Origin of the sequence: Citrobacter sp. Res13-Sevr-PEB04-36, from assembly GCF_015672735.1 — a bacterium.
Taxonomy (GTDB): Bacteria; Pseudomonadota; Gammaproteobacteria; order Enterobacterales; family Enterobacteriaceae; genus Citrobacter.
Map to the genome: position 1 here is coordinate 113,976 of NZ_JADABY010000065.1, position 57,000 is coordinate 170,975.

Genomic DNA, 57,000 nt, shown 5'->3' on the forward strand with positions numbered 1-57,000 from the left:
CGGACCCGTGCGCAGGCGTGGCGGATAAAGAACTGCTGGCTTTTGATGCACCAGATTTAGACTTGTTCCACCCGGCGGAAGTCTCGCCTGATGAAGCCATCGAACTGGCGGCACGTGCTGAACAAGCGGCGTTGCAGGCTGATAAGCGCATTACTAACACCGAAGGCGGCAGCTTTAACAGCCACTACGGCATCAAAGTGTTTGGTAACAGCCACGGTATGCTGCAGGGTTACTGCTCCACGCGTCATTCCCTCTCCAGCTGTGTGATCGCCGAAGAGAATGGCGACATGGAACGCGACTACGCCTACACCATTGGCCGTGCAATCGGCGATCTGCAAACGCCGGAATGGGTCGGTGCCGACTGTGCGCGCCGCACTTTATCCCGCCTGTCGCCGCGTAAACTGTCCACTATGAAAGCACCGGTTATTTTCGCCAATGAAGTGGCGACCGGCCTGTTTGGACACCTGGTCGGGGCCATCGCGGGTGGCTCGGTGTATCGTAAATCCACCTTCCTGCTGGACTCGCTGGGCCAACAAATTCTGCCGGAATGGCTGACCATTGAAGAACACCCGCACCTGCTGAAAGGGCTGGCCTCTTCGCCATTCGACAGCGAAGGCGTGCGCACGGAACGTCGCGATATTATCAAGGACGGCGTACTGACCCAGTGGCTGCTGACCAACTACTCTGCTCGTAAACTGGGCCTGAAAAGCACCGGTCATGCCGGTGGCATTCACAACTGGCGTATTCCGGGACAAGGACTAAGCTTCGAGCAGTTGCTTAAAGAGATGGGCACTGGTCTGGTAGTAACCGAGCTGATGGGGCAGGGCGTGAGTGGTATTACCGGCGATTATTCGCGCGGCGCGGCTGGCTTCTGGGTCGAAAACGGTGAAATTCAGTACCCGGTGAGTGAAATCACCATCGCCGGTAACTTGAAAGACATGTGGCGCAATATTGTCACCGTCGGTAACGATATTGAAACGCGCAGTAATATACAGTGTGGTTCTGTGCTGCTGCCGGAGATGAAAATCGCCGGGCAGTGATACTCGTCATACTTCAAGCTGCAGGTGTGTTGGCTTCACGTGTGCACTCCAGTCACTTACTTATGTAAGCTCCTGGGATTCACACGCTTGCCGCCTGCCTGCAACTCGAATTATTTAGAGTATCTGGCGTTTGTTTATTTTTTAATAATAATAAAGGAAGTGAGCAATGCGTAAACACCTGTTAGCGATCGTCGCGGCTTCAACGCTGGTTTTGGGTTCGTCTGCGTTTGCGGCCGATCTCGAAGATGATATGGGGATCCTCAACGACAACCTGAAAATCGTGGAAAAAACGGATAACGCCACTGAACTGAAAGACGCGTTAACCAAAATGCGTGCAGCCGCGCAGGATGCACAAAAAGGAACGCCACCGAAGCTGGAAAATAAATCTCCGGACAGCCCGGAGATGAAAGATTTCCGCCACGGCTTTGACACGCTGATCGGCCAGATCGACGGCGCGTTAAAACTGGCTAACGAAGGTAAAGTCAACGAGGCGAAAGCGGCTGCGGAAGAGCTAAAAACCACCCGTAACGCTTACCATAAGAAGTACCGTTAATTTATGTATCCGGCCTGCGCGACGTCGTAGGCCGGATAAGACACGACAGCGTATCCATCCGGCACCGTCCCCCATAAGTAAACGCTATACCCATCACATTTTTTAACTTTTAACGCCAGCCCGTTTTTCCTGCCGCTTGCGGTTTCCCTGCTATCTCGTGCGATCCCCATCACGTTATCCAGGCGATAAATAACCAATCCCGCCCTTTTTGCGGCACAGATCACTATCGTTGCTCACCTTTCCACTTCGAAGTGGAAAACAACTCGCTACAAACTTTTAACCCCCAGCGCTAATTTACCCTCAGAGCCATTAGTGGGGTAAGACGAGTGAATAACGGAGCTGTAATGAATGACAGGGGGGAACCGGTGACACCGTCTGGTGAACTGGCCGACCGCATGCTGGCAAAGGTGTATGCCCTGTTGCATGCACGCCACATCATTCCCAATGCCGTACAGGAACAAATGCTGACATCGCATGTTCGCGCCATGGCGCACCGCTCGGTGACGGGCGAGCCCTTACCTGAAGTGGATGCCGGTTTATTTGATGAAATTTCAGCCGAATCAATGGCACTTGCCCGCGACATCGTGGCGGAGTTTGGCAACCTTCCTGAAGAAGAGGCCTGGCTGCTGTCGGTACATTTCGAAGTCGCAAAAGAGAACCTTTAAGGAGCAAAAGATGGAACAGATTACCGTGGTGATTGGCGATCGTCTGGGTAAAGGCCAGAAAGTGGCGGCAGGCGTCGAGAAAGCAGGTGGACGTGCGGTCGTGGTACCAGGCGTGGCGGCAGATATGAAGCTGGGCGACATGATGAAAGCGGAAAATGCCACCTTTGGTATTTCGTTTTGCGGCAGCGGCGGCGCGGGAGCTATCACCGCGCAGACCAAATATGGCTACAAAGCCAAATACGGTATGCGCTCAGTTGAAGAGGGCGTCACCGCCATCAACGAAGGTTGCAACGTGCTGGGATTCGGCTTTATGGATAAAGAAGAGCTCGGCGAGCGCCTGGTGCAGGCGTGGCAAAAGAAATACGGCGCTTAAGTATGAAAGAGCAATTCACCACAACGGTGAGAGTCACGGGTAAGGGTGACGCCAAAGCGCGCGCCTTTGCTGATGCCCTGAACCACGTTCAGGCCGCGGTGATGAAAGGGTCGCCGCATATCTTACTGCGTATTGAGCCACAGGATGTGCAGGTTGTTCAAGCGCGTGAAACGGTGCGTAAAGAGGCGTTTTTATTCCTCTTTTTGCGCCGCGAAAGACGCACCTTCAGCGTGGAGCTGGATGTGACCGTCAACGTGACTGCCATCAATCTTGAGAAGGTGGATTTCGTCACGCAACGCTGATTCACTATTAAAAGGCATAATTATGTTCCTGATAATATTAATAAAATCGCTCATCATCGGCGCGCTGGTCGGCGTAGGTGTCGGCGCTGGGGCTGCACGCATGTTTCATGCGCCTACCTCTCAGGGGATGGGCGCGTTTCGTACTCTGGGGGAGCTGAATTCCTGTGAAGGGGATCCTGCTTCTCACTTCTCATTTGGCCTGGGCTTCTTCTTCAACGCCTGGGCTTCATCCGTTGCGGCGGGCGCGTTCACGCAGGACGTTGACCACCGCATCATCCCTAACTGGGGTGCGGCGGCATTGATGCTCAAAAACCGTAATGTCGGTGAAACGCTGCATGACCCCAGACGCATGGCGATTGCCTGTGGCGTGATTGGCATGATTGTTGTGACCTTCCTGAACCTCACTGCGTCATCCGTACCGGCTGCGCTGCAGGTTACCGCCGTGAAGGTGCTGGTACCGGCGGCAAACCTGCTGGTCAACACCGTGATGCCGGTGATCTTCTGGCTGGCGGCGATCGATGCCGGCAAGAAATCGGGCTTCTGGGCGACCGTATTTGGTGGCGCGGCGCAGCTGATTATGGGCAACGCCGTACCGGGTCTGGTACTCGGTATTTTGATTGGTAAAGGCGTCGAAGAGAGCGGCTGGAACCACGTCACTAAAGTGATGATGGTGGCTATCGTCGCACTGTTCGTGCTGAGCGGTTTCTTCCGCGGCTTCGATATGAAGATGATCGAATCCTTCCATCTGACCGTGCCGAACTGGCTGGAACTGATCCACAACTCACTCAGCGGCAAATAACGGAGGCCACAATGGAACAGAATAAAGGTTTTTGGTTCGCCGACTGGTCATTCCCGATCTTCGTGGGCCTGCTCTCCTCCGGCGTCTTTGCCGGGACGCACATGTACTACCTGTATGGCATCGGTGCGTTTAACGAAGTGGCCTTCGTGGCAATGCTGAAAGCGGGAATGGACACCGGTTCTTACGGAGCGGTAGCGGCGTTTGGCGCGAGCTTCCTGTTTGCCCGCATTATTGAAGGTTCGCTGGTGGGGATTTTGGACATCGGCGGGGCCATCCAGACCGGCGTTGGCTTGGGCGTGCCGGCACTGCTGCTGGGTGCTGGCATTATTTTCCCGGTCGCTAACTTTGCTGCCTCGCTGGTCACCGGTCTGGTGATTGGTCTGGCGATTGGCTACATCATCATTCTGGCGCGTAAGTTCACCATCAACCAGAGCGATTCGACCTACGGGGCGGACGTGATGATGGGCGCCGGTAACGCCTCTGGTCGCTTCCTTGGACCGCTGATCATCCTTAGCGCCATGACGGCTTCCATCCCTATCGGCGTCGGTTCTCTGGCCGGGGCGCTGCTGTTTTACCTGTGGCAGAAACCGATCACTGGCGGTGCGATCCTCGGGGCCATGATCCTCGGTTCCATTTTCCCGATTGCGATTAGCTAATTGCCTGATGGCGCTGCGCTTATCAGGCCTACAGCATCGTACTCGTTGTAGGCCGGATAAGACATTTATGTCGCCATCCGGCAACCGATTTCCTCTTTCTACAGGAGAGTGTGATGTTTGATTTACTCCTGCGCCATGCGCGTCTGGTAGACGATACGGTGAGCGATATTGCGGTCAAGGACGGCAAAATTGCGGCGCTGGGCGAGATAACCGATCCGGCGGTGAAAACTGTCGATTTACGCGGTGAGTGCTACGTCAGCGCCGGGTGGATTGATTCTCACGTCCACTGCTACCCGAAATCCCCGATTTATCATGACCAGCCTGACAGCATTGGGATTGCCACCGGCGTGACCACGGTGGTGGATGCCGGCAGCACCGGCGCTGACGATATTGATGATTTCTATACCTTAACTCGCGAAGCGACCACCGACGTTTATGCCTTGCTGAACATTTCCCGTGTGGGGCTGATTGCGCAAAACGAGCTGGCCAATATGGCTAATATCGACGCTGACGCGGTAAAGCAGGCGGTGCAACGTCACCCGGATTTTATTGTCGGCCTGAAGGCGCGGATGAGCAGCAGCGTGGTCGGCGAAAATGGCATTACCCCGCTGGACCACGCCAAAACCATGCAAGCGCAGAATGGTGACCTGCCGCTAATGGTGCACATCGGTAACAACCCGCCGGATCTGGATGAGGTAGCCGAACGCCTGACGGCGGGCGACATTATTACCCACTGCTATAACGGTAAACCGAACCGTATTCTGACGCCAAAAGGCGAACTGCGGGCCTCGGTGACGCGGGCGATTTCGCGCGGCGTACGCCTCGATGTCGGACACGGTACCGCCAGCCTGAGCTTTGCGGTGGCGAAACGCGCTATTAGCTTAGGCATTTTGCCGCACACCATCAGCTCAGACATTTACTGCCGCAACCGTATCAGTGGCCCGGTGCATTCGCTGGCGAATGTAATGTCGAAATTTCTCGCCATCGGTATGTCGCTCCCGCAGGTCATCGAGTGCGTGACCGCCAGTGCCGCCGACGGCCTGCGCCTGAAAAATAAAGGCCGACTTCGGGTTGGTCTGGATGCTGACCTGACCCTCTTTACGCTGAAGCGCCAGCCTACCGTGCTGGTGGATGCAGAAAATATCAGCCTGCAGGCTGAGCAACTGTTGGTGCCGCTTGCTGCAATACGTGCAGGCAAGGGCTATATGACCGAACAAGGGAGCGCGGAACATGCCTTCGATTTTTGAGAAATACCATTTAAAACAGGTGATTAATACCTCTGGCCGTATGACGGCACTCGGCGTCTCCACGCCGCGACCTGAAGTGGTACAGGCCGCGATGGCGGGGATGAATCAGTACTTTGAAATGAAAGATCTGGTCAATAAAACCGGATACTACATCGCGAAGTTGCTCGAGGTTGAGGGCGCCACGGTGGTGTCCTGCGCCTCGGCGGGGATTGCCTTATCGGTGGCGGCGGTGCTGGTGAAAGACAGCGACTGGCTGCTGGAAAACCTGCACGCCACGCCAATCGACAACAACGAAATCGTGCTGCCTCGTGGCCACAACGTTAATTTTGGCGCACCGGTTGGCAGCATGGTGGCGCTTGGCGGCGGCAAGTTAGTCGAGGCTGGTTATGCCAATGAATGCTCGGCGGCGCAGCTGGCAGCCGCTATTTCACCGCGTACGGCGGCCATTCTGTATATCAAATCACATCACTGCGTACAAAAAAGCATGCTCAGCGTAGAGCAGGCCGCCGTGGTCGCACGTACGCATAATTTGCCGCTGATTGTGGATGCGGCGGCGGAAGAGGATTTGCAGTGCTACTACCGTGTCGGCGCGGACCTGGTGATTTACAGCGGCGCCAAGGCGATCGAAGGGCCAACCAGCGGCCTGGTGATTGGTAAAACACAATATGTGGAGTGGGTGAAACGCCAGACTGCGGGCATTGGCCGGGCGATGAAGGTTGGCAAAGAGGGTATTCTCGGGCTGACCTGCGCTATTGAATTGTACCTCAACGCGCAGAAAGAGAGCGGCGCAGAGATGGTCGAAAAAATGACGCCGTTTATTAATACGCTGAATACCTTCAATGGCGTCAGCGCGCGCGTGGTGTGGGACAGCGCAGGGCGCGATATTGCGCGTACCGAAATTAAGTTTGACGAAGCGGTAACCGGGATCGCCACCGGTGAGCTGGTTGAGGCGCTTAAGCAGGGCGAGTATGCGATCTACTTCCGTGGCTACAAGGCCAACGAAGGCATTATTGAAGCGGACGTGCGCAGCGTAGACCGCGCGCAGCTGGAGATTGTGGCTCGTCGTATTGCGGACGTGACCGGGCAGGAGAAAAAAGCATGAAACTGACGCCTAACTTTTATCGCGATCGCGTCTGCCTGAACGTGCTGGCGGGGTCAAAAGAGAACGCCAGCGATATTTACGCGGCGGCCGAAGGTCATGTGCTGGTCGGCGTGCTCTCTAAAAATTACCCGAGCGTTGAAAGCGCGGTGGCGGATATGCGTGAGTACGCGGCGCTTATCGATAATGCACTCTCTGTTGGCCTCGGAGCGGGCGATCCGAATCAGTCGGCGATGGTCAGTGAAATCTCCCGTCATGTGCAGCCGCAGCACGTTAACCAGGTGTTCACCGGCGTGGCGACCAGCCGGGCGCTGCTGGGGCAACGTCAAACGGTGGTCAACGGTCTGGTTTCGCCCACCGGCACGCCGGGCTGGGTGAAGATCTCCACCGGCCCGCTCAGCAGCCAGTCTGCGGATGGCGTGGTACCGGTGGCAACCGCCATTGCACTGCTGAAAGACATGGGCGGCAGCTCGATTAAATACTTTCCGATGGGCGGTCTGCAATGCCGCGACGAGTATAAAGCAGTAGCTGAAGCCTGCGCTCATCATGACTTCTGGCTGGAGCCCACGGGTGGCATCGACCTGGATAACTTCGCTGAGATTTTGCAGATTGCCCTTGATGCCGGTGTGAGCAAAATCATTCCTCACATTTATAGTTCTATTATTGATAAGGTGAGCGGCAACACCCGGCCTGACGATGTGCGCCAGCTGTTGGCAATGACCCGGGCCTGCGTAGGTTAACTGACTAGTGAGGAAACTGATGTGCGATTCCCCAACCAACGTTTAGCGCAGCTGTTTGACATGCTGCAAAGCGAGGCGCTGCCGCAGGATGAGCTGGCGCAGCGGTTGTCGGTTTCCACACGCACGGTCAGGGCTGATATCACCGCATTGAACGCGCTCCTCACCCCGTATGGCGCGCAGTTTGTCCTCAGCAGAGGCAACGGCTACCAGTTGAAAATTGACGATCCAGCAAGCTACCGCGCACTGCAAACGCAGCAGCCCGAGCGGTTGCTGCGCATCCCACGTACCAGCCAGGAGCGGGTACATTGGCTGGTGGTTCGTTTTCTGACATCGGCCTTTTCGCTGAAGCTGGAAGATTTAGCTGATGAATGGTTCATCAGCCGGGCGACGCTGCAAAACGACATGGCGGACGTGCGTGAGCACCTGCAACGGTATCGACTGACGCTGGAAACGCGCCCCCGACATGGGATGAAGCTGTTTGGCAGTGAGATGGCGATCCGCGCCTGTCTGACCGATCTTCTGTGGACGCTGGCGCAGCATGACCCGACCCATCCGCTGGTGATGGAAGAAGCGCTCAATGCAGGTGTCCCACAACAGCTGCAGCCGGTTTTACAGGATATTTTTACCCGCTTTCATATTCGCCTGACCGACGAGGGTGAGCTTTTTCTGCGCTTATATTGTGCAGTGGCGGTACGCCGGATTAGCGAGGGTTATCCGCTGCCGGAATTCGTCGCAGAAGAGGTGGAGAGCGAAGTGTGCCTGGCAACGCGGGAAATTGCATCGGTTCTGCACCAGTTAGCAGACAAACCGCTCTCCGTTTTTGAGGAGAACTGGCTGAAAGTGCATATTGCCGCCCGTCAGGTACAGGAGATCCCTCCCAGCACCATCAATGCCGATGATGACGAAGCGCTGGTCAATTACATCCTGCGTTTTATCAATACCCAGTACAATTACAACCTGATGAACGATCGGCAACTGCATGCCGATCTACTGACCCATATTAAGACCATGATCACCCGGGTACGCTACCAGATCATGATCCCCAATCCGCTGCTGGAAAATATTAAACAGCACTATCCGATGGCATGGGACATGACGCTGGCCGCCGTGTCGGGGTGGGGGAAATACACCCCGTATACCATTAGCGAAAATGAGATTGGCTTCCTCGTGCTGCACATTGGCGTTGGGCTGGAACGTAGTTACAACATCGGTTACCAGCGACAGCCTCGTGTGCTGTTGGTTTGCGACGCGGGAAACGCCATGGTGCGCATGATTGAAGCGGTGCTGGCGCGTAAATATCCGCAGATTGAGGTAGCCGGCACCGTGACGCTGCGCGAATACGAGCAACGGGACGCCATCAGTGAAGACTTCGTGATTTCTACCGCACGGATTAATGAAAAAGATAAGCCCGTGGTGATGATCGCCCCGTTTCCTACTGATTATCAGTTGGAGCAGATAGGTAAGCTGGTGCTGGTGGACCGAACCCGCCCGTGGATGCTGAACAAATTCTTCGATGCTGCCCATTTTCGCATTATTAATGAACAGATGGATCAACAGACGCTGTTCAACACGTTATGTCGCCAACTGCAGGATGAAGGCTTTGTCGATGCGGAATTTCTCGACTCCGTCGTTGAGCGCGAGGCTATCGTCAGCACCCTGCTGGGTGACAGTATTGCCCTGCCTCACTCCCTCGGTTTGCTGGCTAAAAAAACGGTGGTCTATACGGTGCTCGCCCCACAGGGTATCGCCTGGGGAGACGAAACCGCGCACGTGATCTTCTTGCTCGCTATCAGTAAAAGTGAATATGAAGAAGCGATGGCCATCTACGATATTTTTGTCACCTTCCTGCGCGAACGCGCCATGACGCGGCTTTGTGCGTGTCAGAATTTTGCCGAGTTCAAAACGGTCGCCATGGAGTGCGTGAGCCGTTTTTAATAGGCATTTTCCCACCACGGCGATAAAGATGCTGGCAAATTAACGCAAATGATGTACCACCTGGTTGCTGCTGCCGCGCCAGATAAGCGCCGGGTCTTTCAGATCCTGCACAAATTTGCCGTCGACCAGCACGTTGATGAGATCGACTACCTGCATCTGTGCGGCGTTAAGTTCATCAAGCTTGTAGCCGGTCCACACCCAGATGTCTTTCCCAGGACACTCAGCGTGAATGCGCTGTACCAGTTTTAGAATATCCGGCACGTTTTGCGGATGCAGCGGATCGCCGCCGGACAGCGAGATCCCCTGGCGATGAATGCGCGTGTCGTTGAGATCGGCAATGATCTTATCTTCCATCTCTTTGGTAAACGGCTCGCCGGAGTTCAGCCGCCAGGTGCTTTTGTTGTAGCAGCCGGGGCATTCATGCACGCATCCTGATACGAACAGCGTGCAGCGCGTGCCGGGACCGTTGACGATGTCGACGGGGTAATATTGATGGTATTGCATAGAGGATGTCCAGAAAGCATGTAGGCCGGATAAGGTGCTTGCACCGCATCCGGCAACATTGTGATGCCTGATGGCGACGCGATTGCGTCTTATCAGGCCTACGGCCTTTGCAAACGGAAATTAACCGATCTGCCCGTTACCTAAGTGCTTCACGCGGCGCTTCACTTCTTCCTGCTTACCGGCGTTAAACGGACGTGCGTCCGGGCTGCCTAAATAACCGCAGACGCGACGGGTGACCGACACGCGAGCAGCGTCGTGGTTACCGCATTTCGGGCAGGTGAAGCCTTTGCTGGTGCACTCGAACTCACCGGTAAAGCCGCACTCGTAGCATTCATCGATTGGCGTATTGGTCCCGTAATACGGCACATGCTGATAGCTGTAATCCCAGACGTCTTCCAGCGCTTTCAGGTTGTGCTGAATGTTCGGGTATTCGCCGTAGCAAATGAAGCCACCGCTTGCCAGTGGCGGGTACGGCGCTTCGAAATCGATTTTGTCGTACGGGTTAACCTTCTTCTCCACGTCGAGGTGGAAGCTATTGGTGTAGTAACCTTTGTCGGTCACGCCCGGCACCACGCCAAATTCGGCGGTATCCAGACGGCAGAAGCGGTCGCACAGGTTTTCACTTGGCGTGCTGTACAGGCTAAAGCCGTAACCGGTCTCGTCTTTCCACTGATCGACCGCCTGACGCAGGCGTTCAACAATGGCAATGCCTTTGGCGCGAAGCTGCTCGCTATCGTACAGGTGTTCTTCGCCAAACAGCGCGTTGATGGTTTCGTGAATACCGATGTAGCCCAGAGAGATCGACGCGCGGCCGTTTTTAAAGATTTCAGACACATCATCGTCGGCTTTCAGACGCACGCCGCAGGCACCTTCCATATACAGGATTGGCGCCACGCGCGCTTTTACGCCTTCCAGACGCGCGATGCGGGTCATCAGTGCTTTACGCGCCAGTATCAGGCGATCGTCGAGCAGTTTCCAGAAGGTGGCTTCATCACCGTGTGCTTCCAGCGCAATACGCGGCAGGTTGAGGCTGATGACGCCGAGGTTGTTACGCCCGTCGTGAACCTGTTCGCCGTTCTCGTTTTCCCATACGCCGAGGAAGCTGCGACAGCCCATCGGGGTTTTGAACGAACCGGTTACTTTCACTACCTGATCGTAGTTCAGGATGTCCGGATACATACGCTTGCTTGCGCATTCCAGCGCCAGCTGTTTGATGTCGTAGTTCGGATCGCCAAACTTGTGGTTCAGGCCGTCACGAATCGCGAACACCAGTTTCGGGAACACGGCGGTTTTACGATTTTTACCCAGACCGGCAATGCGGTTACGCAGAATGGACTGCTGGATCAAACGTGATTCCCAGCTAGTTCCCAGACCAAAACCAAAGGTTACAAACGGCGTCTGACCGTTGGCGGTATGCAGCGTGTTCACTTCATACTCGAGAGACTGGAATGCGTCGTAGCACTCTTTCTCGGTACGGGAATGCGCATAACCGTCTGCATCCGGGATCTGCCACTCTTCTGCGGTTTTACGGTGCTTGTTAAAGCTCTCGGTCACGAACGGGGCGAGAACTTCGTCGATACGGTTAATGGTGGTGCCGCCGTAAATGTGGCTGGCAACCTGCGCGATAATTTGTGCGGTGACAGCGGTCGCGGTAGAGATAGATTTTGGCGGCTCAATCTCCGCGTTACCCATCTTAAAGCCCTGTGTCAGCATGCCTTTCAGGTCGATCAGCATGCAGTTAAACATTGGGAAGAACGGTGAGTAGTCGAGATCGTGGTAGTGAATATCACCGCGCTCGTGCGCCTGGACCACATCACGTGGCAATAGGTGCTGGCGCGCATAGTGCTTGGCAACAATACCGGCCAGCAGATCGCGCTGGGTCGGGATCACTTTACTGTCTTTGTTGGCGTTTTCGTTCAGCAGCGCGGAGTTGGTTTGCTCAACCAGACCACGAATTTCCTGGTTCAGGCGGCCACGTTTTTCACGTTGGATATCACGGTCGTGGCGATATTCGATGTACGCACGGGCGAGTTGTTTGTACGGGCCAGACATCAGCTGGTTTTCCACCGCTGTCTGGATCTCGTTGATATCGACCTTGCTGCGCTCATTCATCTGGCTGCTAACGACTTCTGCGACGGTGGCACAGTAATCTGCGTCATCGACTCCCGCTGCTTTAGCTGCACGCAGAATGGCTTCTTTGATGCGCTCTGATTTAAACGGCACTTTACAGCCATCTCGTTTCATCACATGCGGTGTCATGATCACTCCATATTTATAAGAACAGGTTATCCACAGAGGTTGGGAAGCGCTCATTGGTTTATTCATCTCTCTATCCAATGACTTCCCGTAATCCAGACCCTATTTATCCACATTTCCACCGTTACCGAGGGAAATGTCGTTGTAGCAATTGTAGCCGATTAATACAACATATTGGGTCGGCGTGCATTTTAAGTTCTATATGTAGTGATTTGCATCAAGGATGTTTACGATTTTATTGATGTAGCGCAAAGTAAAAACTGGAGCGTACAGATGACGGGCAGTACAGCGATTGTAAAGGAGCCTTGGAATATTCTGATTATTTATTCAGCAAAAACAGGAAGGTAAGCTGAGCATATACAGCGAAGCCCGGCAGCGCTATGCGTACCGGGCCAGAAGCTAAAATCAAGCTATTTTTGCAGCCACCAGACGGCTTCAAAAGGGCGCAGCGTCATATCTGCAGGTTGGCTGGCGACCTCATCATAGTTGTGCATCAATACCTGCCAGTTTTCGCGGGAGGAAGTGGGTTGCCAGGGCTGGAAGGTGTTGCTCAGGTTGGCAACGACCAGCAGTCGCTGTCCCTGCCATTCGCGTTGATAGCACCAGATGTGCGGGCTGTCCGGTAACAGATCCTGATAATTGCCCCAGGTGAGAATCGGCTCTGTTTTGCGTAAGGCAATCAGCTTCTGATAGGCGTAAAACACCGAATCGGTTTCCCTTAGCGCTGCAGCAACGTTGATGTCTGCCGCGTTGTCGCATAGGTTGATCCACGGCTCACCCTGGGTAAATCCTGCGTGTTTGCTGGTGTCCCATTGCATTGGCGTGCGACTGTTATCGCGGGATTTACTGGCGAGGATCGCCAACAGTTCTTGCGCATCGCGTCCCTGGCCGTTCAGCTCGGCAAACATGTTATGGCTTTCGACGTCGCGATAATCGGTTATCCGGCGGAAATGTGGGTTGGTCATGCCAATTTCTTCACCCTGGTAGATATAAGGCGTGCCCTGCATCCCGTGTAGCACCATTGCCAGCATTTTGGCGGCTGGAACGCGGTATTGTCCTTCGTCGCCAAAGCGTGAAACGATGCGTGGCTGATCGTGATTACACCAGAACAGCGCGTTCCAGGCCTGATTGTGCATGCCCTGCTGCCAGTGGCGGAACAGGGCTTTCAGCGCCACGTAATCCGGTTTGGCTAACGACCACTTCTCACCATTCGGGTAATCGACTTTCAGGTGGTGGAAGTTAAAGGTCATCGACAATTCGCTGCCGTCCAGTGCGGCGTATTGCTGACAATGTGCCAGCGTGGTGGAGGACATTTCACCCACCGTCATCAGGCTGCGTGGGGTGAAGACATCGCGGTTCATCTCGCGTAAGAATTCATGCACACGCGGGCCGTCGGTATAAAAACGGCGGCCATCGCCGTCAGGATCGCTCGGGAAGTGCTGATCCTTGGAGATCAGATTCACCACGTCGAGGCGCAGTCCGTCTACGCCACGATCGGCCCAGAACTCGCACACTTTTTTTAGCTCGGCGCGTACCGCCGGATTCTCCCAGTTCAGGTCGGCCTGTTCCGGGGCAAAGAGGTGTAGATAATACTGTTCGCTTGCGGCGTGCCAGTCCCAGGCACTGCCGCCAAACTTGGAGCGCCAGTTGTTCGGACAGGCCTCAGGCGTACCATCGCGCCAGATATAGAACTGACGATACGGGCTGTCTTTATCCAGCGCGTCACGAAACCAGGCGTGCTGCGTCGATGTATGGTTAAACACCATATCGAGAATAATGCGTATGCCGCGCGCTTTTGCCTGCGCCACCAGTTCGTCGAAGTCATCCAGCGTGCCGTAGGCCGGGTCGACGGACAGATAGTCAGCTACGTCGTAGCCGTTATCAACTTGTGGCGAAATGTAGAAAGGGGTCAGCCATATCGCATCGACGCCCAGTTTTTGCAGATAGTCGAGGCGCTGCGTGACGCCGCGCAAATCGCCGGTGCCGCTGCCGGTGGTGTCCTGAAAACTCTTGGGGTAAATCTGATAGATAACGCCGTTTTGCCACCAGTGTGGAATAGTCATTGTGGTTTCCTGCAAATGCGAAGGGGTGCAATGGCACCCCAAAAAAGAGTCAGACAATTTGTAATGTGCCCTGACGGTACTTACGTCTGGTAGACGAACGAGGTCAGCACCATCGGGATAACAATCGCGATGACCATCGCCAGGCCAAACACCTGCCAGTAAGTGGGTTGGATGGAGAGGATGCCAGGTATACCACCGACGCCAATTCCGTTCGCCATCACGCCGTTCAGGCCGCACAGCAGACCGGCGAGGCCGGAACCGATCATTGCGCACAGCATCGGGAAGCGGTATTTCAGGTTGATGCCGTACATCGCTGGTTCGGTCACGCCGAGCCAGGCGGAGATAGCGGCAGGTACCGAGATTTCACGTTCGTTTTGCTTGCGGCTGGCGATGATAATCCCTATTACCGCCGAACCCTGGGCGATATTTGACAGTGCGATCAGCGGCCATACCGGCGTACCGCCCATGCTTTGGATCATCTGCATGTCGATGGCGAGCGTGGTTTGGTGTACGCCGGTGATCACCAGCGGGGCGTACAGGAAGCCAAACAGCGCCGCGCCGATCGGGGCAAAACTGCCGGTCATCAGATGACGCACGGCAAAGGCGACGCCATCGCCAATCCAGCGACCAAACGGACCAATAAACGCGTGGGCGAGGAACACCGCGAGGATCAGTGAGCATACCGGAACGATCACCAGATACAGGTAATCCGGGACGAGGCGTTTCAGGCGAGTTTCAATTAATCCAAGTGCCAGACCCGCCAGCAGAGCCGGAATGACCTGCGCCTGATAGCCGACTTTTTCGATAGTAAACAGGCCGAAGTTCCATACTTCCGGCACCTGCTGGCCCAGCAAATATGCGTTCATCAGCTGCGGCGAAACCAGCGTGACGCCGAGCACGATGCCGAGGATCGGCGTGCCGCCCATTTTCTTCACCGCCGACCAGCAGATCCCAACCGGCAGATAGAAGAAGATCGCTTCACCGATTAGCCACAGGAAGTCATAGAGGGTTTTCAGCGACGGGTATATCTGCGCCAATGTCTGACCATTGCTCATTGGCAGATCGCCGATCACATTGCGAAAACCTAAGATCAGGCCGCCGCTGATGAGCGCAGGTAGCAGTGGGAAGAAGATCTCCGCGAAGTGCGAGATCAGTTGCTCGTGCCACTTCATGTTCTGTCGCGCGGCTTTTTTTGCCTGCTCTTTGTCGGCACTGGCCTGTCCGGTGGTGGCCAGCAGCGCTTTGTAGTAATCGCCAACCTCGGTGCCAATCACGACCTGGAACTGCCCGGCGTTGGTGAAGCAACCTTTGACCATCGGCAGCTGTTCGATCTCTTTCGGCCTGGCATTCGCGGGCTGATTCAGCACAAAACGCAGGCGCGTGATGCAATGACTCACCGTGGCTATATTGTCGCGCCCGCCTACCAGCTCAATCAGCCGGTCGATATCCGCTTGTTTTACTTTGCTCATGATTAAGCCCTGTTGTTGACCTGGCGCCAGAGTATATCTTCACTGAATATTTAAAAATGGGAACGTTCCCGAAACGCAGCGAAGATCACAAATTAGCGTTCAGAAAGCGATCAGGAAAGGGTGACGGGAACCACGATTTGTTGGAGTTCGCTGCGGCCGTTGATCTGCTCGATCAGCTGTAAAGCCGCCTGTCGTCCGGCTTCAGCGTAACCAGGATCGACGGTGACGATCTCCGGATGGAGGAATTTCATCAGCGGTGTACTGCCTACGCTCGCCAACTGCAGATGCTCAATGCGCTGTTCCTGCAAATATTTGCTGGCACCAAGAGCCAGGGTATCTGTGGCGCACACTAAAGCGGTGGTCTCCGGAGTAATGACATCGGCGGCGTGTTCATAGCCCTGCTTCATGGCGAGACCCGGCAGGGCGGCAACAGGATGCAGTTTGTGTTTTTTACAAAAGGCCAGGTAGGCTTCATGGCGGCGCTGGCCGGTGGTCACGTCACTGTGCGGAACGCCAAGGAAGCTGATATGGCGGTGTTTGCGATCGTACAAACGCTGCATCAGGGTATGGATTGCGCCTTCATCGTCATAACAGACAGAGGCAAAGCCTTTCGCGTCCCTTGCCAGTAGAACCAGAGAGTCCTGCCAGGAGGCGATCATCGCTTCGGTAATGCCGGTAAAACCGAACAGCACCACGCCGTCAATGTTGCGGCGTTTGAGCATACCCAGATGTTCTTCTACTAACTCGGGCGAGAACTGGCTTTCCATCATGATGGGATCGTAACCCTGCTCGTAAAACACGGGCAGCATGGTCTGTACGGCCAGATTCTCGGAAAGTGAGTCCAGGCGCGTGACGATAATTGCCACCACTTTGTCACTTTGCCCACGCATGGCGCGGGCTGAGCGGGAAGGCGAAAAACCGTGCTGATTCATCACCGCCTCAACGCGTTCGCGGGTGCGCTCGCTGACGCCGCTTTCATTGTTGAGGACGCGGGAAACGGTTGATTTTCCCACACCGCTTAAGCGGGCGATGTCTTTAATGGTCAGCCGATTTTGCATCCTGTTTTCCCGTGTCGCGTGTGAAGTTATGCTAAAAGAGAATAACTTTACTCAAGCACAGTGCAATGGGCAAAGTCTGCTTTATACACTTTATCCTTCAGGCAGTCTCTGCGTTGGCTGCGTTCATTTCCCCTGGTCACGTACTCTCTGTACGCGCCTGGGGATTTATTCACTTGCCGTCTTGATGCAACCTGAATGCTATTGTGTATATGTTTAGTTTTAGTGCTTTATCATACCGCCATAATTGTCACAAACCTTATGGTTTTCTGCGTATAATCCGCAGCGCAAATCATTCACTTACCGGAGGCTATATGGATCCCGATCCCACCCCTCTCCCGAAATGGAGAACCCCCTCTTTCCGGTAAGCCCGTTTTCACTGTCTTACCGGATGCGTAAGACAGTGACGTTCTGACGTCCCTGTTGTGATTTTATGATTGCCATCAGGCAAGGCTTTGCCACGCCTGAAGGATTCACTGCACCTGTTGATACCGGTGCAGAGGGACTGCCTATGTTTAAAAATATCACCCGCCAACTGTTTGCCCGGCTGAACCGTCATTTACCGCATCGTCTGGTGCACCGCGATCCGTTACCGAATGCCCAGACCGTTGCCAGCACGCCGATCCCGCCTTCTCTGAGTGAACATTGCCTGCAGATGGCGCTGATGAACGAAGAGGCGCTGTGGAAAACCTTTAACACACACCCTGAAGGCTTGAATGCCGCAGAAGTGGAAAGCGCCCGTGAGCAGCACGGCGAAAACCAGCTGCCAGCGCAGAAACCGTCGCCGTGGTGGGTGCATCTGTGGGTCTGTTACCGCAACCCGTTTAATATTCTGCTCACTATTCTGGGCGGGATCTCTTATGCCACCGAGGATCTGTTTGCCGCAGGTGTGATCGCCCTGATGGTGTGTATCTCGACGCTGTTGAATTTTGTCCAGGAGGCGCGTTCCACTAAAGCGGCGGATGCGCTAAAAGCGATGGTCAGCAACACCGCCACGGTTCTGCGGGTGGTTAACGAGACAGGAGAAAACGGCTGGGTTGAGCTGCCTATCGATCAGCTCGTGCCCGGCGACATCATCAAACTGGCTGCGGGGGATATGATCCCGGCGGATTTACGTATCGTTCAGGCGCGCGATCTGTTTGTGGCGCAGGCCTCGCTGACCGGTGAATCACTGCCGGTTGAGAAAGTGGCGACCAGCCGTGACCCGCAGCAAAACAACCCGCTGGAGTGCGATACCCTGTGCTTTATGGGCACCAACGTGGTGAGCGGTACGGCGCAGGCGATCGTCATTTCTACCGGGGCTAACACCTGGTTTGGGCAGTTGGCAGGTCGCGTGACCGAGCAGGAAAGCGAGCAAAATGCTTTCCAGAAAGGGATCAGCCGCGTCAGTATGCTGCTGATCCGCTTTATGCTGGTGATGGCGCCGATTGTGCTGATCATCAACGGCTATACCAAAGGCGACTGGTGGGAAGCGGCGTTATTTGCCCTGTCCGTGGCGGTAGGTTTAACGCCAGAAATGCTGCCGATGATCGTCACCTCAACGCTGGCGCGTGGGGCTGTGAAGCTGTCAAAACAAAAAGTTATCGTTAAGCACCTCGACGCCATCCAGAACTTTGGTGCGATGGATATTCTGTGCACCGATAAAACCGGTACGCTGACTCAGGATAAAATTGTGCTGGAGAATCATACCGATATCTCCGGTAAGCCCAGCGAGCATGTTCTGCATTCCGCATGGCTGAACAGTCATTATCAGACCGGACTCAAGAACCTGCTGGATACGGCAGTGCTGGAAGGCGTGGATGAAGAGTCGGCGCGTCAACTCTCGACCCGCTGGCAGAAAATCGATGAGATCCCGTTTGATTTCGAACGCCGCCGCATGTCGGTGGTGGTGGCAGAAGTGGGCGATGTACACCAGCTAGTGTGCAAGGGGGCGCTGCAGGAGATCCTCAACGTCTGTACCCAGGTGCGCCACAATGGCGAAATTGTTCCGTTGGACGACAACATGTTGCGTCGGGTGAAGCGCGTGACCGACACGCTGAACCGTCAGGGGCTACGTGTGGTGGCGGTGGCAACTAAATACCTGCCCGCACGTGAAGGGGACTACCAGCGTATTGATGAGTCTGACCTGATCCTTGAAGGGTACATCGCATTCCTCGATCCACCGAAAGAGACCACCGCCCCGGCGCTGAAGGCGCTGAAGGCCAGCGGCATTACGGTGAAAATCCTCACCGGCGACAGCGAACTGGTGGCGGCGAAGGTGTGTCATGAAGTCGGTCTGGATGCAGGAGAGGTGGTGATTGGTAGTCACATTGAAGGATTGAGTGATGACGAGCTGGCAGCGCTTGCCCAGCGCACCACGCTGTTTGCCCGCCTGACGCCGATGCACAAAGAACGCATTGTGACCCTACTCAAACGTGAAGGCCACGTGGTCGGCTTTATGGGGGATGGTATCAACGATGCTCCGGCATTGCGCGCGGCGGACATTGGTATCTCCGTGGATGGTGCGGTCGATATCGCCCGTGAAGCGGCAGACATCATCCTGCTGGAAAAGAGCCTGATGGTGCTGGAAGAAGGGGTGATCGAGGGACGTCGAACCTTCTCCAACATGCTGAAGTACATCAAAATGACGGCCAGTTCTAACTTTGGTAACGTTTTTAGCGTGCTGGTAGCGAGCGCATTTCTGCCGTTCCTGCCAATGCTGCCGTTACACTTGCTTATCCAGAACCTGCTGTACGATGTATCCCAGGTGGCAATCCCGTTTGATAACGTCGATGAAGAGCAGATCAAAAAACCACAGCGCTGGAATCCCGCCGAACTGGGGCGCTTTATGCTGTTCTTTGGACCGATTAGCTCGATCTTCGACATTCTGACCTTTTGCCTGATGTGGTTCTTCTTCCATGCCAATACGCCAGAGCACCAGACGTTGTTCCAGTCGGGTTGGTTTGTGGTGGGACTGCTGTCGCAAACGCTGATTGTGCATATGATCCGTACCCGCCGCGTGCCGTTTATCCAGAGCCGCGCCGCATGGCCGTTAATGTTGATGACGCTGGTAGTGATGGTGGTGGGGATTGCGCTACCATTCTCCCCGCTGGCGGGCTATCTGCAATTGCAGGCACTGCCACTGAGCTACTTCCCGTGGCTGATTGCGATTCTGGCGGGTTACATGACGTTGACCCAATTAGTGAAAGGTTTTTATAGCCGCCGTTACGGCTGGCAATAACCGTTTCGTTTCTCTGCCGAATGGTGCGGGTTCAGCCATTCGGCATTTTTCTTTTTCATTCGAAGATATTCCCTCGCAATATTTGTGTTTTAATTTTATTGAAATACTAACGGGGTAAAGTATTAACATATCCCGTTCTCGCCTTTTGTTTTTTCTCAATAAAACGATCTCCGTTGCAAAAATGAAACAGCGTGCTAAAAATTATTAGCATTGATGTTTTTTTGTGAAGATAGTCATCGAAATAAATTGTTACACCAGCTAGTCTGCTCAGGTAACGTCGTTAAGAAAGTTTCTCACTGCCCATTTTTAATTCCGGCAGTCATTTGCTCTGCACGCCATTTCTATTAATGGAAATTATGAACTTCTGGAGAAGGACAAATGAAACTGACAAAAAACCTGTTAAGTCTGTGTATTGGCGCGTCAGTCTTGCTGGCCAGTCATACCGCGTTAGCCCAAACCTTCCGCGCAGCCGATGTGCATCCGGCTGATTACCCGAACGTTGTTGCCGTGAAGCACATGGGGGAGAAACTCAGTGCGGCAACCGACGGGCGTCTGGAGATTAAAACCTTCCCCGGCGGTGTATTAGGCGACGAAAAACAGATGATTGAGCAGGCGCAATTAGGCGCCATCGATATTATTCGTGTCTCAATGACCCCGGTCGCCGCCATACTCCCTGAAATTAACGTCTTTACCCTGCCGTATATTTTCCGCGATGAAGACCATATGCATAAGGTGCTGGATGGGATGATTGGCCAGGAGATTGGCGACCGTTTGACGGCAAACGGCAAATCACGACTGGTGTTCCTTGGCTGGATGGATGCCGGTACGCGCAACCTGATCACCAAAAACCCAGTTGTGAAGCCAGAGGATTTACACGGGATGAAAATCCGCGTACAGGCCAGTCCAATCGCACTGGATACCTTAAAAGCGATGGGGGCGAACTCCATTGTCATGGGCGTCAGCGAAGTGTTTAGCGGCATGCAGACCGGCGTTATTGATGGCACGGAAAACAACCCGCCAACGTTTGTGGCGCACAACTATTTACCGGTGGTTAAAAACTACACCTGGAGCAAACATTTTATTATTCCTGAGTTATTCCTGTTCTCGAAAACGAAATGGGATAAATTGAAAAAAGAAGATCAGGATCTCATTATTAAGCTCGCGAAAGAAGCGCAGGTAGAACAGCGTAAATTGTGGGAAGCTTATAATGCGAAATCACTGGAAACCATGAAAGCCAATGGTGTGCAGTTCCACGATATTGATACCGATGCTTTCTATAAAGCCACGCAGTCAGTAAGGGATAATTACGGTAAAGATCACCAAGACTTGATCAAACGTATTCAGGATGTGAAGTAGTTCATCAGGCGGATGGTACACGCCATCTGCCTGAGTCTTTTGATTAATTTGAGGTGATGATTATGGGTGAATGCTATTCATCGGTAATGGATTTTTTTTACCGGGTCTCAATGTGGATTGCCGGTATGGCATTATTAGTGATGGTCGCCATTATTCCTGTTGGGATATTTGCACGTTATGTTCTGAACAATGCCCTGTCATGGCCTGAGCCTGTCGCTATTCTCTGTATGGTGACATTCACCTTTATTGGCGCCGCGGTGAGTTATCGCGCAGGTTCGCATATCGCGGTAAGTATGGTGACCGATCGTTTGGGTGAAACCGCCCGCCGTTACTGCTCTCTTGTCGCCGATATTATGCTGACGGCGATTAGCCTGTTTATTCTCTGGTACGGCACCACGCTGTGTCTTGAACTGTGGGAACAGCCGGTGGCGGAATTCCCACTATTAAGCGCCGGGCAAAACTACCTGCCGTTGCCGATTGGCTCTGCCATCACGCTGCTTTTTATTGTTGAGAAGATCTGCCGTGGTCCGCAGTACCAACGTCCTGTTGTCATGCTGGGTTCGACCAGCTAGTTACCGCCCCCATTTCAGAAAGGAAAGCAGATGGATGCATTTATTCTCGTCTTTACGCTCGGCATTATGCTGGCGATTGGGGTACCGGTAGCGTACGCGGTGGGTATTAGCGCGATTATTGGCGCCTGGTACATTGATATCCCGCTGGAAGCGGTGATGATCCAGCTGACCAGCGGGGTGAATAAATTTTCATTGCTGGCGATCCCATTCTTTATTCTGGCCGGGGCGATTATGGCCGAAGGCGGGATTGCGCGTCGGCTGGTGAATTTTGCCTATATTTTCGTGGGCTTTATTCGCGGTGGGCTGTCGCTGGTGAATATTGTGGCCTCCACCTTTTTTGGCGCGATTTCGGGCTCGTCCGTGGCCGACACCGCCTCTATTGGTTCAGTGATGATCCCGGAGATGGACAAAAAAGGTTACCCGCGCGATTTTGCGGCGGCGGTGACCGCCAGCGGATCGGTTCAGGCGATCCTGACGCCGCCCAGCCATAACTCGGTGATTTATTCACTGGCGACCGGCGGCACGGTATCTATCGCCGCGCTGTTCATTGCTGGGATCTTACCGGGTCTGCTGTTGAGCTTTAGCCTGATGGTGATGTGCGTGGCGTTTGCGCACAAACGCGGTTATCCAAAAGGGGAGCGCGTACCGTTTCGCCAGGCGTTGAAGATTTTTGTCGACACGCTGTGGGGCCTGATGACCGTTGTGATCATCATGGGCGGGATCCTCTCAGGTATCTTTACCGCAACGGAATCCGCGGCCATCGCCTGTCTGTGGGCCTTTTTTGTCACTATGTTTATTTATCGTGACTATAAATGGTCTGAGCTGCCGAAGCTGATGTTCCGTACGGTGAAAACGGTCACTATCGTGATGATCCTGATCGGCTTTGCCGCTGCATTCGGCGCCGTTATGACCTATATGCAGTTGCCGATGCGTATCACCGAAGCCTTCACCAGCATCTCGGACAACAAATACGTCATCCTGATGTGCATTAACATCATGCTGCTGCTGATCGGCACGCTGATGGACATGGCGCCGCTGATCCTGATCCTGACTCCGGTCCTGCTGCCGGTGACTAACGCGCTGGGTATCGATCCGGTGCATTTTGGCATGATCATGCTGGTGAACTTAGGGATTGGCCTGATTACGCCGCCGGTAGGATCGGTGCTGTTTGTCGCCAGTGCGGTGAGTAAGCAGAAGATTGAGCAGGTGGTGAAGGCGATGCTGCCGTTCTATGCGGTGCTGTTCCTGGTGCTGATGTTGGTGACGTATATTCCGGCGATTTCGTTGTTCCTGCCGAAATTGTTTGGCGTACTGTAATAAATGCCCGGTGGCGCTCGCGCTTACCGGGCCTGCAAACTACGCTTCCCCAAGCCGGAAAAGGCGAAGCCGCCATCCGGCACAAGAAGGTTTAGCGACGAACGGCGATCGCTTCAATCTCGATTTTCACGTCTTTTGGCAGACGGGCCACTTCCACGCAAGAGCGTGCCGGGAAGGTGGCGTTGTGCTCGGTGAAGAACGCTTCGTAGGTGGCGTTGACGGTTGCGAAATCGTTCAGGTCTTTAACGAAGACCGTAGTTTTTACGATGTCGCCAACTTTCAGGCCTGCTGCTTCTACGATAGCTTTCACGTTTTCCAGCGACTGACGCGCCTGAGCGGACACGTCTTCCGATACTGCACCGGTTTTTGGATCAACCGGGATCTGACCGGAAGTGATAATCATGCTACCCAGGTCTACGCCCTGAACGTATGGGCCGATTGCTGCTGGTGCATTTTCCGTCGCGATAGTCTTGCTCATGATTTCTCCTGAATTACAGCGGTAATAGAATGTTCCCGGCCATTATACACGTCATCCTTCACACTGCCTCCTCGTTGGCTACGTCCTCTTACCCTGGTCACATAGTTTACTATGCTCCCTGGGATAATCGGACTTGCCGCCTCGATGCATCACGAACGATTATGTGTAACGGGAGCCGGGATCTCATAACCAACCCCAATTAGTTGGCCAGCACCACATAATGCGAAAACTCTTTTTCACAGTATTTGCATTTGAGTGCGATGTCATCGGCGCGTTTTTTCACTGCAAAACTGGATGAAACTGGCTCGGCGTGGCTGATGCAGTTGCTGTTTGGGCAGACCAGCACGTTATCGATACGCTCCGGCAGGTTGGGGCGTGATTTACCCACAACATCATAGTCATCAATGCGATTTACCGTGGCCTGCGGGGCGTACAACGAGAGCTGGTTGACCTGCTCGTCGGTCAGGAAGGTATTTTCAATTTTGATCAGGTCTTTACGGCCCATCTCACCAGACGGCAGGTTCAGACCGATGGTGATACGCTGGTCGGTCTCTGTCAGTTTGAACAGCGTCAGCAGCTTAAAACCAACCTGCGCGGGAATATGGTCAATCACGGTGCCACGTTTGATGGCTTCAACCTGCAGTTTGTTATCGTGTGTCATCGTCATGTCCTCTTACAGTGCCAGTTCGCTATTCAGTACCAGTGCCAGTAACGCCTGGCGGGCGAAGATGCCGTTGCCTGCCTGCTGGAAATACCAGGCGTGCGGTGTCTTATCGACGTCGGGGGTGATCTCATCAATGCGCGGCAGCGGATGCAGCACCTTCATGTTCTCTCTGGCACCAGCCAGATCGCTGGCGCGCAGAACAAACTGTGCTTTCACGTTGGCGTATTCGGACGGATCCAGACGTTCTTTCTGTACGCGAGTCATGTAGAGAATGTCTACTTCCGCCATCACTTCTTCGATCGTACCGTGCAGGCTCCAGGCGATACCTTTTTCATTCAGCATGTCCAGAATGTATTGCGGCATTGCCAGCGCGTCCGGGGCGATAAAGTAGAAGCGGTTGCCTTCGAACTTCGCCAGCGCCTGGGTCAGAGAGTGAACGGTACGGCCATATTTCAGGTCGCCCACCATCGCTATCTGCAGATTGTCCAGACGTCCCTGCGTTTCCTGAATGGTGAACAGGTCCAGCAGCGTTTGGGTTGGATGCTGGTTAGAGCCATCGCCCGCGTTCAGTACCGGCACATTGCCGGAGAACTCGGTGGCCAGACGTGCGGCGCCTTCCTGCGGATGACGCATTACAATGGCGTCGACGTAGGTGCTGATAACGGAAATAGTATCAGCCAGCGTTTCACCTTTTTTGCCCAGTGAGGTGTTGCTGCTGTCAGAGAATCCCACCACGCTGGCGCCCAGACGGTGCATCGAGGTTTCAAAAGATAAACGGGTGCGGGTTGAGGCTTCGAAGAAACAGCTGGCAATCACCTTATGTTTCAACAGTTCCGGCTGCGGGTGGGCTTTTAGTTTCGCCGCCGTCGCGAGTACCAGATTGAGGTCATCGCGGCTGAGGTCGTTTATGGAAATGATGTGTTTGTGATAGAGCGGGTTAGCCATGTTTATCTCCTGACGCCTGGGCAAAAAAAAAGCCCCTCAATTGAGGGGCTTAGAATGGTGAGCAACGGGAAGAAAAACGGCAGGCCAGCGTCTTTTTTCAGACGCGGTAAGACAAAATGTCGTACACACTGAACCATAGATCCTCCCGGCAAATTGTCGGCGATTATACTCAGCTGCGTTATAGGATCAAGCGAATAATGCACAAATTATTCATCGCAAACGGTTCTTATGAATTTTAATTCATCTTAAGTAAATAATTAATCTGCTTGTGAACCAGGCCAGTTCGCTGCACTACCCGTGGTGCGACCCAGACAATACTGCTGCCCGCAATGACACCAAGAATTTCTGGCAAAGCGTGGTAGTCGAGGATTCTGGCAACCGCGCGACCATATCCCGCAGCGGTGTGGATGAGGATAAACTCGCTATTGTGTTCAATGCTAACCACCATTTCAGCAATGGATCGCGCGGCATCAGGCGCCGGCCGAGATTGAGGATTTACAGAATAAATTTTTTGCCCTTTGGTATTTCTTATCTTTATGGCGCCGAGCAATTTTAGCAGGCGAGAAACCGTTGACTGACTAATGCCGGCAAAGCCCTGGTTTTGCAGATCTCGGCGAATAGCCTCCTGAGACAAATAGCTTCTTTCTGTAATCAGACGCTGGCAAATCGCCAGTTGTTGCTGCTCTTTGGCAGAGCAGTCATCGAATTCCTTCATAAAAACACCTTATATTTATTATTCATATCAATGTGATGGAGGAATTCACCACATTTACAGTATCAATAACGGCTTAAACGGGCGGTTGTGTAGAAAAACGAGAGAATGATCTAAAAAGCCGTCGATTTCCGACGGCTAAAAGGGTTACAGCATGGCACCGATACTTAGGACTGCCATGTTAAGTAGCGTCAGAATGAGCACCAGTGGGGCGACCCATTTCAGATACCGCACGTAAGGGACGCGAGCGATGGCCAGCCCTCCCATCACGACGGCTGAAGTGGGGGTAATCAGATTCACAATGCCGGAAGCGGATTGGTACGCGGTGACGACCAGGTCCCTGGGGACATGGGCGAAGTCGGCCAGCGGGGCCATAATCGGCATGGTGAGAACCGCAAGACCTGAAGATGAAGGCACCAGGAAGGACAGTAAAACCTCCAGCCAGTAGGTCACGTTGATGAAAATGGTGGTAGAGAGACCGGAGACTAAATTCTCGGCGCTGTGCAGAATGGTGTGGGTTATCATGCCGTTATCCATCACCACGACGATGCCGCGCGCAATACCAATAATCAGCGCTACCCCGAGCAGATCCCGCGCGCCGTCAATGAACGTGCTGGTGAAGGCCTCTTCACTCATCCGGGCGATAACGCCGACAATAATTGCCGAGGCCAGAAAGACACCGGATATTTCCGCCATCCACCATCCGAGTACGGCAACCCCATATATCATTACCGCAAAGGCCGCTGCGAAAATTAGCAGGATCCATTTACGCGTTGCCGTGAATTCAAGGTTGGTATTGGCGCGATTACCGAGAAAATGGACGCGATTTTCATCCATTTTATCCGCCACGATAGACAACTCTGGATGGCTGCGAACTTTTCGCGCATAGCGCATCACCCAGATGACGCAGATAACATAGCCGATGATCAGCAGCAGAATGCGCATCAGCATTCCTTGGGTGAAGGGGATCCCGGCAGCATTTGCTGCGATAACCGTTGCGAAAGGGTTAATGGTGGAGCCGAGGGTACCAATTCCCGCGCCGAGCAGAACGGTCGCTGCGGCAACCAGCGGATCGAATCGGGCGGCCATCATGACCGGCACTAGCAGTGTGTAGAACGGGAGCGACTCTTCCGCCATCCCGTAAATCGTTCCCCCAGCCGCAAATAATCCCATCAGGATGGGGATCATCCACTCTTCTTTGCCGTTTAGCCTGACCGTCACGCGTTCGATTCCGGCGTCGATGGCTCCGGTTTTATTCACTATGCCCAGAAAGCCACCGATGATCAGGACAAAAAGCGCGACATCGATAGCGCCAGCGGTGTAGGTCTCATGGTTATACAGACCATCGATTGGTGCCAGCAGTACGGCGGTAATACCTTGTGGATGCGCCTCCGTGGGGGCATAAGTGCCCGCAACCGGAACCTCTTTACCCAGTGTGGTATTCATCGCCATCTGGTATTTCCCTGCCGGGACAATCCAGGTCATAACCGCGACGAGTGCAATGAGAATAAACAGAATGGTATACGCGCTGGGAAATTTGAGTTTGCCCATGATGTTCTCCGGATAGCTCGGGCATACGCCGGCAGGCGGCATATGCCCGCAGGGGTTAGTCGCCGAGTGTCGCTACCATGACCGCTTTGATGGTATGCATCCGGTTCTCTGCTTCGTCGAAGACGATTGAGTGAGCTGACTCGAAGACCTCTTCCGTCACTTCAAGTCCTTTCAGGCCGTAAGCCGCTTCGATCTCACGCCCAACTTTGGTGTGCTCGTTATGAAAAGCGGGCAGGCAGTGCATAAATTTCACATCAGGATTGCCGGTCGCGTTGATGACCTGCTGGTTAATCTGATAAGGCGTCATCAGGCTGACGCGTTCCGCCCAGGCTTCTTTTGGTTCGCCCATTGAGACCCAGACATCGGTGTAGAGAAAATCGACGTCGTAAACGCCTTCCTCAACATCGTCCGTGAGCGTGATGTGTGCACCCGTTATGCTGGCGATTTCGCGGCACTCGGCAACCAGCGTTTCATCCGGCCAGAAGGATTTTGGTGCCACCAGGCGAATGTCCATCCCCATTTTTGCGGCGCCGACCATCAGTGAATTGCCCATGTTATTACGGGCATCACCGAGGTAGGCGAAGCTCAATTCAGGCAAGGTTTTACCCGGTGCGTGTTCCAGCATGGTCATCAGATCGGCGAGGATTTGTGTGGGGTGAAATTCGTTCGTCAGCCCATTCCATACCGGGACGCCTGCGAATTCCCCCAACTCTTCAACGATTTCCTGGCCGTACCCACGGTATTCGATGCCGTCGTACATCCGGCCCAATACGCGAGCGGTATCTTTCATCGACTCTTTGTGGCCAATCTGTGAGCCGCTTGGGCCGAGATAGGTCACCTGTGCGCCCTGATCGAAAGCGCCGACCTCAAAGGCGCAGCGGGTTCGGGTTGAGGTTTTTTCAAAGATCAGCGCGATGTTTTTACCGACCAGGCTTTGTCTTTCGCGCCCGGCTTTTTTCGCCGTTTTCAACTCGATAGCCAGATCGATCAAGTACTGGATTTCCGTTGGGGTGTAGTCCAGCAGTTTTAGAAAATTGCGATTTTTCAGGTTAACAGTCATGAAAATGTCCTTATGTAGGCCGGATAAGCGAAGCCGCCATCCGGCAAAAGCTTTAAGCGTTAACGTCTGTGGTTTCGAGGCGAATCAATGTGCCTTTCTCTCCGGCGAGAATGGCCGGGCCGTCAACCAATGAGCCGATGCCGGCAACCCCGTGACAGTGAGAGACAAACTTTGCGCAGGCGGTGACTTTGGGGCCCATTGAACCGGCGTCGAATTGCATTTCGCCGAGCAGCTCCGGCGTGACCTGAGCCAGCGGACGTTGTGTAGGTTTTCCCCAGTCGAGATACACCGCGTCAGCATCGGTCAGAATGAGCAGCGCATCGGCGTGGATCTGGCTGGCGAGTAGGGCTGCGGAGAGATCTTTGTCGATCACCGCTTCAATGCCGTGGTAGCCATCTGCTTTTTCCACCACCGGCACACCGCCGCCGCCGTTGCAGATAACCAGATGATCGCGAGCGATAAGCGCGCAGATTGCATCACTTTCAACGATGCGTTTGGGCTGTGGAGAGGGCACTACACGACGAAATGCATTGCCGTCGGCTTTGAAAATCCAGCCTTTTTCCGTTTGTAATGTTTTGGCCTGAGTCGCGTCATAAATCGGCCCGATGTATTTGGTTGGGTTGCTGAAAGCCGGATCATTGGCATCGACTTCAACCTGCGTCAGCAGGACGCTAATTTCTCGCTGTGGCAGCTGGTTTTTTAGCGCCTGCTGTAGCATGTAGCCAATCATTCCCTGACTTTCTGCGCCGAGAACGTCGAGGGGATAGGGCGTGACGGCGGCATAAGCGCTGTTTTGCAATGCCAACAGGCCAACCTGCGGGCCGTTACCGTGTACCAGAATCACACGCCATTGCAGGGTGAGCTGGGCGATGGTTTTTGCCGCCAGTTCAATGTTTTTCCGCTGAACATCTGCTTCCAGCGGCTCGCCGCGTTTGAGCAGCGCGTTGCCGCCCAGTGCGACGACCAAAGTCGGTTTATTTTCCATGACGTCTCCTTAAATACCGTCGCGTTCCAGCGGGCAGCTCATGCAGCGCGCACCGCCGCGCCCGCGTCCAAGTTCATCGCCAGGAATGGGTAAAACGGTGATGCCCGCTTTATCGTATTTTTCGTTGGTCCAGATGTTGCGCTCGTAGCCCACGACCACCCCGGGACGCAGAGTGAGGACGTTGTTCGCGTCATTCCACTGCTCACGTTCGGCTTCGAAGGCATCGCCACCTGTGGTGATCAGGCGAATTTGGTCGATACCCAGCGCTTTTTCGAGGGCATGTACCAGCGTGTTTTCTTGCGTACGCTTCAGGCCCCCGCGGCCGTCTGGCGTCAAGGTCCAGCACTGCACATCCGGGCGTACGACTTCCGGGTAGACCGAGAAGGTATCGACGTCAATGTGGGTCATAACGGTGTCGAGATGCATGCAGGAGCGGTGTTTTGGTAGCTCCACGGCGATGACGCGTTCAGCCTGGCGATGCTTGAATAGCGACTGAGCAAGGAACTCGATTCCCTGCGGCGTGGTTCGTTCAGACATGCCAATCAGCACCGCTCCGCGGCCAATGACCAACACATCTCCACCTTCTAACGTGGCGTGGTCATAATTAATATTTTCATCACCGAAGTATTTAATAAAATCACCATCGGCAAATTGTGGGTGCCAGCGATAAATGGCGCGTAGATTATTGGTTTCACGCTGACGGGCCGTTTTTGCCATCGGGTTAATCGACACGCCGTTATAAATCCAGCATGAGGTATCTCGGGTAAATAAGTGGTTCGGTAATGGCTTCATAATAAAGTCATTAATATCGTGGGTATCAACCACCATATTTTTAATTGAGGCGGGAATCTCCCCGTAAGTGAGACCGCCGCTTAAATGTCGGGCGAGTTCCCGGTGCGACATATCGGCAAGCCAGGCACGAATATCTGAGGCGAAGGTTGGACCAAGACGATAGTCTGAAATTTGTGTATCCAATAACCAACTTTTAGCTTCAGAGGTATCCAGGGTTTGTGTCAGTAAATCAGTCAGTAACAGGACTTCTATTCCCTCCTGGCGCAACGTGTTGGCAAAAATGTCATGTTCTTCACCTGCACGTTCGACTGAAAGCACATCATCAAAAAGCAGCTCCTGACAGTTCGATGGTGTCAGCCTTTTTAAGCTGAGATTAGGACGATGTAGCATCACGCTACGTAATTGACCGATTTCGGAACCGACATAATGCTTTTCCATCATTATTCCTTTAATACGATTTTAAAAAATAAAGAGGAGACGCCTGCAAAAATATTATTTTGCAGTCATGATCTTTCAGCTGATTTCGGAATCTATATTTAGATCTTATCTGCAATGGAAATGTGATTTGTTTCACAGTCGAGGGGATGATTGTTTTTTCTTGTTTAATATATGACATGGCTCTGAGAAATTAAAAAACAATAAAGCAGGTAATTGAATTGCTACGCAGGAATATGTCTTGTTATTTGTCTTTGTTAATGCCTTGTGTGTTTTATTAAATTTAATAAAATATATAACTAATTGATTTCAAGGTATATTTTATTTGATATTGAATTTTTATGCGTTTTTATTATTTTATTATTTTAACTATGACGTTTATTTGCAAATAAATATGATGATATATGGAGATAATCAACGGGAAGTGAACTGTGACCCACTGCCAGTTTTTCTAATAAAAACTTGTAGAACAGTCTATTAGGATTGGATTGAGAAAGCGGGGAACATGAGTTATGCAGAGTTTATGCATAACTCGATGCGGAGAGTTAACAATTGGATAACATCATCAGCGATAAACATGCGTTGACGCAAAATATCCACAAATAGCAGTGGTATGGCAGACGGTTTTTTCGTATAACAACTAAAATGAAACGATGTTTTAGTTAAGGGGTTTGAAATGATTATCGGCAATATTCACCACCTGGAAGCATGGCTACCGGAAGAGTTGCGTCAGGCAATTGAACACATTAAAGCGCACGTAACGGACGCAACGAAAAAAGGTAAGCATGACATCGACGGTGACCGTCTGTTTTATCTGATCGCCGAAGATATGACCGAGCCGTTTGAGCAGCGCCGCGCCGAGTACCATGCCCGCTATCTGGATATTCAGATCCTGCTCAAAGGCCAGGAAGGGATGACCTTTAGCACGCTGCCTGCGGGTGCGCTGGAAACCGACTGGCTGGCGGATAAAGATATCGCCTTCTTGCCGGAAGGAGCGGAAGAGAAGACGGTGGTGCTGAATGAAGGTGATTTTGTGGTGTTCTATCCGGGCGAAGTGCATAAGCCGCTGTGTGCGGTAGGTGCGCCAGCGCTGGTGCGCAAAGCCGTGGTAAAAATGTTGGTGGAATAAGCGATTTTATGATGCCGGATGACGAAGAAATCGCGTCTTATCCGGCATCCGGGAGCGCGATTGTAGGCCGGATAAGATGCGTAGCATCGCCATCCGGCATTATTTTCATCGACACCCTCACTTCGCTAATGTCGCCACTATCACCGCTTTAATGGTGTGCATGCGGTTTTCTGCCTGATCAAAGACAATACTGGCAGGCGACTCAAAGACTTCATCGGTCACCTCCATCCCACCGTGCAAACCATATTCTTGCGCCATTTTTCTACCCAGCGTAGTTTGGTCGTCATGGAATGCTGGCAGGCAGTGGAGGAATTTCACCTGCGGATTGCCGGTTAGCGCCATCATCGCGCTGTTGACCTGGTATTTACGCAACAGGGCAATACGTTCAGCCCACTTTTCTTTGGCCTCGCCCATCGACACCCAGACATCGGTATAAATGAAGTCCGCACCTTTCACGCCTGCCGCAATATCTTCGGTCAGGGTGATATTGCCGCCATTTTTCTGTGCCAGCGCTTTGCATTCAGCAACCAGACTCTCTTCAGGCCAACAGGCCTGCGGCGCAACCAGGCGTAGATCCAGTCCGGTTAACGCGGCGGCTTCCAACATCGAATTGCCCATGTTGTTACGGGCATCACCGGTGTACACCAGTGTCATATCATTAAACGCTTTTCCCGGAAGATGTTCCTGCATCGTTAACAGATCGGCCAGCAACTGGGTGGGGTGGAATTCGTTGGTTAACCCGTTCCATACCGGAACACCGGCATACTCGGCCAGCGTCTCCACTACCTCCTGACCGTGGCCGCGATACTGAATACCATCATACATGCGACCGAGTACGCGGGCGGTGTCTTTAATTGACTCTTTATGACCAATTTGGCTGCCGCTTGGCCCGAGATACGTCACCCGAGCGCCCTGATCGTAAGCGGCAACTTCGAAAGAGCAACGAGTTCGGGTCGAGTCTTTTTCGAAGATGAGCGCAATGTTTTTGCCGGTTAGCTTAGCGACCTCCGTGCCGTTTTTCTTCTCTACCTTGAGCTGGGCGGCGAGCTGTAGCAGTGACGTGAGTTCAGCAGAGGTGAAATCGAGCAATTTCAAAAAGTGTTTCTGATAAAATGCAGACATGGTTCCCTCACATGGCTTAGGCCATTTATTGAATTAAAATTCAATTTATATGTATGTTTATTCATTTGCAACCTTGTTTAACAAATCTTTCCTGGAAAGGTGGAGGCAATGTCAGCGGTATGTGACAATAAGAGTATCGGTAGGACATTATGAGGATACGAGCCATGGCAAACCCGGAACACCTGGAAGAACAGCGTGAAGAAACACGCTTGATTATTGAAGAGTTACTTGAAGATGGTAGCGATCCTGACGCACTTTATACCATCGAGCATCACCTTTCCGCGGATGACTTTGAAACCCTGGAAAAAGCGGCAGTAGAAGCCTTCAAGCTGGGTTATGAAGTCACCGAGCCGGAAGAGCTGGAAGTGGAAGAAGGCGACACGGTCATTTGTTGTGACATCCTCAGTGAATGTGCGCTGAACGCTGAACTGATCGACGCTCAGGTTGAACAGCTGATGAACCTGGCTGAAAAATTTGACGTGGAATACGACGGGTGGGGCACTTATTTTGAAGACCCTAACGGCGAAGAAGGTGAAGACGGCGACGATGAAGATCTCGTCGACGAAGATGATGACGGCGTGCGTCACTAAGTCATCTGCTGACCTACGGCAGCGTTTGCTGCCGTAGGGCAAGGACAACGTATGGATTACCCGCAAATACTCTCCCCGATTCTGGATTTCCTGCACTGTAAAACGCCCCAATCCTGGCTTGATAAAGCGCGTGACCCGGCAAATCTTCCTCTGTTGCTGACCGACCATCTCGTCTGCGAGTTGAAAGCGGCGCAAACCGCGATGCTGCTGGTGCGTAAATATGTTGCGGATAAGCAGGGATCGCAGGCAATGCTGGCGTGGCTGAAACCCTATGAAGCCTTTGCCTTCCGAGAAGGGGAAGAGCCGGATTTCACCTTGCTGAACAAGCAGATAAGCAAAAGCATAATGCCCCAGACCGACGATCCGTGGGGGCGACAACTGATCGACAGTATGGTGCTACTGATCAAAGAGGAATTACACCACTTCTGGCAGGTGCGTGAAGCAATGCTGAGTCGTCAAATTCCGTATATCAAAATTACCGCCAGTCGTTACGCTAAAGGCATGCTCAAAGAGGTACGCACCCATGAGCCGCTGACGCTGATAGATAAGCTGATCTGTGGCGCTTACATAGAGGCGCGGTCCTGCGAACGTTTCGCCGCGCTGGCACCGTATCTGGATGATGAATTACAGGCGTTTTATCTGTCGCTGCTGCGCTCAGAGGCGCGCCATTATCAGGATTATCTGGCGCTGGCGCAGCAGGTTGCAGACCATGACATCAGTGACCGGGTGCGGTTTTTTGGTCAGATAGAAGCGTCTCTTATCTTATCGCCGGACGATGAGTTTCGTTTTCATAGTGGTGTGCCCGCCACCTCTTAAACGCTGGCTTACAGGGATTTGAGCATCCGCACTTCGCAGTCGACGTGCCCGGTGCAACCTAGCGGCTCGCTGATGTGCTCAAATCCTAAGTGTTCGTACAGGCCAATAGCCTCGTGTAAGAACGCGGTGGTTTCCAGGTAACAGCGTTTAAAGCCCTGTTTGCGGGCGTGATCCAGCGCCATCTGCGCCAGCTTTTTCGCCATACCTTTTCCGCGAACCGCGGGTAAAAAATACATTTTCTGCAGTTCACAAATGTCCGGTTCGCTACAACCTAATGGCGCGACACCCCCACCGCCAACCACCAGTCCATTCTGTTCAACGACCCAATAGGCCGCGCCCGGTTGGCTGTAAACCTGGAACAGCTCATCCAGATTGGGGTCGGCCACGGTGTAGCCTTTATCGGCAGTAAGCCCATATTCTGCGGAAACCTGGCGGATAACCGCGGCGATGGCCTGGTTATCGGGTTCAGTGATTCGGCGCAGTGCAAGCGTGGGGGACAGAACAACATTCATAACATGACTCAATTTCAAAAATACATTTATATATTTCTTTAATACCACTCTCTTCTGCCAGGTGCAAGGTGTTCCTGATTCAGAAAAAATACAATACATAAAACAAACAGAAATAGTATTGTAGTAAAACCAGTAAATAAATGCTGGTGTTTATAATTTTAATTAATGGAATAGGTATTAGGGATATTATTCATGAATGATGTTATCGGTGCTCAGGATAACCAACGCCACACATTTATTTTTACCGGGAAAGGATGGGAATACTTTCTCATTTGCCTTGTTAATTTTTTGCTGAGTATTATCACCTTAGGTATTTATACGCCTTGGGCTATGGTGAAATGCCGTCGTTACATTTATCAAAAAATGACGCTAAACGGGCAATCTTTTGTTTATAAGGCAACGGGGGGCGCGATTTTTGTTAGCTTCTTACTTATTATGATCGTTTACGGTGCCAGCGTGAGTTTAATCGTGAATGGTAGTCATTTCTTAGGGTTTACCTTGATAGGGTTGCTCGTTATTGCCATCCCTTTGATGGCAGTAAAAAGCTTGCAGTATCAGGCGATGATGACCTCTCTGAATGGCGTTCGCTTTGGTTTTAGCTGTTCAAAATTATACGCATGGCTCTATATGCTGGCAGTGCCATTGGTACTTTCGTTGGTGAACTGGGGCGTGGTTTATCTGCTGAGTGTTGCTACCGAATGGTTAGAGGGCAGCACGGGAACACTCTTTAGAATAACGTTTATTGCAATGGTTGGCATTATAGGTATGGGGATCACCTACGGTATTACTTATGCAAAATGGATGCAGCTGGTGGGCAATGGCGGGCATTTTGGTATTCATCATTTTGCGATAAACGTAGATATGAAAGCGTGCGTGATTGGCTGTATAAAAGCGGTGCTGGTGTTTCTGCCCTTTGTGGTGGTAATCGCCTGGCTGATCGCCCCTATTTTTCTACAAATGGTGATGCTTGCCGTGATGGGCGTGGCTAACGATGCCTTTATTTTGGAAAACTACAGTCGGATTATGGCGTGTTATTTTCTTTATTTTGTCGGGATTATTGTGCTGATCAGCTATTTATACGTCACGCTGCGTAACCTGTTCATGAATAACCTGACTCTGGCAGAGGGCAAGATTCGTTTTCATTCTTCAGTGACGGCATCGGGTATGGTCTGGCGCTTTGCGCTCGTGATGCTTATTTCGGGCATAACGTTTGGGTTGGCTTACCCGTGGATGAAAATGTGGCAGGTCCGATGGCTGGCAAGCAACTCCCATGTTCAGGGGGATTTGGATTCGCTGGAACTGACCGACAGCGAACACGCGTTAGAAACGGGTCCGGCAATGTGGCTATCACGCGGTGTGATGACCTACTTCCCGTTCATCTGATACAACAAGGCCGAAGCATGCTCCGGCCTTTGATATTGATCACCTGATAACGCCTGAATGTAGGCCGGATAAGCGTAGCGCTATCCGGCAAACAAGCAGGCACAATCTCAACGGCAATTACAGTGCGCTAATAACGGCCTGCTGTTCAATCAGCTTCGCTTTTGCTTCTGCGTAACCTTCCAGCTTCTCACGCTCTTTGGCGATCACCGCTTCCGGTGCGCGGGCGACGAAACCTTCGTTGGAGAGTTTGCTTTCGATACGGGCAATCTCGCCTTCGATTTTGGTCACTTCTTTCGCCAGACGTGCCAGCTCATCTTCTTTGTTGATGAGGCCTGCCATCGGGATCAGCAGCTCGGCGCCGTCGATAATTTTAGTCACGGAAACCGGACCTTTATCATCAGCAGGCAGTACGGTGATGCTTTCCAGACGAGCCAGGTTCAGTAAGAAGCTGCGGTTGTCGTTCACACGACGCATCGCGGCTTCGCTGCAACCACGCAGCAGCAGCTCCAGCGGTTTGCCCGGCGCGATGTTCATTTCCGCACGGATGTTACGGATGGCCACGATCGCCTGCTTCAGCCATTCGGTATCGGCCAACGCGGCTTCATCAACCTGCGCCGCATCGTATTCCGGGAACGGCTGCAGCATGATGGTGTCAGCGGTAATACCAGAAATGACCTTCACACGCTGCCAGATGGTTTCAGTGATGAACGGAATAATCGGGTGCGCCAGGCGCAGCAGACCTTCCAGCACGGTAACCAACGTATGGCGAGTACCGCGCAGTTCAGACTCGGAACCGCCGGTCATGACCGGCTTGGTCAGCTCCAGGTACCAGTCGCAGAACTGGTTCCAGGTGAACTCGTACAGAATGCCCGCGGCGATATCGAAGCGGAAGTTATCCAGCGCCTCGCGGTACGCTTTGATGGTCTGGTTGAATTCCGCCAGAATCCAACGGTCCGCCAGCGACAGGGTCATTTCGCCGCCGTTGAAGCCGCAATCCTGATCTTCAGTGTTCATCAGCACAAAGCGGCTGGCGTTCCACAGCTTGTTACAGAAGTTACGGTAACCTTCCAGACGCTTCATATCCCAGTTGATATCGCGACCGGTTGAGGCCAGCGCCGCCAGGGTGAAACGCAGGGCATCGGTGCCATGCGGCTCGATGCCGTCCGGGAACTGCTTCTCGGTACGTTTGGCAATTTTCTCAGCCAGCTGCGGCTGCATCATGTTGCCGGTGCGTTTTTCCAGCAGATCTGGTAGGGAGATACCGTCAACCATATCCAGCGGGTCGATAACGTTACCCTTGGACTTGGACATCTTCTGGCCTTCGTCGTCACGAATCAGACCGGTCATGTAGACGGTCTTGAACGGAACCTGCGGTTTGCCGTTTTCATCTTTGATGAAGTGCATGGTCATCATGATCATACGGGCAATCCAGAAGAAGATGATGTCGAAGCCGGAAACCATCACGCTGGTCGGGTGGAACTGACGCAGCGCGTCGGTGTTTTCCGGCCAGCCGAGAGTAGAGAAGGTCCACAGTGCGGAGGAGAACCAGGTGTCGAGAACGTCTTCGTCCTGACGCAGCGCAACGTCGGCGCCGAGGTTGTTTTCCTGACGTACTTCGTCTTCGGTACGGCCCACGTAGACGTTGCCGTCGTTGTCATACCATGCCGGGATGCGGTGACCCCACCATAATTGACGGGAGATACACCAGTCCTGAATATCACGCATCCAGGAGAAGTACATGTTTTCGTACTGCTTCGGCACGAACTGAATATCGCCATTCTCAACCGCTTCAACCGCCGGTTTTGCCAGCACATCGGCACGGACGTACCACTGGTCAGTCAGCATCGGTTCGATAACCACGCCGCCACGATCGCCGTAAGGCACGGTCAGGTCGTGCGGTTTAATCTCTTCCAGCAGGCCCAGTGCGTCGATAGCGGCAACCACCGCTTTACGTGCGGCAAAGCGCTCCAGCTTCTGGAACTCAGCCGGGATCTCGTTGGAATAAACGTCGGATTCTTCGCCTTTGGTGTCGTACACTTCCGCGGTTTCGCGGATGTCGCCGTCAAAGGTCAGGATGTTGATCATCGGCAGGCCGTGGCGTTTACCGACTTCATAGTCGTTAAAGTCGTGCGCCGGGGTGATCTTCACACAGCCGGTGCCTTTTTCCATATCGGCGTGTTCATCACCAACAATCGGAATACGGCGATTAACCAGCGGCAGGATAACGAATTTACCAATCAGATCTTTATAACGTGGATCTTCCGGGTTGACGGCCACGCCAGTATCGCCCAGAACGGTTTCCGGACGGGTGGTGGCGACCACCAGATAATCTTTCCCGTCTGCGGTTTTTGCGCCGTCAGCCAGCGGATAGCGGATGTGCCACATTGAGCCTTTTGACTCGCGGTTTTCCACTTCGAGGTCAGAGATGGCGGTGCGCAGTTTCGGGTCCCAGTTTACCAGGCGCTTGCCACGGTAAATCAGGTCTTCTTTGTACAGGCGAACAAAGACTTCTTTCACGGCATTGGAAAGACCTTCGTCCATGGTGAAGCGCTCGCGCTCCCAGTCCACGGAGTTGCCCAGACGGCGCATCTGACGGGTAATGGTGCCGCCGGATTCCGCTTTCCACTGCCAGATTTTATCGATAAACGCATCGCGACCGTAGTCGTGACGGGTTTTACCTTCTTCAGCGGCAATCTTACGCTCAACCACCATTTGGGTTGCGATACCCGCGTGGTCGGTACCGGCCTGCCACAGGGTGTTTTTACCCTGCATGCGCTGGTAGCGAATCATGGTGTCCATGATGGTTTGCTGGAAAGCATGACCCATATGCAAACTGCCGGTGACGTTCGGCGGCGGGATCATGATGCAGAAGGACTCTTTGCTTTCATCGCCGTTAGGTTTGAAATAGCCCTGCTTTTCCCAGTGCTCGTAAAGCGGCTGTTCGATATCTTGTGGGTTGTATGTCTTTTCCATTATTTCCAGGTTGCCGTATTCAGGTTAAAACCAGCCACGCGGTAGGCTTTGTAGCGCTCGCGTGCCGATTGTTTCAAAGAATCTTCGTAAGGGACAAAGTCTATCACTTCTGTGAAAGCGGTGGCAAAATCTACAAAGCCGACTCGCAGGCTTATCAGCAGATCTCGCGGGCTACTGTTGCGTTTTTCCGGCCAGGCAATTTCGACCGGCGCACCACCACGCGGGCCTTCCCCCGCCAGATTATGCGGCACGAAGCTTTCTGCCGGTCTTGCCCACAGTGCTTCATCCAGCCGAATAGCCTGTTTTTCGTCTTCACAGGCGATCAGCACGCGCTTGCCAGCCCGCCAACGTTCTGCGGCAATTTCACACACCAGTTGTTCAACGGCGCTTAAGCCATCTTGTTGTGTGTCGTTATCCAGAAGATAGAACGTTGCGTTTCTCATAATATGGGGCTTCTTGTTGTGGATTTAAATGCAAAGCCGGACGGCGCTACGCCTATCCGGCCTACGGTTAAATACTCACTGTAGGCCGGATAAGCGCGTATGCGGCGCCATCCGGCAATCAAGCAAACTTACTCTTCGCCAGTAAAACCGGCACGATTAAGCAGGAACTGCGACAGTAGCGCCACCGGACGACCGGTTGCGCCTTTGGCTTTTCCTGAACGCCATGCAGTACCCGCGATGTCGAGGTGCGCCCAGTTGTACTTACGAGTAAAGCGCGACAGGAAGCAGCCTGCGGTAATCGCGCCGCCAGGACGTCCACCGATGTTAGCCATATCCGCGAAGTTGGACTCCAGCTGTTCCTGGAATTCATCACCCAGCGGTAAACGCCATGCGCGATCGCCAGCCTGTTCGGACGCACCAATCAGCTCGTGTGCCAGCGGATTGTGGTTCGACATCAGGCCGGTGATGTGATGGCCCAGCGCAATCACGCAGGCACCGGTCAGGGTGGCGACGTCGATCACGGCTTCAGGTTCAAAACGCTCGACATAGGTTAACACGTCGCACAGCACCAGGCGGCCTTCGGCATCGGTGTTCAGCACTTCAACCGTTTGACCGGACATGGTGGTTAACACATCACCCGGACGATACGCCCGCCCGCCCGGCATGTTTTCACAGCCCGCCAGTACACCGACAACGTTGATGGGTAACTGGAGTTCCGCCACCATACGCATCACACCGTATACTGCCGCCGCGCCGCACATGTCGTATTTCATCTCATCCATGCCTTCAGCAGGCTTGATGGAAATACCGCCGGAGTCGAAGGTCAGCCCTTTACCGACCAACACAATAGGACGTGCGTCTTCTGACGGGTTGCCTTTGTACTCGATAACCGACATCAGCGACTCGTTCTGCGAACCGTGTCCGACGGCGAGATAAGAGTGCATACCCAGCTCTTTCATCTGCTGTTCGCCAATCACGCGGGTGACGACATTTTTGCTGTAGCTGTCGGCCAACTGACGTGCCTGGGAAGCCAGGTACGCTGCGTTACAGATGTTCGGCGGCATGTTGCCGAGATCTTTCGCAGCTTTAATGCCAGCGGCAATCGCCAGACCGTGCTGAATCGCGCGCTCGCCGCTGGTCAGTTCACGACGGGTTGGGACGTTGAACACCATTTTACGCAGCGGGCGACGCGGCTCGCTTTTGTTGGTCTTCAACTGATCAAAGCTGTACAGCGTTTCTTGCGAGGTCTCTACAGCCTGACGCACTTTCCAGTAGTTGTTGCGACCTTTGACGTGCAACTCAGTCAGAAAGCAGACGGCTTCCATGGAGCCGGTATCATTCAGGGTATTGATGGTTTTCTGAATGACCTGCTTGTACTGACGCTCATCAAGTTCGCGCTCTTTACCACAACCAATGAGGAGAATTCGCTCAGACAGAACGTTAGGAACATGGTGCAGCAACAGGGTCTGACCCGGTTTGCCTTCCAGTTCACCACGACGCAGCAGGGCGCTGATGTACCCGTCGCTGATCTTATCGAGCTGCTCTGCAATCGGAGAGAGGCGGCGTGGTTCAAAGACGCCCACGACGATGCAGGCACTCCGCTGTTTCTCCGGGCTACCGCTTTTTACACTGAACTCCATGCACTACGCTCCTGAATCTTAAAGACAACGGCGGTGGCTACGGATAGAATTGCAAGCTTTCGTAACTCATACCCGCTGTTGCGATGACTTCGTGTTAATCTTAACGTTATTACGGCATTGGCACGTCAGAACAATTTCTGAGAGGTGGATCCGTTGAGTATAATGATCTTAGCGACGATTTCGACGACTCAAGAGAATAAATGACGTTTAAGCCATGAAACAAGCTAAATTCCGGCAAAAGACGGGTTTTTACGGGCGTATTTAAAGTGATAATCATAAGATATCTGGTACGGGAAACGCTCAAAAGCCAACTTGCGATCCTATTCATCCTACTTTTGATCTTCTTTTGTCAAAAGCTGGTCAGGATCCTCGGTGCGGCGGTTGACGGTGACATCCCGGCAAATCTGGTGCTCTCGCTGCTGGGGTTGGGCGTGCCAGAAATGGCGCAGCTGATCTTGCCATTAAGCCTGTTCCTCGGGCTGCTAATGACGCTGGGCAAACTGTATACCGAAAGTGAAATTACGGTCATGCACGCCTGCGGGCTGAGCAAGGCTGTACTGGTGAAAGCGGCGATGGTGCTGGCGCTGTTTACCAGTATTTTTGCCGCGATCAACGTGATGTGGGCCGGTCCCTGGTCTTCAAAGCATCAGGACGAAGTGCTGGCGGAAGCGAAAGCGAACCCCGGTATGGCGGCGCTTGCACAGGGTCAATTCCAACAGGCCACCAACGGTAGCTCGGTGCTGTTTATCGAAGGCGTTGATGGTAGCAGTTTCAACGATGTGTTCCTCGCGCAGATCCGCCCGAAAGGTAACGCCCGTCCTTCCGTGGTGGTGGCCGATTCCGGACATCTGACGCAGATGCGCGATGGCTCTCAGGTGGTATCGCTCAACAAAGGTACGCGCTTCGAGGGGACCGCGCTGCTGCGCGACTTCCGCATTACCGATTTCAAGGACTATCAGGCGATTATTGGGCATCAGGCCGTGGCGCTGGATCCTAACGATACCGACCAGATGGATATGCACACGCTGTGGGCGACTGACACCGATCGCGCCCGTGCGGAGCTGCACTGGCGTATTACGTTGGTATTCACCGTGTTTATGATGGCGCTGATGGTTGTGCCGCTGAGCGTGGTGAACCCTCGTCAGGGACGCGTGCTGTCGATGCTGCCTGCCATGTTGCTGTATCTGATGTTCTTCCTGATCCAGACCTCGCTGAAGTCGAACGGTGGTAAAGGTAAGCTGGATCCGGCGTTCTGGATGTGGGTGGTGAACCTGAGTTATCTGGCACTGGCGATTGCGCTTAACCTGTGGGATACGGTGCCTGTGCGCCGCTTGCGTGCCCGTTTTCTGCGTAAAGGAGCGGTATAATGCAGCCCTTTGGTGTACTTGACCGCTATATCGGTAAAACCATTTTCACCACCATCATGATGACGTTATTCATGCTGGTGTCGCTCTCTGGCATCATCAAGTTTGTTGATCAGCTGAAAAAGGCCGGGCAGGGGAACTACGATGCGATGGGGGCCGGGCTGTATACCCTGCTCAGCGCCCCGAAAGATATCCAAATCTTCTTCCCGATGGCGGCGCTGCTCGGTGCGCTGTTGGGGCTGGGTATGCTGGCCCAGCGCAGTGAACTGGTGGTGATGCAGGCGTCCGGTTTTACCCGCATGCAGGTTGCGTTGTCGGTGATGAAAACCGCTATTCCGCTGGTGCTGCTGACGATGGCCATCGGTGAATGGGTTGCGCCGCAAGGTGAACAGATGGCGCGTAACTACCGTGCTCAGCAGATGTATGGTGGCTCGCTGTTGTCTACCCAGCAAGGTCTGTGGGCGAAAGACGGCGACAGCTTTGTCTACATCGAGCGGGTGAAGGGCGACGAAGAGTTAGGGGGCATCAGTATTTATACCTTTAACGACCAGCGTCGTTTGCAATCCGTGCGCTATGCGGCTTCCGCCAAATTTGATAAAGACAATAAGGTCTGGCGTCTGTCGCAGGTAGATGAGTCCAACCTGACCGATCCGAAGCAGGTCACCGGTTCGCAAACTGTGAGCGGCACCTGGAAGACCAACCTCACGCCAGACAAACTCGGCGTTGTGGCGCTGGATCCAGACGCGCTGTCGATCAGTGGCTTACATAACTACGTGAAGTACCTGAAGTCGAGCGGCCAGGACGCCGGACGCTACCAGCTCAACATGTGGAGCAAAGTCTTCCAGCCGCTGTCCGTGGCGGTGATGATGCTGATGGCGCTGTCGTTCATCTTTGGCCCGCTGCGCAGCGTGCCGATGGGCGTGCGCGTGGTGACGGGGATTAGCTTCGGTTTCGTGTTCTACGTGCTGGACCAGATCTTTGGCCCGCTGACGCTGGTGTACGGTATTCCACCGATTATCGGAGCGCTGCTGCCAAGTGCTAGCTTCTTCCTGATAAGCCTGTGGCTGATGCTGCGTAAGTCGTAATCACAGTAATCGTAGGCCTGATGGCGTTGTGCTTTTCAGGCCTACTCCGGACCCGTAGGCCGGATAAGGCGTTTACGCCGCCATCCGGCAACGTAACACGGGGCTAGCGTTTTCTCCCGCCCATCAAACTCCCCAACATGCCGCGGATTATCTGATTGGTAACCTGCCTCGCTGCGCTTTTCGCCACGCTCTGCACCACGCCATCGCGCTTACCGCCGCGCGGTCCGGTGCTGCCAAACAAAATATCCTTCAACCCACCGAGAATACCGCCGTCCACATCAACCGCTTTACCGTTGGCGGGAGGCGTATTTTGCTGCTCGGTACTGGACTGCACGCCTTGCTGTAAGCGCTCATAGGCTGACTTGCGGTCGACCTCTTCTTCATATTTGCCGTACAGCGCAGAGTGGTTAATTAGCCCGTTGCGCTCATCGTCGGTTACCGGTCCCATGCGCGAGCACGGTGCAATTACCATCGCCCGCTCTACCACCGAGGGGCTGCCTTTGGCATCGAGGAACGAGATTAGCGCCTCGCCGGTTCCCAGTTCCTGAATGGCTTTTTCGGTATCAAATGCCGGATTGGCGCGCATGGTTTGTGCCGCGGTTTTCACCGCCTTCTGGTCTTTGGGCGTGAACGCGCGTAGGGCGTGCTGCACGCGGTTACCCAACTGCCCGAGCACGTTGTCCGGAATATCAGCGGGGTTTTGCGACACGAACCACACGCCGACGCCTTTCGAGCGGATAAGGCGGATCACCTGTTCGATTTTATCCAGCAATACCTGCGGGGCATCGTTGAACAACAGATGGGCTTCGTCGAAGAAGAACACCAGTTTCGGCTTCTCCAGATCGCCTGCTTCCGGCAACTGCTCGTACAACTCGGAGAGCATCCACAGCAGGCTGGCGGCATACAGTTTGGGCATCTGATAGAGCTTTTCGGCGCTAAGGATGTTGATTACCCCCTTGCCGCTGGCGTCGGTTCGCATCCAGTCTTTGATATCCAGCATCGGCTCGCCAAAGAAGTGTGCCGCACCCTGTTGCTCCAGCGACAGCAGTCCGCGCTGAATCGCCCCGACCGAGGCGCTACTGATGTTGCCGTACTGATTCTGAAAGGATTTGGCGTTATCACCGATGTACTGGGTAATGGCCCGCAGGTCTTTGAAATCGAGCAGCAATAGCCCCTGGTCATCGGCAATGCGGAAGATAATATCCAGCACGCCGGACTGCACCTCGTTCAGGTTCAGTAGACGGGCCAGCAGCAGCGGGCCGAGGTCCGACACCGTAGCGCGCACCGGGTGACCCTTCTCGCCGAAGATATCCCACACCGTGACCGGATTAGCATGTGGCTGCCAGTCGGTAATGCCGATGTTGCTCAGGCGGGTCAGCAGCTTTTCAGATGCCTGACCTGCCTGTGCCACGCCGGTTAAGTCACCTTTGACATCGGCCATAAACACCGGCACGCCGATCTCCGACAGCGATTCGGCCAGCTTCTGCAAGGTGACGGTTTTACCGGTCCCGGTCGCGCCGGTAATCAGCCCGTGGCGGTTGGCCATGCCGGGCAGTAAAAACAGTTCGGTGTCCGGCGTGCGGGCAATTAACAGGGGGGCGCTCATTGAGATTTCCTCCATTTATCCTGCCTGGAGTATAGGCAATGTCGTTGAAAGAGAATATGCGCAGGGGAGAGAAAATGACTTAAAGCGTATTGCCGTGATAAATCTGATATCCCAAATCCACAGTGTTGTGGTTATGGTCGTTGTTCTTGATTTTGCTGAGCAACATCTGCGCCGCCATGCGACCAATGTCGAAACGCGGGGTGATTACGCTGGCGAGGCTTGGGATCATCTGCCTGCCCATTTCCAGCCCGTGGAATCCGGCAATCGAGATCTGCTCCGGCACCGCCAGATCGCGCTCGCGGCACAGTAGCAGCGCGCCCATCGCAATATCGTCGTTGGTACAGAACACGCCGTCTACATCCGGGTGCGCAGCCAGCGCGTCACGCATCATCTGGGTACCGAGATGGATGGAGGAGATGGCGCGCGGATTCACGCGCAGTGGTTCCAGACCCCGGCGGGTCATGGCATCGCAATAGCCGCGATAGCGCTGCTCGTCACGGACGTCGTCTTTCGAACCCAGATACAGGATTTTGTGGCGCGGGCGTTTATCCAGCATGGTGCTGACCATATCAAACGCCGCCTGGCGGTTATCGAATCCCACCTCCATGTCCAGGCGATCGCCCTGAATATCCATCAGCTCAACCACCGGAATAGTCGCTGAACGCAGAAACTTCACGGTACGTAAAGTGTGGTATTTCTCGGAAAGAATAATGCCGTCGATGTTGTATGACAGCAGGTTGATAACCGACTCTTCCTCGGACTCCCGGTCATAGTTGTAGTTGGCGATCAGGGTCTGATAGTTATGGTCCGAGGTCACGGATTCAATCCCGGCCAGAATGTCGGCAAACAGCTGGTTTTGAAACGAGGGGATCAGCACGCCGAGCGTATAACTTTGCGCGTTCAACAGCATTGCCGGCGCGCGATTAGGGATGTAGTTAATCTCCTCCATAATCTGCGCGATGCGTTCGCCGGTTTCCTTTGCGACCTTTTTCGGCGAGCGAATGTAGCGGCTCACCGTCATTTTGGTCACGCCCGCCAGGGTGGCGATGTCTTGCAAAGAAATTCTGTGGTTCCTCATCTTCTCTCCTGAGCCGGGGAGCGCTGATGTTTGCTCCCCGGAAATGCCGAACTAATGCAGAATGGCGTTAAGCGCCAGAACCCCGAGGAGACCCATAATGGAAATCAACGTTTCCATTACCGTCCAGGTGCGCAACGTTTCGCCGACGCTGAGATTAAAATAGCCTTTAAACAGCCAGAATCCTGGATCGTTAACGTGTGAAGCAATCACGCTGCCCGCACCGGTTGCCAGCACCATCAGCGCCGGATCGGCATGGGTGACGTTAATGATCGGCAGCACCACGCCCGCGGTAGTAATCGCCGCCACGGTGGCTGAACCGAGCGCGATGCGCAGCAACGCCGCGACCGTCCAGCACATCAGCAGTGGAGAAAGCGACGTGCCGGTCATCAGGTGCGAGATATATTGCCCCACGCCGCTGTCGACCAACACCTGCTTAAACGCACCGCCCCCGGCGATGATAAACACAATCATGGCGATGGCACCGATAGAGTCGCCAATGATATCCATAATTTGCTCAATCGTACGTCCGTTACGACGGCCAAGGGTGAAAATGGCGAGCACGATGGCGATAAACAACGCGACTGCAGGGTTACCGATAAACTCAAAGAACACCCGCACGCTGTTGGTTTTTGGCAGCGTAATTTCGCACACTGCCGCTACCGCCATCAGTATTACCGGGATAACCGCCGCAAAGATACTGTTCCAGAACGATGGCATCTCTTCTTCGGTGAATAAATGGGGGTTAAATAAGCCTTCCGGCGGCGCTTTCTCAAAGCGGGTTAGCAACTTGGAAAACAGCGGCCCGGCAACAATCACCGTCGGGATAGTAATGATAAAGCCGTACAGCAGCGTGGTGCCAAGGTTAGCCTCGAAGATCGTGGCAATCGCCGTTGGTCCCGGATGAGGCGGCAGAAAACAGTGGGTTACGGACAGCGCCGCCACCATCGGCACGCCGACGTACAGCAGCGGCAGGCCAGACGAGGCGACCACCGTAAACACCAGCGGTAGCAGCAGAACAAAACCGACTTCGAAAAACATCGCCAGACCAACCACCAGACCAGTGATCACCAGTGCCCACTGCACGCGTTTCTTACCAAACGTGCCAATCAACGTGGTAGCGATACGCTGAGCCGCGCCGGTATCGGAAATTAACTTCCCGAGCATGGCGCCGAACCCGAGGATCATCGCCAGCCCGCCAAGCGTACCGCCGATCCCATTTTGTATAGAGTGCAAAACGGCCTGGGCATCCATCCCTTCGGCAAAACCGACGACCGCCGCTACCAGGACCAGAGCAATAAAGCCGTTAACTTTAAAGCCAATCATCAGGACCAGGAGCAGCGCGACGCCTGCCGCAATTATAATTAATGGCATAATCTTTTCTCTTATATCCCCGTCATACTTCAAGTTGCAGGTGTGTTGGCTGCAACTCGAATTATGACGGGGGAGCCAAAAATGCAGCGCCTGGGCGCTGCGTGATATTGCGTTGTGTTGTATCAGACGGCGACCAGCATGCCGCCATCGACAAACAACAGGTGCCCGTTAACAAAATCAGAAGCTTTGGACGAAAGGAAAACCGCCGCGCCGATCAGCTCCTGCGGATCGCCCCAGCGCGCGGCTGGCGTACGTTTGCACAGCCAGGCGGTGAAGGCTTCGTCTTCGACCAGCGCTTTGGTCATCTCGGTTTTGAAGTAGCCCGGCGCGATGCCGTTCACCTGGATATTGTGGCGCGCCAGCTCAACGCACATCCCACGGGTGAGCATTTTTACCGCGCCTTTGGAGGCGGCGTACGGCGTGATGGTGTCGCGGCCCAGTTCGCTCTGCATGGAGCAGATGTTGATGACCTTCCCGGCCTGACGTTCCACCATGCGACGCGTTACCGCCTGCGAGACCAGGAATACCGCCGTCTGGTTAACGGCAATCACATCGTTCCAGTCCTGTTCCGGGAACTCGGTAAATGGATGGCGGCGCTGAATACCGGCGTTATTCACCAGCACATCAATCGGGCCAATATCTTTTTCGATATGGTCAATGGCGGCGTCGATATCCTGTTTATGCGTAACATTGAAAGGCGCGGCAACGGCGCGGATCCCTTCCTGCTGCAGTTTGGCGACGGCGGCTTCAGCACGCTCTGGCGTAATATCATTGACGATGATCTGTGCGCCATATTTGCCCAGCCCGGTTGCCAGTAAATAACCAATACCCTGTGCCGAACCGGTGATCAGAATGTTTTTGCCGTCCAGTGAAAAAAGATCGTTCATCATGCTATTCCTTATTTTTTGTCTTCAAAAACGAGCTGGACTTTCGCCGCCTGGGTTTTATCCCCGGCGAAGATCAGCGCCTGTTCAAGGTCGGTAAACGGATATTCGGCGCTAAGTAACGGCAGTGGATCGATGACGTTATTTGCCAGCCACGAGACCGCGGTATTGAATTCGGTGGTAAAGCGGAACGAGCCTTTGAGTGCGATCTCTTTGCCGATCAGCATCATCATCGGGAACTCTGGTACCGCGCCGCCCATGCCGACCTGCACCATCACGCCTTTCGCGCGGGTGACTTCCAGACAGGTGGTGATTGAGGATGGATGGCCGGAGACTTCGAAGCTGACGTCGAAGTAGCCTTTCTCTTTTTTCCATGCGTCGAGCGAGTCCTGCTGCGGGTTAATCAGCGTGTCTGCGCCCATCAGTTGCGCCAGCGACAGCGAGCGCGGGCTGATATCAGCACAGACAATCTCTGCTGCGCCGAGCGTTTTCACTGCGCTGACGATCAGGCAGCCAATTGGCCCAACGCCGGAGATAAATACGCGCTTGCCCTGCAGGTCGCCCGCTTCATGCGCGGCGTGGATCGCTACCGCCAGCGGTTCGGCAAAGGCCATGACTTTTTCATCGGCCTCTTGCGGGTAAGGGATGCACTGCGCGGTATCGACGGTTTTAAACCGGGTAAAGCCGCCGTCAACATGGGGAAAATACATGGCGCTGCCAAAAAATCGCATTTCCGTGCACTGATTTTCTTCATGCTGCAGACAGTATTTGCAGTGGCCGCAGGGCTTCGACGGGTTAATCGCCACCGACTGACCTTCATGTAATTCAGATGAATCACTCTGGACCACTTTACCAATAACTTCATGGCCTAAAATCATCGGCGCTTTAACGGTAAAATTACCGACTTTGCCTTCCTGATAATAATGTAAATCGGAACCACAAATTCCCCCTCGGGTAATTTGCACCAGTGTTCCTTTATTATTCCATTCAATATTTTGGTCGGTTATGGCAACAGTTTTCTTACCCGCAACAACGCAGGATTGGGTTTTGACTTGCATAAATGCCTCACTGGTCAGGTAGTAACCTCGGCAGCATTTAAACGGTTTTGATTGTTATTATTTGTGACATAGATCACGCTGGAAAATTGTTACACTACAACGTTACGCATAACGTGATGCGCCTTGTAAATCTGCTCAGTGGTACTGAAAAAGCGTGAATTCCCTCATCAGCCAGGCGTAATATCACGCCATGGAATATGAATCTGGAGTTTATAAGATGGCCGGGGAAAGTTATATTTTGATGGGTGTTTCTGGTAGCGGTAAATCACTCATTGGCAGCAAAGTTGCCGCCGTATTATCCGCTAAATTCATAGATGGTGACGATCTCCATCCCGCCAAAAATATTGATAAAATGTCTGAAGGCATTCCATTAACTGATGAAGACCGGCTACCGTGGTTAGAACGATTAAATGACGCGTCATACAGTCTGTATAAAAAGAATGAGACCGGATTTATTGTCTGCTCGTCATTAAAAAAACAGTATCGCGATATATTGCGCCAGGGCAGCCCGAATGTGCATTTTCTGTGGCTGGACGGTGATTACGACACCATTCTGGCGCGCATGCAGCGCCGGGCAGGGCATTTTATGCCGGTGGGCTTGTTGAAAAGTCAGTTCGACGCGCTGGAGTGCCCGCAGGAAGATGAACGCGATATTGCCCGTATCGACGTGAACCACGACATCGAGCATGTGACAGAACAGTGCCGCCAGGCGGTGCTCGCGTTTCGTCACGGGCAATAAGCTCAGCCCCTTGCGGGACTGAGCCCGGCATCAGAAATCGGCTTTCAGCACCACTCTATAACGGGCTTTGCCGTCACGCACGTGTTGGATCGCTTCGTTAATTTTCGACATCGGATACTGCTCGGTGATTGGTGAGACCTTGCTGCGCCCGGCAAACTTCATCAGCTTACGCAGTTCGAACGGCGTGCCGGTTGCCGAACCGGAGACGCTGCGATCGCCGGCAATTAATGTAAATGCCGGCACCGGCAGTGGCTTCAGTACCGCGCCGACGGTATGGAAGTTGCCGCCGTAGGCCAGCGCTTGAAAATAGGGCTGCCAATCGAGATCGACGTTAACCGTATTAATGATGAGATCGAACTGGCCCGCCAGCGCTTTCAGCGCATCCGGATCGCGGCTGTTAACCACTTTATCGGCCCCCATCGCCAGCACTTCCTGTTCTTTCGCTGGGTTGGAGCTGAACGCGGTGACTTCGCACCCCATCGCGTGCAACAGCTTAATGGCGATATGCCCCAGACCGCCGATACCAATCACCCCGACGCGGCTGGTGGCGGTGATGTGGTGCATCAGCAGCGGTTTGAACACCGTGATGCCGCCGCACAGTAGCGGACCCGCAGCCGCATGATCGATGCTCTCCGGCAGTGGGATCACCCACTGCCAGTCTGCACGTAGCTTCTCGGCAAAACCGCCGCGATTGAGAATCGTGGGAACGGAGCCTTCCAGACAGTTAATCTGATTACCGCTGATACAGGCATCGCAGTGCCCGCAGCTGCGCGCCGTCCAGCCGATGCCGACGCGCTGGCCGACCTTCAGGCCTTTATCCTGCGCCGCACTGCCGAGCGCCGCCACGCGGCCAATTACCTCATGTCCGGCAACCAGTGGATACTGAGAGAACCCCCATTCGTTGTCGATCATCGACAAATCGGAATGGCAGATACCACAGTATTCGACCTGCACCTCGACATCTTCCGGCTTTAGCTCGCCCGCATCATATTCATAGAGTTCGAGTTCGCTGCCCGCCTCTTTTGCGGCGTAGCTTTTTATCATCGACATCGTGTTTCCCTCAGTGTGGTGTTGAACAGGAAGTGTAGAGCATGGGGAAATAGGGTGCTTCGCAGAAGGGGGGATTAGGGCCTTTTCTGCAGCAATGCGTTGAGCCACATTTCGTCGCGGTCAGGACGCTTATCGAGCGTCGTCCAACTGCTGATTAGCGTGATATCGCTCAGCGGTGCGATCAGCTTTTCCAGTCCCTGCTCGGTGAGATCGGTAAAGTGACGGCCGTCTTTCACTCTTTCTGTTTCGCCGTATTTGAACGAGACATACCATATTCCCCCGGTTTTAAGCGCGTGGGCGAGTTTGCTCATTACACCGGGTAACGCTTCGGCGCTCACATGCAGCAACGATGCACAGCACCAGATACCATCATAGCGTTCGGTGTCGGTGATATCGTTAAATGTCATCTGTTTGACGCACAGTCCGGTATGCTGGCTGGCAAGGTTAACCATTTCTGCAGAGGCATCGAATGCTTCGACTTGATAACCTTTTTCCAGGAAGGCTTTACTGTCGCGGCCGGAGCCGCAGCCTGCATCCAGAATACGTCCGCTCTGCGGGAGGTGTCGCAGGAAGGGGAGATAAAGCGATTCCATATCGACATTAACCGTAGAGCTAAAAAAATCCTGCGCGTGGCGCTGGTAATATTCGAGAGTCATCAGAATGTATCCGTTCCTTGTGCAAGGGGTTCCCATTGGTGAAAGAGTATTTTAAGCGCCTCGTTCCAGCTGTCGTTCAAAAATGTGTTTCTCAGCGTCGGGGTCGCGCCCGTCTGGCGAATCAATGTTTCACGCAGTGGAAGATGGCTGTTTATGAAATATTCATTTCTGTCCCGAAGACGCTGAAGTAGCCTGGGTGAGGGAAGTTGGGCAAATTTGCCTTTCCCACCCCGGTTACATTCTTTGCAGGCGAGTACCAAATTCCAGACGCCATCGATATTTGCGACCTGTCCCCGAGCTTTCCACGGGATAAAATGATCAACATCGGCAAAGGTGTCGTCGCCAGGGAGCAAACTAATAGGCGCAAAACAGTAGAAGCAGCGCCCCTTCTGATAACCGTTAAGGCTGTCCCGACAGCTGGAGATCGTCAGCCGCCGGTCACTGTTCCTGCTAAACAGCATTTGGTCATCGTTGTCATACTCGACATTTATCAGGTGGCTGGAGATATTCATTGCCCAGGCTTGTTCGACGAGGCTCCAGCGCGCATCTGTTTCAAAAATAAGGTTTCGGTATTGCAGGCGCTCACCCAGATTGTAGAAATTATCCGTCATCCGGATGCCTTTATGCGTTTTACGCTCATCAATAAAAAAGCGTTTTTCAATTTCGCCCTGATTCACATTATGAAAGGCATCAATCACGTTATTAAACCCTTGCCGGACCGTGATGGCGGTGAGTTCATCACGCGTGATCTCGCCGTTATTAAATTGCGTACAGGCGGCAATAAACTGGCTGCTGCGTGAGGTTATCTGCTTTGGCGCATGTCTGAGATGGCGGCATAAATGGCTGCTGAACGGTACAGCCAGATCTTCAAGCGTGATGAGATCGCTGCCATCAGGTTTGAGTTCGTGCAATGCATGGGCGAGTGCAAACTTGTAGGAAGCCACATTCTTGCCAAAGAGGATAATCCCGCGCCAGTAGTTTTCCAGCGTGGGTTCAACCTGATAGAAACGCATAACGGTGTCCTGAGAACGGTTGGTAACTGCTATTACTGGATTCAGTAACGACATCTCATAGTAAACAGCAGCAAATGTAAACCGAGCGGGTCACGTTGCATTTTTTTGCGAGGTAAATTCCGGAAAAATTCAGGTTAGAGATGAGAATAGCGGGAGGAAGAAGGGCGTGTGGGCGATCGAACCGCAATGACGCTGTTTTTTTCAACACTTAGCGCGACTATCGTGCGCTGCCGCTTGCATGGTGGCGTGCGACAGGTATAATCCACAACGTTTTCCGCATCCCTTCCGTGCCGGAGTGGCGAAATCGGTAGACGCAGTTGATTCAAAATCAACCGTAGAAATACGTGCCGGTTCGAGTCCGGCCTTCGGCACCATATGTATGTAAATAGACCTCAACTGAGGTCTTTTTTTATGCCTAAAATCCAGCATTTACCTACCTTTCTCGCTATATTAACTCTCTCAAGGTCAACCGACTTCAACGTACATCTACCAACACATGTTGGTACAGATGATGGTATTTCCGGTTCGATAATGCTTGTACCAACAGGGAGGGGATAAGCATGGCTCTAACAGATATCAAAGTCAGAACAGCCAAACCAACGGATAAGCAATATAAGTTGACCGATGGCAACGGTATGCATCTTCTCGTCCACCCAAATGGTTCAAGATACTGGCGTCTGCAGTACCGCTTTGGCGGAAAGCAAAAGATGCTGGCTTTAGGTGTTTATCCTGAAGTGTCTCTTGCTGATGCCAGAGCTCGTCGTGATGAGGCTCGTAAGCTTTTGGCAAACAGTATCGATCCGGGAGACAAAAAGAAGAATGATAAAGTTGAACAGGAAGAAGCGCGCACTTTCGAAGAGATCGCTGTTGAGTGGCATGCCACAAATAAAAAGTGGTCGGAAGAACATAGTCGACGAGTGCTGAAAAGCCTGGAGGACAACCTCTTTAAGGCAATTGGAACAAGAAATATCAAGGATCTGAGTACTAGAGATTTGCTTGTTCCAATCAAAGTAGTAGAAGCAACGGGGCGTTTAGAAGTGGCTTCACGCCTTGAACAACGTACAAATGCGATTATGCGTTATGCTGTGCAAAGTGGTTATATTGACTACAATCCCGCCCAAGAGATGGCTGGAGCGATTGCTACGGCGAAAAGGCAACATCGAGCAGCTTTGGAACTCAAACGTATTCCTGAGTTACTCCACCGCATTGATTGCTACTCAGGTAGACCGCTAACACGTTTGGCTGTGGAGTTAACGCTTTTGGTCTTTATACGTTCCAGCGAACTGCGTTTTGCGCGTTGGTCTGAGATCGATTTTGAAACATCTATGTGGACGATTCCAGCCGAGCGAGAAGCTATCGAAGGGGTAAAGCACTCGCAGCGTGGCTCAAAAATGCGTACGCCCCATCTGGTACCGCTTTCCCAACAGGCATTAAATATCTTGGAGCAGATAAAGACGTTCAGTGGTGACCATGAACTGATCTTTATTGGTGATCATAATCCTCGCAAACCGATGAGTGAAAATACGGTGAACAAATCATTGCGAGTAATGGGATATGACACACAGGTTGAAGTGTGCGGCCACGGTTTCAGGACAATGGCGTGCAGTTCGTTGATTGAATCTGGGTTGTGGTCGAAGGATGCAGTTGAGCGGCAGATGAGCCATATGGAACGTAACTCTGTGCGTGCGGCTTACATTCACAAAGCCGAGCATCTTGATGAGCGCAAACTGATGCTGCAGTGGTGGGCTGATTTTCTGGATGCGAATCGGGAAGGGGTAGTGAGTCCGTTTGATTTTGCGAAAATTAATTTGGGGAAATAGACAGGGCGACAGCGCCGCTGTGTAAAATTCACGTGGTAAAGCATTATTATAAATAAAAAAGACATCCCGCCATCTTGATGGCGGGATGTCTTTTTTGAATTTACTATTGATAACGATCGAAATTGTGCAATATCAATGTTTAACTGTGCTACTACGTAACCTAATGACAGTACAATGTTATGCCTACTAGAAATTGCTCAGTAGTTATTCGGGACTTCTGTAGTGTACTAGTGTGATTACCAGGGGATACTGACAGCTTTCTCGTGCAGCACACAATCAAATCTTACAGTCAGCTATGAGCAAAGCGGAAGTTCGCAATTGTTTTTATTGCTGCTTAGGTCATAGCTTAATTGCTGTGCGTTAAGAAATGGGGATCAGGTCAGTCAGTGCGTTCCTGATACCTTACAGCCCCAGTCTATTTTTTAGCGTTTAGAGATGTCAACGCCAAGATTTATGGCCGTTTTTGGGGGCAGACGATTTCCTAGACTCTCAAGAGATAAAACATGTTTCCCTCTGCGCCAGAATCCCACGTCTGAAAACCACCACTGAAACTTACAGGCTGAAATTGTAGCGATGTCATAGACGATTCATTAGAATAACTGGCATGACCTCTGCTGAAGATTGACAGGAACAAATGTAATAATGTTCAGTGATATTGATAAGCTTCTTAACGTAAATCCAGGCCTGACGGGGCGGGAGATCGCCAAGCATCTTGGATGTGATAAAAAAAAGGTCAATTCATTCCTGAGCCGAAGTGGGGATTTATTTAATCAGGATAAGGATTACAAGTGGTTTCAGTCCAAGAACAGAACTTTTGTTCTTTCTTTTCCTGCTGACACATGGATAACCCAAGATGACTTTGAGAAGGCTCTTGCCAATACTGGAAACCCTCTGGATGGGACTTACAAAGCAGCCGTCATAACCTTTCCCAAAAATTGTTCTCTGATGATGGTGGCCATTGCTAGGACGCTGTCTTTGCTTAACCAGCTGGCATCTCGAAATATCGCGGTTACTATCGATTTAAATAAATCTAAAAGAACGCGAGATTTCCTCAATCGCTCTGGTTTTTACGATTTGCTTGACCAGAAGATCACTGTCCTTCCCAGCAGACCCCAGCCTGGCAATTCTGATGCGGTAAAATATCTGGATAACAGTGAGGGTCTGGTTGAATTCGGCGCGATAGATATGGACTCAACAGAGGACAAACTCAGTGTGCTAATCAAGCGATTGGGCCAACGCTTCGTTTCTGAAACCTCCAAAGATTATCTTACTGTCATTATGACAGTTTTTAGTGAGTTCATTAATAATGTGAAGGATCACAGCAATAGCCTCATTCCTGGTTTTGCTGCTCTGCAGAGCTACAATGGAAAGGGAAGGAGAAAGCACATACAGACGGTGATTTCGGATAGCGGACTTGGAGTGGTGACAACCTTACGCGCAACGCTCAAGGGTAATTATCCTGAACTACACACAAAATTCCCTGCTGGTTCATTGAGTTCCGACATAGCTCTGATTAAACACGTTTTTTCTAACGGCAGAATTAGCCGCCATGGTTCAAAAGAAGGACGAGGCCTTGGTTTTGAGAGTTCCCGAAAGCAAGCCTCCAAAAACGAAGCGTTGCTCATCATCAGACAAACACATTTTAGCATTGAGCTAACTTACAAAGATGGTGAACTGGTTAAAGAAGAGGTTAAGGACAATCTGAGTTTGATAGACGGCACTCATATCTGCGTCGATTTCTTTATTGACACCCCTGAGTAAAACGGATTAATTTAATCAGATGAAACAGAAATCACTCATCATCAACCTTATCGAGCTTGTCGGC

Annotated in this window: 53 protein-coding genes, 1 tRNA gene and 1 pseudogene (2 of these 55 running past the window's edge); 28 read left to right on the plus strand and 27 right to left on the minus strand. The window is 53.0% G+C overall.

Features of this window, described 5'->3' with window-relative positions:
- From pmbA to IMQ48_RS18920, 11 genes are all read left to right on the plus strand, one after another.
- Window positions 1–1,040, plus strand: the 3' portion of a protein-coding gene (gene pmbA / locus IMQ48_RS18870; RefSeq protein WP_096758525.1) for a metalloprotease PmbA. It extends 313 nt beyond the left edge of the window; the window shows 1,040 of its 1,353 coding nt (coding positions 314–1,353); its start codon lies off the left edge, out of view; its stop codon occupies window positions 1,038–1,040.
- Window positions 1,041–1,206: 166 nt separating this feature from the next.
- Entirely contained in the window at window positions 1,207–1,593 is a 387-nt protein-coding gene (gene cybC / locus IMQ48_RS18875; RefSeq protein WP_196210216.1) for a cytochrome b562, read from the plus strand.
- Between the two features lie 344 nt (window positions 1,594–1,937).
- The gene (locus IMQ48_RS18880) at window positions 1,938–2,258 is read left to right on the plus strand and encodes a glycine dehydrogenase (RefSeq protein ID WP_196210217.1); all 321 of its coding nucleotides are present in this window, start codon (window positions 1,938–1,940) and stop codon (window positions 2,256–2,258) included.
- Between the two features lie 10 nt (window positions 2,259–2,268).
- The gene (locus tag IMQ48_RS18885; RefSeq protein WP_096758522.1) at window positions 2,269–2,631 is read left to right on the plus strand and encodes an SFCGS family glycine-rich protein; all 363 of its coding nucleotides are present in this window, start codon (window positions 2,269–2,271) and stop codon (window positions 2,629–2,631) included.
- A 2-nt stretch (window positions 2,632–2,633) separates the two neighbouring features.
- Window positions 2,634–2,933 carry a DUF4312 family protein gene (locus IMQ48_RS18890; RefSeq protein ID WP_096758521.1) on the plus strand — a complete coding sequence of 100 codons (300 nt, stop codon included), beginning with the start codon at window positions 2,634–2,636 and terminating at the stop codon, window positions 2,931–2,933.
- A 22-nt stretch (window positions 2,934–2,955) separates the two neighbouring features.
- Window positions 2,956–3,732, plus strand: coding sequence for a DUF4311 domain-containing protein (locus IMQ48_RS18895; protein WP_096758520.1), 777 nt, complete (start codon window positions 2,956–2,958; stop codon window positions 3,730–3,732).
- 11 nt (window positions 3,733–3,743) lie between these two features.
- Complete coding sequence (locus tag IMQ48_RS18900; RefSeq protein WP_096758519.1) at window positions 3,744–4,388, plus strand: DUF4310 family protein; 645 nt, start codon at window positions 3,744–3,746, stop codon at window positions 4,386–4,388.
- Between the two features lie 113 nt (window positions 4,389–4,501).
- Window positions 4,502–5,635 carry an amidohydrolase/deacetylase family metallohydrolase gene (locus IMQ48_RS18905; RefSeq protein WP_196210218.1) on the plus strand — a complete coding sequence of 378 codons (1,134 nt, stop codon included), beginning with the start codon at window positions 4,502–4,504 and terminating at the stop codon, window positions 5,633–5,635.
- Window positions 5,619–6,737 carry a DgaE family pyridoxal phosphate-dependent ammonia lyase gene (locus IMQ48_RS18910; protein WP_196210219.1) on the plus strand — a complete coding sequence of 373 codons (1,119 nt, stop codon included), beginning with the start codon at window positions 5,619–5,621 and terminating at the stop codon, window positions 6,735–6,737. The genes IMQ48_RS18905 and IMQ48_RS18910 overlap by 17 nt, the downstream gene beginning before the upstream one ends.
- A complete protein-coding gene (locus tag IMQ48_RS18915; protein ID WP_196210220.1) occupies window positions 6,734–7,474 on the plus strand; it encodes a KDGP aldolase family protein in 741 nt (246 codons plus the stop codon). Before IMQ48_RS18910 ends, IMQ48_RS18915 begins: the two co-directional genes overlap by 4 nt.
- A 21-nt stretch (window positions 7,475–7,495) precedes the next feature.
- On the plus strand, window positions 7,496–9,409 hold the full coding sequence (locus IMQ48_RS18920; RefSeq protein ID WP_196210221.1) for a BglG family transcription antiterminator: 1,914 nt from the start codon (window positions 7,496–7,498) through the stop codon (window positions 9,407–9,409).
- A 39-nt stretch (window positions 9,410–9,448) separates the two neighbouring features.
- On the opposite strand, the gene nrdG is transcribed toward IMQ48_RS18920, so the two are convergent.
- The 5 genes and pseudogenes from nrdG to treR form a co-directional block, all read right to left on the minus strand.
- Window positions 9,449–9,913, minus strand: a complete 465-nt coding sequence (nrdG, locus tag IMQ48_RS18925; protein WP_196210222.1) for an anaerobic ribonucleoside-triphosphate reductase-activating protein — start codon at window positions 9,911–9,913, stop codon at window positions 9,449–9,451.
- Window positions 9,914–10,033: 120 nt separating this feature from the next.
- Window positions 10,034–12,172 (minus strand): anaerobic ribonucleoside-triphosphate reductase, encoded by a 2,139-nt coding sequence (gene nrdD, locus IMQ48_RS18930; RefSeq protein WP_196210223.1) that lies wholly within the window; start codon window positions 12,170–12,172, stop codon window positions 10,034–10,036.
- 407 nt (window positions 12,173–12,579) lie between these two features.
- Entirely contained in the window at window positions 12,580–14,232 is a 1,653-nt protein-coding gene (treC, locus tag IMQ48_RS18935) for an alpha,alpha-phosphotrehalase (RefSeq protein WP_196210224.1), read from the minus strand.
- 49 nt (window positions 14,233–14,281) lie between these two features.
- A pseudogene (gene treB, locus IMQ48_RS18940) lies at window positions 14,282–15,701 on the minus strand (PTS trehalose transporter subunit IIBC).
- A gap of 110 nt (window positions 15,702–15,811) precedes the next feature.
- The gene (treR, locus tag IMQ48_RS18945) at window positions 15,812–16,759 is read right to left on the minus strand and encodes a trehalose operon repressor TreR (RefSeq protein ID WP_196210225.1); all 948 of its coding nucleotides are present in this window, start codon (window positions 16,757–16,759) and stop codon (window positions 15,812–15,814) included.
- Between the two features lie 508 nt (window positions 16,760–17,267).
- Here treR and mgtA point away from each other — a divergent pair.
- The 4 genes from mgtA to IMQ48_RS18965 all read left to right on the plus strand — a co-directional run bounded on the left by mgtA (window position 17,268) and on the right by IMQ48_RS18965 (window position 23,221).
- Entirely contained in the window at window positions 17,268–19,976 is a 2,709-nt protein-coding gene (gene mgtA, locus IMQ48_RS18950; RefSeq protein WP_196210257.1) for a magnesium-translocating P-type ATPase, read from the plus strand.
- Window positions 19,977–20,354: 378 nt separating this feature from the next.
- Window positions 20,355–21,332 (plus strand): TRAP transporter substrate-binding protein, encoded by a 978-nt coding sequence (locus IMQ48_RS18955; protein WP_196210226.1) that lies wholly within the window; start codon window positions 20,355–20,357, stop codon window positions 21,330–21,332.
- 62 nt (window positions 21,333–21,394) lie between these two features.
- A complete protein-coding gene (locus tag IMQ48_RS18960; protein WP_196210227.1) occupies window positions 21,395–21,904 on the plus strand; it encodes a TRAP transporter small permease in 510 nt (169 codons plus the stop codon).
- A gap of 30 nt (window positions 21,905–21,934) precedes the next feature.
- Window positions 21,935–23,221, plus strand: a complete 1,287-nt coding sequence (locus IMQ48_RS18965) for a TRAP transporter large permease (RefSeq protein ID WP_045439183.1) — start codon at window positions 21,935–21,937, stop codon at window positions 23,219–23,221.
- A 91-nt stretch (window positions 23,222–23,312) separates the two neighbouring features.
- On the opposite strand, the gene ridA is transcribed toward IMQ48_RS18965, so the two are convergent.
- The 4 genes from ridA to pyrL form a co-directional block, all read right to left on the minus strand.
- A complete protein-coding gene (gene ridA, locus IMQ48_RS18970) occupies window positions 23,313–23,699 on the minus strand; it encodes a 2-iminobutanoate/2-iminopropanoate deaminase (protein WP_071696512.1) in 387 nt (128 codons plus the stop codon).
- A 199-nt stretch (window positions 23,700–23,898) separates the two neighbouring features.
- Window positions 23,899–24,360: an aspartate carbamoyltransferase regulatory subunit gene (gene pyrI / locus IMQ48_RS18975; protein ID WP_196210228.1), complete on the minus strand. Its 462-nt coding sequence runs from the start codon at window positions 24,358–24,360 to the stop codon at window positions 23,899–23,901.
- 12 nt (window positions 24,361–24,372) lie between these two features.
- Window positions 24,373–25,308: an aspartate carbamoyltransferase gene (pyrB, locus tag IMQ48_RS18980; protein WP_196210229.1), complete on the minus strand. Its 936-nt coding sequence runs from the start codon at window positions 25,306–25,308 to the stop codon at window positions 24,373–24,375.
- A 2-nt stretch (window positions 25,309–25,310) separates the two neighbouring features.
- Window positions 25,311–25,445, minus strand: coding sequence for a pyr operon leader peptide (gene pyrL, locus IMQ48_RS18985; RefSeq protein ID WP_135323330.1), 135 nt, complete (start codon window positions 25,443–25,445; stop codon window positions 25,311–25,313).
- Here pyrL and IMQ48_RS18990 point away from each other — a divergent pair.
- Complete coding sequence (locus IMQ48_RS18990; protein WP_096758503.1) at window positions 25,425–25,547, plus strand: hypothetical protein; 123 nt, start codon at window positions 25,425–25,427, stop codon at window positions 25,545–25,547. The genes pyrL and IMQ48_RS18990 overlap by 21 nt on opposite strands.
- Here the strand turns inward: IMQ48_RS18990 and IMQ48_RS18995 are convergent.
- The 5 genes from IMQ48_RS18995 to arcA form a co-directional block, all read right to left on the minus strand.
- Window positions 25,544–26,023 (minus strand): arginine repressor, encoded by a 480-nt coding sequence (locus IMQ48_RS18995; protein ID WP_196210230.1) that lies wholly within the window; start codon window positions 26,021–26,023, stop codon window positions 25,544–25,546. The two genes, IMQ48_RS18990 and IMQ48_RS18995, sit on opposite strands and share 4 nt — an antisense overlap.
- 144 nt (window positions 26,024–26,167) lie before the next feature.
- Window positions 26,168–27,571 (minus strand): YfcC family protein, encoded by a 1,404-nt coding sequence (locus tag IMQ48_RS19000; protein WP_196210231.1) that lies wholly within the window; start codon window positions 27,569–27,571, stop codon window positions 26,168–26,170.
- 55 nt (window positions 27,572–27,626) lie between these two features.
- A complete protein-coding gene (gene argF / locus IMQ48_RS19005) occupies window positions 27,627–28,631 on the minus strand; it encodes an ornithine carbamoyltransferase (RefSeq protein WP_196210232.1) in 1,005 nt (334 codons plus the stop codon).
- A gap of 52 nt (window positions 28,632–28,683) precedes the next feature.
- Entirely contained in the window at window positions 28,684–29,616 is a 933-nt protein-coding gene (gene arcC / locus IMQ48_RS19010; RefSeq protein WP_196210233.1) for a carbamate kinase, read from the minus strand.
- Window positions 29,617–29,625: 9 nt separating this feature from the next.
- The gene (gene arcA, locus IMQ48_RS19015) at window positions 29,626–30,846 is read right to left on the minus strand and encodes an arginine deiminase (protein WP_196210234.1); all 1,221 of its coding nucleotides are present in this window, start codon (window positions 30,844–30,846) and stop codon (window positions 29,626–29,628) included.
- A gap of 673 nt (window positions 30,847–31,519) precedes the next feature.
- Here arcA and IMQ48_RS19020 point away from each other — a divergent pair.
- Complete coding sequence (locus IMQ48_RS19020; RefSeq protein ID WP_196210235.1) at window positions 31,520–31,972, plus strand: YhcH/YjgK/YiaL family protein; 453 nt, start codon at window positions 31,520–31,522, stop codon at window positions 31,970–31,972.
- Window positions 31,973–32,089: 117 nt separating this feature from the next.
- Here the strand turns inward: IMQ48_RS19020 and argF (IMQ48_RS19025) are convergent, their stop codons facing one another.
- Window positions 32,090–33,094 (minus strand): ornithine carbamoyltransferase, encoded by a 1,005-nt coding sequence (gene argF, locus IMQ48_RS19025; protein ID WP_196210236.1) that lies wholly within the window; start codon window positions 33,092–33,094, stop codon window positions 32,090–32,092.
- A gap of 164 nt (window positions 33,095–33,258) precedes the next feature.
- On the opposite strand from argF (IMQ48_RS19025), the gene rraB reads away from it, so the two are divergent.
- Together rraB and miaE are read left to right on the plus strand one after the other, a co-directional pair.
- Window positions 33,259–33,684, plus strand: a complete 426-nt coding sequence (rraB, locus tag IMQ48_RS19030) for a ribonuclease E inhibitor RraB (protein WP_196210237.1) — start codon at window positions 33,259–33,261, stop codon at window positions 33,682–33,684.
- A gap of 51 nt (window positions 33,685–33,735) precedes the next feature.
- Window positions 33,736–34,500, plus strand: coding sequence for a tRNA isopentenyl-2-thiomethyl-A-37 hydroxylase MiaE (gene miaE / locus IMQ48_RS19035; RefSeq protein ID WP_196210238.1), 765 nt, complete (start codon window positions 33,736–33,738; stop codon window positions 34,498–34,500).
- An 8-nt stretch (window positions 34,501–34,508) separates the two neighbouring features.
- Here miaE and IMQ48_RS19040 read toward each other — a convergent pair whose 3' ends face one another.
- On the minus strand, window positions 34,509–35,012 hold the full coding sequence (locus tag IMQ48_RS19040; RefSeq protein WP_196210239.1) for a GNAT family N-acetyltransferase: 504 nt from the start codon (window positions 35,010–35,012) through the stop codon (window positions 34,509–34,511).
- Between the two features lie 192 nt (window positions 35,013–35,204).
- On the opposite strand from IMQ48_RS19040, the gene IMQ48_RS19045 reads away from it, so the two are divergent.
- Window positions 35,205–36,395 (plus strand): YjgN family protein, encoded by a 1,191-nt coding sequence (locus IMQ48_RS19045; RefSeq protein WP_196210240.1) that lies wholly within the window; start codon window positions 35,205–35,207, stop codon window positions 36,393–36,395.
- A 117-nt stretch (window positions 36,396–36,512) separates the two neighbouring features.
- Here IMQ48_RS19045 and IMQ48_RS19050 read toward each other — a convergent pair whose 3' ends face one another.
- From IMQ48_RS19050 to pepA, 3 genes are all read right to left on the minus strand, one after another.
- A complete protein-coding gene (locus IMQ48_RS19050; RefSeq protein ID WP_196210241.1) occupies window positions 36,513–39,368 on the minus strand; it encodes a valine--tRNA ligase in 2,856 nt (951 codons plus the stop codon).
- Window positions 39,368–39,811, minus strand: coding sequence for a DNA polymerase III subunit chi (holC, locus tag IMQ48_RS19055; RefSeq protein WP_196210242.1), 444 nt, complete (start codon window positions 39,809–39,811; stop codon window positions 39,368–39,370). The genes IMQ48_RS19050 and holC overlap by 1 nt, the downstream gene beginning before the upstream one ends.
- Before the next feature lie 128 nt (window positions 39,812–39,939).
- On the minus strand, window positions 39,940–41,451 hold the full coding sequence (gene pepA, locus IMQ48_RS19060) for a leucyl aminopeptidase (protein ID WP_196210243.1): 1,512 nt from the start codon (window positions 41,449–41,451) through the stop codon (window positions 39,940–39,942).
- Between the two features lie 153 nt (window positions 41,452–41,604).
- Between pepA and IMQ48_RS23135 the strand changes: the two genes are divergently transcribed.
- The 3 genes from IMQ48_RS23135 (at window position 41,605) to lptG (ending at window position 43,900) form a co-directional block, all read left to right on the plus strand.
- Complete coding sequence (locus tag IMQ48_RS23135) at window positions 41,605–41,655, plus strand: hypothetical protein (protein WP_212723231.1); 51 nt, start codon at window positions 41,605–41,607, stop codon at window positions 41,653–41,655.
- A gap of 62 nt (window positions 41,656–41,717) precedes the next feature.
- A complete protein-coding gene (gene lptF / locus IMQ48_RS19065) occupies window positions 41,718–42,818 on the plus strand; it encodes an LPS export ABC transporter permease LptF (RefSeq protein ID WP_196210244.1) in 1,101 nt (366 codons plus the stop codon).
- Window positions 42,818–43,900, plus strand: coding sequence for an LPS export ABC transporter permease LptG (lptG, locus tag IMQ48_RS19070; protein WP_196210245.1), 1,083 nt, complete (start codon window positions 42,818–42,820; stop codon window positions 43,898–43,900). The genes lptF and lptG overlap by 1 nt, the downstream gene beginning before the upstream one ends.
- A gap of 103 nt (window positions 43,901–44,003) precedes the next feature.
- On the opposite strand, the gene IMQ48_RS19075 is transcribed toward lptG, so the two are convergent.
- The 5 genes from IMQ48_RS19075 to idnD all read right to left on the minus strand — a co-directional run bounded on the left by IMQ48_RS19075 (window position 44,004) and on the right by idnD (window position 49,897).
- The gene (locus tag IMQ48_RS19075; protein WP_196210246.1) at window positions 44,004–45,506 is read right to left on the minus strand and encodes a helicase HerA-like C-terminal domain-containing protein; all 1,503 of its coding nucleotides are present in this window, start codon (window positions 45,504–45,506) and stop codon (window positions 44,004–44,006) included.
- 79 nt (window positions 45,507–45,585) lie between these two features.
- A complete protein-coding gene (locus IMQ48_RS19080; protein WP_096758486.1) occupies window positions 45,586–46,584 on the minus strand; it encodes a LacI family DNA-binding transcriptional regulator in 999 nt (332 codons plus the stop codon).
- 51 nt (window positions 46,585–46,635) lie between these two features.
- On the minus strand, window positions 46,636–47,955 hold the full coding sequence (gene idnT, locus IMQ48_RS19085) for a gnt-II system L-idonate transporter (RefSeq protein ID WP_016155581.1): 1,320 nt from the start codon (window positions 47,953–47,955) through the stop codon (window positions 46,636–46,638).
- Between the two features lie 122 nt (window positions 47,956–48,077).
- Window positions 48,078–48,842 carry a gluconate 5-dehydrogenase gene (gene idnO / locus IMQ48_RS19090; RefSeq protein WP_096758485.1) on the minus strand — a complete coding sequence of 255 codons (765 nt, stop codon included), beginning with the start codon at window positions 48,840–48,842 and terminating at the stop codon, window positions 48,078–48,080.
- Between the two features lie 11 nt (window positions 48,843–48,853).
- Window positions 48,854–49,897: an L-idonate 5-dehydrogenase gene (idnD, locus tag IMQ48_RS19095; RefSeq protein ID WP_196210247.1), complete on the minus strand. Its 1,044-nt coding sequence runs from the start codon at window positions 49,895–49,897 to the stop codon at window positions 48,854–48,856.
- A 217-nt stretch (window positions 49,898–50,114) separates the two neighbouring features.
- Here idnD and idnK point away from each other — a divergent pair, with 217 nt between their 5' ends.
- Complete coding sequence (idnK, locus tag IMQ48_RS19100) at window positions 50,115–50,636, plus strand: gluconokinase (RefSeq protein WP_196210248.1); 522 nt, start codon at window positions 50,115–50,117, stop codon at window positions 50,634–50,636.
- A gap of 30 nt (window positions 50,637–50,666) precedes the next feature.
- Here the strand turns inward: idnK and IMQ48_RS19105 are convergent, their stop codons facing one another.
- The 3 genes from IMQ48_RS19105 to IMQ48_RS19115 form a co-directional block, all read right to left on the minus strand.
- On the minus strand, window positions 50,667–51,686 hold the full coding sequence (locus IMQ48_RS19105) for an NAD(P)-dependent alcohol dehydrogenase (RefSeq protein WP_196210249.1): 1,020 nt from the start codon (window positions 51,684–51,686) through the stop codon (window positions 50,667–50,669).
- 74 nt (window positions 51,687–51,760) lie between these two features.
- Entirely contained in the window at window positions 51,761–52,342 is a 582-nt protein-coding gene (locus IMQ48_RS19110; protein WP_196210250.1) for a bifunctional 2-polyprenyl-6-hydroxyphenol methylase/3-demethylubiquinol 3-O-methyltransferase UbiG, read from the minus strand.
- Complete coding sequence (locus IMQ48_RS19115; RefSeq protein WP_196210251.1) at window positions 52,342–53,355, minus strand: HNH endonuclease; 1,014 nt, start codon at window positions 53,353–53,355, stop codon at window positions 52,342–52,344. Before IMQ48_RS19115 ends, IMQ48_RS19110 begins: the two co-directional genes overlap by 1 nt.
- Before the next feature lie 289 nt (window positions 53,356–53,644).
- Between IMQ48_RS19115 and IMQ48_RS19120 the strand changes: the two genes are divergently transcribed.
- The 4 genes from IMQ48_RS19120 to IMQ48_RS19135 form a co-directional block, all read left to right on the plus strand.
- Window positions 53,645–53,729, plus strand: a tRNA-Leu gene (locus IMQ48_RS19120).
- Between the two features lie 186 nt (window positions 53,730–53,915).
- Window positions 53,916–55,175: an integrase arm-type DNA-binding domain-containing protein gene (locus IMQ48_RS19125; RefSeq protein ID WP_050152076.1), complete on the plus strand. Its 1,260-nt coding sequence runs from the start codon at window positions 53,916–53,918 to the stop codon at window positions 55,173–55,175.
- A gap of 642 nt (window positions 55,176–55,817) precedes the next feature.
- On the plus strand, window positions 55,818–56,936 hold the full coding sequence (locus tag IMQ48_RS19130; RefSeq protein WP_050150473.1) for a hypothetical protein: 1,119 nt from the start codon (window positions 55,818–55,820) through the stop codon (window positions 56,934–56,936).
- Window positions 56,937–56,955: 19 nt separating this feature from the next.
- Window positions 56,956–57,000: the start of a hypothetical protein gene (locus IMQ48_RS19135; protein WP_050150471.1), read on the plus strand. 504 nt of this gene lie beyond the right edge of the window; the window shows 45 of its 549 coding nt (coding positions 1–45); its start codon is at window positions 56,956–56,958; the stop codon falls past the right edge of the window.

What these genes read in the sequence shown, in the direction of transcription:
- cybC (WP_196210216.1), top strand. Translation starts at nt 1,207, where the DNA reads ATGCGTAAACACCTGTTAGCGATCGTCGCGGCTTCAACGCTGGTTTTG.
- IMQ48_RS18880 (WP_196210217.1), top strand. Translation starts at nt 1,938, where the DNA reads ATGAATGACAGGGGGGAACCGGTGACACCGTCTGGTGAACTGGCCGAC.
- IMQ48_RS18885 (WP_096758522.1), top strand. Translation starts at nt 2,269, where the DNA reads ATGGAACAGATTACCGTGGTGATTGGCGATCGTCTGGGTAAAGGCCAG.
- IMQ48_RS18890 (WP_096758521.1), top strand. Translation starts at nt 2,634, where the DNA reads ATGAAAGAGCAATTCACCACAACGGTGAGAGTCACGGGTAAGGGTGAC.
- IMQ48_RS18895 (WP_096758520.1), top strand. Translation starts at nt 2,956, where the DNA reads ATGTTCCTGATAATATTAATAAAATCGCTCATCATCGGCGCGCTGGTC.
- IMQ48_RS18900 (WP_096758519.1), top strand. Translation starts at nt 3,744, where the DNA reads ATGGAACAGAATAAAGGTTTTTGGTTCGCCGACTGGTCATTCCCGATC.
- IMQ48_RS18905 (WP_196210218.1), top strand. Translation starts at nt 4,502, where the DNA reads ATGTTTGATTTACTCCTGCGCCATGCGCGTCTGGTAGACGATACGGTG.
- IMQ48_RS18910 (WP_196210219.1), top strand. Translation starts at nt 5,619, where the DNA reads ATGCCTTCGATTTTTGAGAAATACCATTTAAAACAGGTGATTAATACC.
- IMQ48_RS18915 (WP_196210220.1), top strand. Translation starts at nt 6,734, where the DNA reads ATGAAACTGACGCCTAACTTTTATCGCGATCGCGTCTGCCTGAACGTG.
- nrdG (WP_196210222.1), bottom strand. Translation starts at nt 9,913, where the DNA reads ATGCAATACCATCAATATTACCCCGTCGACATCGTCAACGGTCCCGGC.
- nrdD (WP_196210223.1), bottom strand. Translation starts at nt 12,172, where the DNA reads ATGACACCGCATGTGATGAAACGAGATGGCTGTAAAGTGCCGTTTAAA.
- treC (WP_196210224.1), bottom strand. Translation starts at nt 14,232, where the DNA reads ATGACTATTCCACACTGGTGGCAAAACGGCGTTATCTATCAGATTTAC.
- treR (WP_196210225.1), bottom strand. Translation starts at nt 16,759, where the DNA reads ATGCAAAATCGGCTGACCATTAAAGACATCGCCCGCTTAAGCGGTGTG.
- mgtA (WP_196210257.1), top strand. Translation starts at nt 17,268, where the DNA reads ATGTTTAAAAATATCACCCGCCAACTGTTTGCCCGGCTGAACCGTCAT.
- IMQ48_RS18955 (WP_196210226.1), top strand. Translation starts at nt 20,355, where the DNA reads ATGAAACTGACAAAAAACCTGTTAAGTCTGTGTATTGGCGCGTCAGTC.
- IMQ48_RS18960 (WP_196210227.1), top strand. Translation starts at nt 21,395, where the DNA reads ATGGGTGAATGCTATTCATCGGTAATGGATTTTTTTTACCGGGTCTCA.
- IMQ48_RS18965 (WP_045439183.1), top strand. Translation starts at nt 21,935, where the DNA reads ATGGATGCATTTATTCTCGTCTTTACGCTCGGCATTATGCTGGCGATT.
- ridA (WP_071696512.1), bottom strand. Translation starts at nt 23,699, where the DNA reads ATGAGCAAGACTATCGCGACGGAAAATGCACCAGCAGCAATCGGCCCA.
- pyrI (WP_196210228.1), bottom strand. Translation starts at nt 24,360, where the DNA reads ATGACACACGATAACAAACTGCAGGTTGAAGCCATCAAACGTGGCACC.
- pyrB (WP_196210229.1), bottom strand. Translation starts at nt 25,308, where the DNA reads ATGGCTAACCCGCTCTATCACAAACACATCATTTCCATAAACGACCTC.
- IMQ48_RS18990 (WP_096758503.1), top strand. Translation starts at nt 25,425, where the DNA reads ATGTCGTACACACTGAACCATAGATCCTCCCGGCAAATTGTCGGCGAT.
- pyrL (WP_135323330.1), bottom strand. Translation starts at nt 25,445, where the DNA reads ATGGTTCAGTGTGTACGACATTTTGTCTTACCGCGTCTGAAAAAAGAC.
- IMQ48_RS18995 (WP_196210230.1), bottom strand. Translation starts at nt 26,023, where the DNA reads ATGAAGGAATTCGATGACTGCTCTGCCAAAGAGCAGCAACAACTGGCG.
- IMQ48_RS19000 (WP_196210231.1), bottom strand. Translation starts at nt 27,571, where the DNA reads ATGGGCAAACTCAAATTTCCCAGCGCGTATACCATTCTGTTTATTCTC.
- argF (WP_196210232.1), bottom strand. Translation starts at nt 28,631, where the DNA reads ATGACTGTTAACCTGAAAAATCGCAATTTTCTAAAACTGCTGGACTAC.
- arcC (WP_196210233.1), bottom strand. Translation starts at nt 29,616, where the DNA reads ATGGAAAATAAACCGACTTTGGTCGTCGCACTGGGCGGCAACGCGCTG.
- arcA (WP_196210234.1), bottom strand. Translation starts at nt 30,846, where the DNA reads ATGGAAAAGCATTATGTCGGTTCCGAAATCGGTCAATTACGTAGCGTG.
- IMQ48_RS19020 (WP_196210235.1), top strand. Translation starts at nt 31,520, where the DNA reads ATGATTATCGGCAATATTCACCACCTGGAAGCATGGCTACCGGAAGAG.
- argF (WP_196210236.1), bottom strand. Translation starts at nt 33,094, where the DNA reads ATGTCTGCATTTTATCAGAAACACTTTTTGAAATTGCTCGATTTCACC.
- rraB (WP_196210237.1), top strand. Translation starts at nt 33,259, where the DNA reads ATGGCAAACCCGGAACACCTGGAAGAACAGCGTGAAGAAACACGCTTG.
- miaE (WP_196210238.1), top strand. Translation starts at nt 33,736, where the DNA reads ATGGATTACCCGCAAATACTCTCCCCGATTCTGGATTTCCTGCACTGT.
- IMQ48_RS19040 (WP_196210239.1), bottom strand. Translation starts at nt 35,012, where the DNA reads ATGAATGTTGTTCTGTCCCCCACGCTTGCACTGCGCCGAATCACTGAA.
- IMQ48_RS19045 (WP_196210240.1), top strand. Translation starts at nt 35,205, where the DNA reads ATGAATGATGTTATCGGTGCTCAGGATAACCAACGCCACACATTTATT.
- IMQ48_RS19050 (WP_196210241.1), bottom strand. Translation starts at nt 39,368, where the DNA reads ATGGAAAAGACATACAACCCACAAGATATCGAACAGCCGCTTTACGAG.
- holC (WP_196210242.1), bottom strand. Translation starts at nt 39,811, where the DNA reads ATGAGAAACGCAACGTTCTATCTTCTGGATAACGACACACAACAAGAT.
- pepA (WP_196210243.1), bottom strand. Translation starts at nt 41,451, where the DNA reads ATGGAGTTCAGTGTAAAAAGCGGTAGCCCGGAGAAACAGCGGAGTGCC.
- lptG (WP_196210245.1), top strand. Translation starts at nt 42,818, where the DNA reads ATGCAGCCCTTTGGTGTACTTGACCGCTATATCGGTAAAACCATTTTC.
- IMQ48_RS19075 (WP_196210246.1), bottom strand. Translation starts at nt 45,506, where the DNA reads ATGAGCGCCCCCCTGTTAATTGCCCGCACGCCGGACACCGAACTGTTT.
- IMQ48_RS19080 (WP_096758486.1), bottom strand. Translation starts at nt 46,584, where the DNA reads ATGAGGAACCACAGAATTTCTTTGCAAGACATCGCCACCCTGGCGGGC.
- idnT (WP_016155581.1), bottom strand. Translation starts at nt 47,955, where the DNA reads ATGCCATTAATTATAATTGCGGCAGGCGTCGCGCTGCTCCTGGTCCTG.
- idnO (WP_096758485.1), bottom strand. Translation starts at nt 48,842, where the DNA reads ATGAACGATCTTTTTTCACTGGACGGCAAAAACATTCTGATCACCGGT.
- idnD (WP_196210247.1), bottom strand. Translation starts at nt 49,897, where the DNA reads ATGCAAGTCAAAACCCAATCCTGCGTTGTTGCGGGTAAGAAAACTGTT.
- idnK (WP_196210248.1), top strand. Translation starts at nt 50,115, where the DNA reads ATGGCCGGGGAAAGTTATATTTTGATGGGTGTTTCTGGTAGCGGTAAA.
- IMQ48_RS19105 (WP_196210249.1), bottom strand. Translation starts at nt 51,686, where the DNA reads ATGTCGATGATAAAAAGCTACGCCGCAAAAGAGGCGGGCAGCGAACTC.
- IMQ48_RS19110 (WP_196210250.1), bottom strand. Translation starts at nt 52,342, where the DNA reads ATGACTCTCGAATATTACCAGCGCCACGCGCAGGATTTTTTTAGCTCT.
- IMQ48_RS19115 (WP_196210251.1), bottom strand. Translation starts at nt 53,355, where the DNA reads ATGCGTTTCTATCAGGTTGAACCCACGCTGGAAAACTACTGGCGCGGG.
- IMQ48_RS19125 (WP_050152076.1), top strand. Translation starts at nt 53,916, where the DNA reads ATGGCTCTAACAGATATCAAAGTCAGAACAGCCAAACCAACGGATAAG.
- IMQ48_RS19130 (WP_050150473.1), top strand. Translation starts at nt 55,818, where the DNA reads ATGTTCAGTGATATTGATAAGCTTCTTAACGTAAATCCAGGCCTGACG.